At 60.3% G+C, this 55,154-nt stretch carries 58 protein-coding genes (2 of these 58 cut by a window edge); 28 read left to right on the forward strand and 30 right to left on the reverse strand.

What is annotated here, in order from left to right; genetic code table 11:
* The 4 genes in view from yidC to rpmH are tightly spaced (at most 17 nt apart) and all read right to left on the reverse strand, a layout consistent with a single transcriptional unit that may run on beyond the window.
* Positions 1–510, reverse strand: partial view of a membrane protein insertase YidC gene (yidC, locus tag G7016_RS02145; RefSeq protein WP_181111181.1) — the 5' end (the start) only. Its footprint begins 1,170 nt before the window's first position; the window shows 510 of its 1,680 coding nt (coding positions 1–510); it begins with the start codon at positions 508–510; its stop codon lies off the left edge, out of view.
* Positions 511–512: 2 nt separating this feature from the next.
* On the reverse strand, positions 513–758 hold the full coding sequence (gene yidD / locus G7016_RS02150) for a membrane protein insertion efficiency factor YidD (protein ID WP_181111182.1): 246 nt from the start codon (positions 756–758) through the stop codon (positions 513–515).
* Positions 751–1,146, reverse strand: coding sequence for a ribonuclease P protein component (gene rnpA / locus G7016_RS02155; RefSeq protein WP_181111183.1), 396 nt, complete (start codon positions 1,144–1,146; stop codon positions 751–753). Before rnpA ends, yidD begins: the two co-directional genes overlap by 8 nt.
* 17 nt (positions 1,147–1,163) lie before the next feature.
* Positions 1,164–1,298 (reverse strand): 50S ribosomal protein L34, encoded by a 135-nt coding sequence (rpmH, locus tag G7016_RS02160; RefSeq protein WP_002551315.1) that lies wholly within the window; start codon positions 1,296–1,298, stop codon positions 1,164–1,166.
* Between the two features lie 558 nt (positions 1,299–1,856).
* On the opposite strand from rpmH, the gene dnaA reads away from it, so the two are divergent.
* From dnaA to gyrB, 4 genes are read left to right on the forward strand one after another with little or no spacing between them, the layout of a single operon-like run.
* Positions 1,857–3,341 carry a chromosomal replication initiator protein DnaA gene (gene dnaA / locus G7016_RS02165; protein WP_181111184.1) on the forward strand — a complete coding sequence of 495 codons (1,485 nt, stop codon included), beginning with the start codon at positions 1,857–1,859 and terminating at the stop codon, positions 3,339–3,341.
* A gap of 41 nt (positions 3,342–3,382) precedes the next feature.
* A complete protein-coding gene (dnaN, locus tag G7016_RS02170; protein ID WP_181111185.1) occupies positions 3,383–4,486 on the forward strand; it encodes a DNA polymerase III subunit beta in 1,104 nt (367 codons plus the stop codon).
* A gap of 10 nt (positions 4,487–4,496) precedes the next feature.
* The gene (gene recF, locus G7016_RS02175) at positions 4,497–5,600 is read left to right on the forward strand and encodes a DNA replication/repair protein RecF (protein WP_181111186.1); all 1,104 of its coding nucleotides are present in this window, start codon (positions 4,497–4,499) and stop codon (positions 5,598–5,600) included.
* Positions 5,601–5,603: 3 nt separating this feature from the next.
* The gene (gene gyrB, locus G7016_RS02180) at positions 5,604–8,024 is read left to right on the forward strand and encodes a DNA topoisomerase (ATP-hydrolyzing) subunit B (protein ID WP_181111187.1); all 2,421 of its coding nucleotides are present in this window, start codon (positions 5,604–5,606) and stop codon (positions 8,022–8,024) included.
* Between the two features lie 62 nt (positions 8,025–8,086).
* Here the strand turns inward: gyrB and G7016_RS02185 are convergent, their stop codons facing one another.
* The 3 genes from G7016_RS02185 to G7016_RS02195 all read right to left on the reverse strand — a co-directional run bounded on the left by G7016_RS02185 (position 8,087) and on the right by G7016_RS02195 (position 10,831).
* On the reverse strand, positions 8,087–9,181 hold the full coding sequence (locus tag G7016_RS02185) for a hypothetical protein (protein WP_181111188.1): 1,095 nt from the start codon (positions 9,179–9,181) through the stop codon (positions 8,087–8,089).
* Between the two features lie 99 nt (positions 9,182–9,280).
* Positions 9,281–9,769, reverse strand: coding sequence for an Lrp/AsnC family transcriptional regulator (locus tag G7016_RS02190; protein WP_181111189.1), 489 nt, complete (start codon positions 9,767–9,769; stop codon positions 9,281–9,283).
* A gap of 174 nt (positions 9,770–9,943) precedes the next feature.
* Positions 9,944–10,831, reverse strand: a complete 888-nt coding sequence (locus G7016_RS02195) for a LysR family transcriptional regulator (protein ID WP_181111190.1) — start codon at positions 10,829–10,831, stop codon at positions 9,944–9,946.
* Between the two features lie 145 nt (positions 10,832–10,976).
* On the opposite strand from G7016_RS02195, the gene G7016_RS02200 reads away from it, so the two are divergent.
* Together G7016_RS02200 and G7016_RS02205 are read left to right on the forward strand one after the other, a co-directional pair.
* The gene (locus tag G7016_RS02200; RefSeq protein WP_181111191.1) at positions 10,977–12,638 is read left to right on the forward strand and encodes a GMC family oxidoreductase; all 1,662 of its coding nucleotides are present in this window, start codon (positions 10,977–10,979) and stop codon (positions 12,636–12,638) included.
* Between the two features lie 119 nt (positions 12,639–12,757).
* Positions 12,758–14,380, forward strand: a complete 1,623-nt coding sequence (locus G7016_RS02205; RefSeq protein WP_181111192.1) for an MFS transporter — start codon at positions 12,758–12,760, stop codon at positions 14,378–14,380.
* A gap of 176 nt (positions 14,381–14,556) precedes the next feature.
* Here G7016_RS02205 and G7016_RS02210 read toward each other — a convergent pair whose 3' ends face one another.
* Genes G7016_RS02210 through glyQ form a run of 4 tightly spaced genes read right to left on the reverse strand, consistent with a single transcriptional unit; the run spans position 14,557 to position 18,919 of the window.
* A complete protein-coding gene (locus G7016_RS02210; protein ID WP_181111193.1) occupies positions 14,557–15,321 on the reverse strand; it encodes a lysophospholipid acyltransferase family protein in 765 nt (254 codons plus the stop codon).
* A gap of 50 nt (positions 15,322–15,371) precedes the next feature.
* Positions 15,372–15,917 carry a D-glycero-beta-D-manno-heptose 1,7-bisphosphate 7-phosphatase gene (gene gmhB / locus G7016_RS02215; RefSeq protein ID WP_181111194.1) on the reverse strand — a complete coding sequence of 182 codons (546 nt, stop codon included), beginning with the start codon at positions 15,915–15,917 and terminating at the stop codon, positions 15,372–15,374.
* 3 nt (positions 15,918–15,920) lie between these two features.
* Positions 15,921–17,975, reverse strand: a complete 2,055-nt coding sequence (gene glyS, locus G7016_RS02220) for a glycine--tRNA ligase subunit beta (RefSeq protein WP_181111195.1) — start codon at positions 17,973–17,975, stop codon at positions 15,921–15,923.
* The gene (glyQ, locus tag G7016_RS02225; RefSeq protein ID WP_181111196.1) at positions 17,972–18,919 is read right to left on the reverse strand and encodes a glycine--tRNA ligase subunit alpha; all 948 of its coding nucleotides are present in this window, start codon (positions 18,917–18,919) and stop codon (positions 17,972–17,974) included. Before glyQ ends, glyS begins: the two co-directional genes overlap by 4 nt.
* A gap of 79 nt (positions 18,920–18,998) precedes the next feature.
* Between glyQ and G7016_RS02230 the strand changes: the two genes are divergently transcribed.
* Both G7016_RS02230 and G7016_RS02235 read left to right on the forward strand, forming a co-directional pair.
* A complete protein-coding gene (locus tag G7016_RS02230) occupies positions 18,999–19,568 on the forward strand; it encodes a DNA-3-methyladenine glycosylase I (RefSeq protein WP_181111197.1) in 570 nt (189 codons plus the stop codon).
* Positions 19,569–19,599: 31 nt separating this feature from the next.
* On the forward strand, positions 19,600–20,487 hold the full coding sequence (locus G7016_RS02235; RefSeq protein ID WP_181111198.1) for a lysophospholipid acyltransferase: 888 nt from the start codon (positions 19,600–19,602) through the stop codon (positions 20,485–20,487).
* A gap of 3 nt (positions 20,488–20,490) precedes the next feature.
* On the opposite strand, the gene G7016_RS02240 is transcribed toward G7016_RS02235, so the two are convergent.
* The 5 genes from G7016_RS02240 to def are packed head-to-tail and all read right to left on the reverse strand — an operon-like array spanning position 20,491 to position 25,005.
* Positions 20,491–20,805 carry a hypothetical protein gene (locus G7016_RS02240; protein ID WP_181111199.1) on the reverse strand — a complete coding sequence of 105 codons (315 nt, stop codon included), beginning with the start codon at positions 20,803–20,805 and terminating at the stop codon, positions 20,491–20,493.
* A 7-nt stretch (positions 20,806–20,812) separates the two neighbouring features.
* A complete protein-coding gene (gene trkA, locus G7016_RS02245; protein WP_181111200.1) occupies positions 20,813–22,186 on the reverse strand; it encodes a Trk system potassium transporter TrkA in 1,374 nt (457 codons plus the stop codon).
* Positions 22,187–22,197: 11 nt separating this feature from the next.
* Positions 22,198–23,511, reverse strand: coding sequence for a 16S rRNA (cytosine(967)-C(5))-methyltransferase RsmB (gene rsmB, locus G7016_RS02250; protein WP_181111201.1), 1,314 nt, complete (start codon positions 23,509–23,511; stop codon positions 22,198–22,200).
* Positions 23,508–24,440 (reverse strand): methionyl-tRNA formyltransferase, encoded by a 933-nt coding sequence (gene fmt / locus G7016_RS02255; RefSeq protein WP_181111202.1) that lies wholly within the window; start codon positions 24,438–24,440, stop codon positions 23,508–23,510. The genes rsmB and fmt overlap by 4 nt, the downstream gene beginning before the upstream one ends.
* Positions 24,441–24,498: 58 nt before the next feature.
* Positions 24,499–25,005, reverse strand: a complete 507-nt coding sequence (gene def, locus G7016_RS02260) for a peptide deformylase (protein ID WP_181111203.1) — start codon at positions 25,003–25,005, stop codon at positions 24,499–24,501.
* 157 nt (positions 25,006–25,162) lie between these two features.
* On the opposite strand from def, the gene G7016_RS02265 reads away from it, so the two are divergent.
* From G7016_RS02265 to G7016_RS02275, 3 genes are all read left to right on the forward strand, one after another.
* Positions 25,163–26,188: a LysM peptidoglycan-binding domain-containing protein gene (locus G7016_RS02265; protein WP_181111204.1), complete on the forward strand. Its 1,026-nt coding sequence runs from the start codon at positions 25,163–25,165 to the stop codon at positions 26,186–26,188.
* 73 nt (positions 26,189–26,261) lie between these two features.
* On the forward strand, positions 26,262–27,386 hold the full coding sequence (gene dprA / locus G7016_RS02270; RefSeq protein WP_181111205.1) for a DNA-processing protein DprA: 1,125 nt from the start codon (positions 26,262–26,264) through the stop codon (positions 27,384–27,386).
* A gap of 38 nt (positions 27,387–27,424) precedes the next feature.
* Positions 27,425–27,979: an L-threonylcarbamoyladenylate synthase gene (locus G7016_RS02275; protein WP_181111206.1), complete on the forward strand. Its 555-nt coding sequence runs from the start codon at positions 27,425–27,427 to the stop codon at positions 27,977–27,979.
* A gap of 26 nt (positions 27,980–28,005) precedes the next feature.
* On the opposite strand, the gene G7016_RS02280 is transcribed toward G7016_RS02275, so the two are convergent.
* A complete protein-coding gene (locus G7016_RS02280; protein WP_181111207.1) occupies positions 28,006–28,980 on the reverse strand; it encodes an NADPH:quinone reductase in 975 nt (324 codons plus the stop codon).
* A 154-nt stretch (positions 28,981–29,134) separates the two neighbouring features.
* Between G7016_RS02280 and hemF the strand changes: the two genes are divergently transcribed.
* On the forward strand, positions 29,135–30,070 hold the full coding sequence (hemF, locus tag G7016_RS02285) for an oxygen-dependent coproporphyrinogen oxidase (protein ID WP_181111208.1): 936 nt from the start codon (positions 29,135–29,137) through the stop codon (positions 30,068–30,070).
* A gap of 174 nt (positions 30,071–30,244) precedes the next feature.
* Positions 30,245–31,060 (forward strand): shikimate dehydrogenase, encoded by an 816-nt coding sequence (gene aroE / locus G7016_RS02290; RefSeq protein WP_181111209.1) that lies wholly within the window; start codon positions 30,245–30,247, stop codon positions 31,058–31,060.
* A gap of 19 nt (positions 31,061–31,079) precedes the next feature.
* Here the strand turns inward: aroE and choX are convergent, their stop codons facing one another.
* Together choX and betC are read right to left on the reverse strand one after the other, a co-directional pair.
* Complete coding sequence (choX, locus tag G7016_RS02295; RefSeq protein WP_181111210.1) at positions 31,080–32,000, reverse strand: choline ABC transporter substrate-binding protein; 921 nt, start codon at positions 31,998–32,000, stop codon at positions 31,080–31,082.
* Positions 31,997–33,553, reverse strand: a complete 1,557-nt coding sequence (betC, locus tag G7016_RS02300) for a choline-sulfatase (RefSeq protein WP_181111211.1) — start codon at positions 33,551–33,553, stop codon at positions 31,997–31,999. The genes choX and betC overlap by 4 nt, the downstream gene beginning before the upstream one ends.
* Before the next feature lie 97 nt (positions 33,554–33,650).
* Here betC and G7016_RS02305 point away from each other — a divergent pair, with 97 nt between their 5' ends.
* Entirely contained in the window at positions 33,651–34,559 is a 909-nt protein-coding gene (locus G7016_RS02305) for a choline sulfate utilization transcriptional regulator (RefSeq protein WP_181111212.1), read from the forward strand.
* Positions 34,556–35,056, forward strand: a complete 501-nt coding sequence (locus G7016_RS02310) for a hypothetical protein (protein WP_181111213.1) — start codon at positions 34,556–34,558, stop codon at positions 35,054–35,056. The genes G7016_RS02305 and G7016_RS02310 overlap by 4 nt, the downstream gene beginning before the upstream one ends.
* Here the strand turns inward: G7016_RS02310 and G7016_RS02315 are convergent.
* The 3 genes from G7016_RS02315 to trpB all read right to left on the reverse strand — a co-directional run bounded on the left by G7016_RS02315 (position 35,037) and on the right by trpB (position 37,636).
* Positions 35,037–35,498, reverse strand: a complete 462-nt coding sequence (locus G7016_RS02315; protein ID WP_181111214.1) for an anti-virulence regulator CigR family protein — start codon at positions 35,496–35,498, stop codon at positions 35,037–35,039. The genes G7016_RS02310 and G7016_RS02315 overlap by 20 nt on opposite strands.
* A 105-nt stretch (positions 35,499–35,603) precedes the next feature.
* Positions 35,604–36,419, reverse strand: a complete 816-nt coding sequence (gene trpA / locus G7016_RS02320; protein ID WP_181111215.1) for a tryptophan synthase subunit alpha — start codon at positions 36,417–36,419, stop codon at positions 35,604–35,606.
* Positions 36,416–37,636: a tryptophan synthase subunit beta gene (gene trpB, locus G7016_RS02325; RefSeq protein WP_181111216.1), complete on the reverse strand. Its 1,221-nt coding sequence runs from the start codon at positions 37,634–37,636 to the stop codon at positions 36,416–36,418. The genes trpA and trpB overlap by 4 nt, the downstream gene beginning before the upstream one ends.
* A 102-nt stretch (positions 37,637–37,738) precedes the next feature.
* Here trpB and G7016_RS02330 point away from each other — a divergent pair, with 102 nt between their 5' ends.
* Positions 37,739–38,659 carry a LysR family transcriptional regulator gene (locus G7016_RS02330; RefSeq protein WP_181111217.1) on the forward strand — a complete coding sequence of 307 codons (921 nt, stop codon included), beginning with the start codon at positions 37,739–37,741 and terminating at the stop codon, positions 38,657–38,659.
* Here the strand turns inward: G7016_RS02330 and G7016_RS02335 are convergent.
* On the reverse strand, positions 38,632–38,958 hold the full coding sequence (locus tag G7016_RS02335; RefSeq protein ID WP_181111218.1) for a DUF883 family protein: 327 nt from the start codon (positions 38,956–38,958) through the stop codon (positions 38,632–38,634). The genes G7016_RS02330 and G7016_RS02335 overlap by 28 nt on opposite strands.
* Before the next feature lie 159 nt (positions 38,959–39,117).
* Between G7016_RS02335 and G7016_RS02340 the strand changes: the two genes are divergently transcribed.
* Together G7016_RS02340 and G7016_RS02345 are read left to right on the forward strand one after the other, a co-directional pair.
* The gene (locus G7016_RS02340; protein WP_181111219.1) at positions 39,118–39,333 is read left to right on the forward strand and encodes a dodecin; all 216 of its coding nucleotides are present in this window, start codon (positions 39,118–39,120) and stop codon (positions 39,331–39,333) included.
* Between the two features lie 85 nt (positions 39,334–39,418).
* Positions 39,419–39,640, forward strand: a complete 222-nt coding sequence (locus G7016_RS02345; protein ID WP_181111220.1) for a DUF1161 domain-containing protein — start codon at positions 39,419–39,421, stop codon at positions 39,638–39,640.
* Between the two features lie 45 nt (positions 39,641–39,685).
* Here the strand turns inward: G7016_RS02345 and G7016_RS02350 are convergent, their stop codons facing one another.
* On the reverse strand, positions 39,686–40,687 hold the full coding sequence (locus G7016_RS02350; protein ID WP_181111221.1) for an LLM class flavin-dependent oxidoreductase: 1,002 nt from the start codon (positions 40,685–40,687) through the stop codon (positions 39,686–39,688).
* 148 nt (positions 40,688–40,835) lie between these two features.
* Here G7016_RS02350 and G7016_RS02355 point away from each other — a divergent pair, with 148 nt between their 5' ends.
* Together G7016_RS02355 and G7016_RS02360 are read left to right on the forward strand one after the other, a co-directional pair.
* Positions 40,836–41,261: an OsmC family protein gene (locus G7016_RS02355; RefSeq protein WP_181111222.1), complete on the forward strand. Its 426-nt coding sequence runs from the start codon at positions 40,836–40,838 to the stop codon at positions 41,259–41,261.
* Positions 41,245–41,517, forward strand: coding sequence for a DUF1161 domain-containing protein (locus tag G7016_RS02360; RefSeq protein ID WP_181111223.1), 273 nt, complete (start codon positions 41,245–41,247; stop codon positions 41,515–41,517). The genes G7016_RS02355 and G7016_RS02360 overlap by 17 nt, the downstream gene beginning before the upstream one ends.
* Positions 41,518–41,543: 26 nt before the next feature.
* Here the strand turns inward: G7016_RS02360 and G7016_RS02365 are convergent, their stop codons facing one another.
* Positions 41,544–41,957 carry a PA0061/PA0062 family lipoprotein gene (locus G7016_RS02365; RefSeq protein WP_181111224.1) on the reverse strand — a complete coding sequence of 138 codons (414 nt, stop codon included), beginning with the start codon at positions 41,955–41,957 and terminating at the stop codon, positions 41,544–41,546.
* Between the two features lie 47 nt (positions 41,958–42,004).
* The gene (locus G7016_RS02370; RefSeq protein ID WP_181111225.1) at positions 42,005–42,418 is read right to left on the reverse strand and encodes a PA0061/PA0062 family lipoprotein; all 414 of its coding nucleotides are present in this window, start codon (positions 42,416–42,418) and stop codon (positions 42,005–42,007) included.
* Positions 42,419–42,491: 73 nt separating this feature from the next.
* Between G7016_RS02370 and G7016_RS02375 the strand changes: the two genes are divergently transcribed.
* Positions 42,492–43,586 carry an aminopeptidase gene (locus tag G7016_RS02375; protein ID WP_181111226.1) on the forward strand — a complete coding sequence of 365 codons (1,095 nt, stop codon included), beginning with the start codon at positions 42,492–42,494 and terminating at the stop codon, positions 43,584–43,586.
* Here the strand turns inward: G7016_RS02375 and G7016_RS02380 are convergent.
* Both G7016_RS02380 and G7016_RS02385 read right to left on the reverse strand, forming a co-directional pair.
* The gene (locus G7016_RS02380; RefSeq protein WP_181111227.1) at positions 43,554–44,210 is read right to left on the reverse strand and encodes an HAD family hydrolase; all 657 of its coding nucleotides are present in this window, start codon (positions 44,208–44,210) and stop codon (positions 43,554–43,556) included. The genes G7016_RS02375 and G7016_RS02380 overlap by 33 nt on opposite strands.
* A gap of 6 nt (positions 44,211–44,216) precedes the next feature.
* Positions 44,217–44,768, reverse strand: a complete 552-nt coding sequence (locus G7016_RS02385) for a gamma carbonic anhydrase family protein (RefSeq protein WP_181111291.1) — start codon at positions 44,766–44,768, stop codon at positions 44,217–44,219.
* A 100-nt stretch (positions 44,769–44,868) separates the two neighbouring features.
* Here G7016_RS02385 and prlC point away from each other — a divergent pair, with 100 nt between their 5' ends.
* Both prlC and G7016_RS02395 read left to right on the forward strand, forming a co-directional pair.
* Complete coding sequence (gene prlC / locus G7016_RS02390) at positions 44,869–46,917, forward strand: oligopeptidase A (RefSeq protein WP_181111228.1); 2,049 nt, start codon at positions 44,869–44,871, stop codon at positions 46,915–46,917.
* Positions 46,917–47,189, forward strand: coding sequence for a YheV family putative zinc ribbon protein (locus G7016_RS02395; RefSeq protein ID WP_181111229.1), 273 nt, complete (start codon positions 46,917–46,919; stop codon positions 47,187–47,189). The genes prlC and G7016_RS02395 overlap by 1 nt, the downstream gene beginning before the upstream one ends.
* Before the next feature lie 54 nt (positions 47,190–47,243).
* Here G7016_RS02395 and G7016_RS02400 read toward each other — a convergent pair whose 3' ends face one another.
* A complete protein-coding gene (locus tag G7016_RS02400) occupies positions 47,244–47,957 on the reverse strand; it encodes a FadR/GntR family transcriptional regulator (protein WP_181111230.1) in 714 nt (237 codons plus the stop codon).
* A gap of 258 nt (positions 47,958–48,215) precedes the next feature.
* Here G7016_RS02400 and G7016_RS02405 point away from each other — a divergent pair, with 258 nt between their 5' ends.
* From G7016_RS02405 to G7016_RS02425, 5 genes are all read left to right on the forward strand, one after another.
* On the forward strand, positions 48,216–49,571 hold the full coding sequence (locus G7016_RS02405) for an MFS transporter (protein ID WP_308812125.1): 1,356 nt from the start codon (positions 48,216–48,218) through the stop codon (positions 49,569–49,571).
* Between the two features lie 28 nt (positions 49,572–49,599).
* The gene (gene gudD / locus G7016_RS02410) at positions 49,600–50,946 is read left to right on the forward strand and encodes a glucarate dehydratase (protein ID WP_181111232.1); all 1,347 of its coding nucleotides are present in this window, start codon (positions 49,600–49,602) and stop codon (positions 50,944–50,946) included.
* Between the two features lie 69 nt (positions 50,947–51,015).
* Positions 51,016–52,074, forward strand: a complete 1,059-nt coding sequence (locus tag G7016_RS02415; RefSeq protein ID WP_181111233.1) for a PA0069 family radical SAM protein — start codon at positions 51,016–51,018, stop codon at positions 52,072–52,074.
* A gap of 247 nt (positions 52,075–52,321) precedes the next feature.
* Positions 52,322–53,041, forward strand: a complete 720-nt coding sequence (locus G7016_RS02420) for a carbonic anhydrase (RefSeq protein WP_181111234.1) — start codon at positions 52,322–52,324, stop codon at positions 53,039–53,041.
* A gap of 238 nt (positions 53,042–53,279) precedes the next feature.
* Positions 53,280–54,773, forward strand: coding sequence for a SulP family inorganic anion transporter (locus G7016_RS02425; protein WP_181111292.1), 1,494 nt, complete (start codon positions 53,280–53,282; stop codon positions 54,771–54,773).
* A gap of 6 nt (positions 54,774–54,779) precedes the next feature.
* On the opposite strand, the gene G7016_RS02430 is transcribed toward G7016_RS02425, so the two are convergent.
* On the reverse strand, positions 54,780–55,154 hold the 3' portion of the coding sequence (locus G7016_RS02430) for a hypothetical protein (protein WP_181111235.1). Its footprint extends 270 nt past the window's final position; 375 of the gene's 645 nt are visible here — the last part of the coding sequence; its start codon lies off the right edge, out of view; its stop codon occupies positions 54,780–54,782.

Here is a 55,154-nt window from a genome sequence, read left to right on the forward strand (position 1 = left end):
CACAACCAACTGGTCCTGCCCTTCGGCCAGTTGATAACTGGCACTCGAGCTGGTGTAGAGCGGACGGCCAGAGGCCTGAACGTCCGGGCCATTGGCTCCGGTCAGGCCGCTTTGGGCCAGATACACGCGCTCACTGCCATTGTCGAACAGCTGGAAAGGAATTTCCGGATGATCCTGCCGCCGCGGATACTGGGGCAGTGTGAGTTGCACGATATCCCCGCCCTTCGGATCGATGGCAAGGTCGAGCACATCAGTGCGCACCCGGATCAGCTCCTGGCTGGATGCTGCTGGAGCCGTTGCTGCGGCTACTGCCGGTGCATTGGTGTCCGGCACATCGGACGTCGTTGCGTTGGCGCCAGGTGCTTGCGGTAAATCCGAAGGGATCGCGGCCTGGGTCGCTGCGCTCTGGGTCGGCAGGGCAGCCTGGCCGTAGTCCTGATTCCACTTCAGGACCAGAACGTAGGCCACGACTGCCAGGGCGCCCATCAGGATCGTACGTTTTATATCCATGATTACTCGGCTTTCGAATTATTACGAAGGGTGGACACGGACGGGACGGGATCGAAACCGCCAGCATTCCAGGGATGGCAGCGCCCCAGCCGGCGTATGGTCAGCCAGCTCCCACGCCACACGCCGTACTGGCTGATGGCTTCATGGGCATAACAGGAGCAACTGGGATAGAAACGGCAATGACTGGCCATCAGGGGACTAATGGCATAGCGGTAAAACTGGATCGGTAGCAGGACCAGTTTACGCATCTTGGCTGTGCTGTTCCTTGGGTTCGGTGTGAGCAGCCGGCCGAGATCGGGCCAGACGCTTCCAAAGCTTGGCGAAATGCAAATGCAGCTCGGTGTTCTCGAGGTCGCCGAGCCCCTTTCGGGCCACGATGACGATATCCCAGCCAGCCAGTGATTCCTGGTGATGGCGGAACGAGTCACGAATCACACGTTTGATACGGTTGCGCTGCACTGACAGCTTGACGCTTTTCTTGCCGATCACCAGCCCGAGGCGTGGATGATCGAGCTGGTTATCCTTGGCAAGGATCAGGAGATGCTTCCCCGGGACCTTGCCGGTCGGGGAGTCAAAGACTGCCTTGAATTGCTTCGGAACAAGCAGTCGCTTGCTCCGGCTGAAGTCCTGACTCACCTACCTGTGCCGGCAAATCAGACAGCCAGACGCTTACGGCCCTTGGCGCGACGACGCGACAGGACGGCGCGGCCGTTCTTGGTGGCCATGCGAGCACGGAAACCGTGGGTGCGAGCGCGCTTGATGGTGCTGGGTTGGAAAGTACGTTTCATGGACAGTTACCTGGTTGGTCGGCTGGGCCCCAATGGCCCGGTTTTCAAGAGACCGGCGATTCTATTGAAAGCACGGGCATAGGTCAATTTCCGACCAGCTTTTCCTTACATATGGTTACAGGGTCGCTTGCGTCAGAACGAAGGCAGGAAACAGAAATAAAAAGAAGGACGTATAAAAAGCTTTTCTGTAGAGCTTATAAAGCTTGAGGAAGCCGTTCCTTGTGGATAACCTTATTTCGGCCAATAGATTAGGGCTCTCCAAGGCCGGCAAAGGTTGTCCACAAGCAGCGCGCATCTTGTTCAGTCTGTGGATAAAACCTGTGCACAGAATTGCCAGATATCCACAGCCAGGTTATCAACAGGGTTTGAACCCCACTAACCCACTGGGCTCAGGCTACGTTTTCCACAGGGCTCTTGCAGATCTTTTTTCGCACGTTTTTCCGCCCATTCAAGCTTGATGTCCTCCGCTGAGCGGCAGGTGTGGATAACTAACTCGGCGCTAGGTACAATGGCCGACGCTTTTTTGCCCTTCGGGCTTATCTATCTCTGGGGATTCCTGTGTCAGTGGAAATCTGGCAGCAGTGCGTGGAATTGCTCCGCGAGGAACTGCCTGCTCAACTGTTCAATACCTGGATACGTCCGCTCCAGGCGGAAGCGGAAGGTGACGAGTTGCGCATCTATGCGCCTAACCGCTTCGTCCTGGATTGGGTCAATGAGAAATACCTGGGTCGCTTGCTCGAGTTGATGGCTGAACGCGGCGAGGGTTCTGTGCCTGCCCTTTCGCTGCTGATCGGTAGCCGTCGCAGTTCTGCTCCGCGCACTGCTGCCAATGCGCCCATGCCAGCTGCCTCCATGCCAGCGCCTGCGCCAGCCTCCGTTCAGCCCGCGGCTCCGGCGCCGATACCGGCTGCGCCGAAGGGCGCCGACCCGGAGCCATCGCGGGATAGCTTCGATCCAATGACTGCCCCGACCACTGCGCGAAGCGAAACGCGCAGTGTTCAGGTTGAAGGCGCGCTCAAGCACACCAGTTACCTCAACCGTACCTTTACTTTCGAAAATTTCGTGGAAGGCAAATCGAACCAGTTGGCTCGAGCAGCGGCATGGCAAGTTGCGGATAATCCCAAGCATGGGTACAACCCACTGTTCCTTTATGGTGGGGTTGGCCTGGGTAAAACCCACCTCATGCATGCTGTGGGTAACCATTTGCTCAAGAAAAATCCAAATGCCAAGGTGGTGTACCTGCATTCGGAGCGATTCGTCGCTGACATGGTCAAGGCCTTGCAGCTGAACGCTATCAACGAGTTCAAGCGCTTTTATCGGTCGGTGGACGCGCTGCTCATCGATGACATTCAGTTTTTCGCACGCAAGGAACGGTCCCAGGAAGAGTTCTTCCATACCTTCAACGCCCTGCTCGAGGGTGGCCAGCAGGTCATCCTTACCAGCGATCGTTACCCGAAGGAAATCGAGGGCCTCGAGGAGCGCTTGAAATCGCGCTTTGGCTGGGGGCTGACGGTTGCCGTCGAACCTCCGGAGCTCGAGACAAGGGTTGCGATTCTCATGAAGAAAGCTGATCAGGCGAAGGTGGAATTGCCCCACGACGCCGCATTCTTCATCGCTCAACGAATCCGCTCCAATGTGCGCGAACTCGAAGGCGCCCTTAAGCGGGTGATTGCCCATGCGCATTTCATGGGGCGCGACATCACGATCGAGTTGATCCGCGAGTCCTTGAAGGACCTTCTTGCACTGCAGGACAAATTGGTCAGTGTGGATAACATTCAGCGCACAGTAGCCGAGTACTACAAGATCAAGATCTCCGATCTCCTTTCCAAGCGTCGCTCGCGATCCGTCGCCAGACCTCGCCAGGTCGCGATGGCTCTATCCAAGGAACTGACCAATCACAGCTTGCCTGAGATCGGCGATGTGTTCGGTGGGCGCGATCATACGACGGTCTTGCATGCCTGCAGAAAGATCAACGAATTGAAAGAATCTGACGCGGATATTCGCGAGGATTACAAGAACCTGCTCCGTACGCTTACCACTTGACGCTTACGTAGCTGCCACGAAAAAGGCCAGGAACTGACGCCATGCATTTTTCCATTCAACGAGAGGCGCTCCTCAAGCCTCTGCAACTGGTTGCCGGGGTGGTAGAACGCCGCCAGACGCTTCCCGTGCTTTCCAACGTGTTGCTGGTGGTCCAGGGGCAGCAGCTTTCCCTCACCGGTACCGATCTGGAAGTTGAGCTCGTAGGCCGCGTGCAACTGGAAGAGCCCGCGGAACCGGGCGAAATAACGGTGCCTGCCCGCAAGCTGATGGATATATGCAAAAGCCTTCCCGCCGATGCGCAGATTGACGTGCGTCTGGATGAGCAGAAGCTTCTGGTAAAGGCAGGCCGCAGTCGCTTCACTTTATCCACGTTGCCCGCCAGCGACTTCCCTACGGCCGAAGAGGGTCACGGTTCCCTCACCTGCACCCTTGCCCAGGGCAAGTTGCGTCGCTTGATCGAGCGCACCGGGTTTGCCATGGCTCAACAGGACGTACGCTATTACCTGAACGGGATGTTGCTGGAAGTTTCGACCGGGCTGATTCGTGCGGTCGCCACGGATGGTCACCGGCTGGCCATGTGCTCGATGACGGCCGATCTCGGTCAGGCCGACAAGCACCAGGTTATCGTGCCTCGCAAGGGCATTCTTGAACTCGCCCGCCTGCTGACCGATCCAGATGGTACCGTCAGCATCGTACTGGGCATGCATCACATTCGTGCTACTACGGGTGAGTTCACCTTCACTTCCAAATTGGTTGATGGCAAATTCCCTGATTACGAGCGTGTTCTGCCAAAAGGCGGCGATAAGGTTGTGCTCGGGGACCGGCAGGCGTTGAAAGAAGCATTCAGCCGTACAGCCATTCTTTCGAACGAAAAATACCGTGGCATCCGGTTGCAGCTCGGCGCTGGTCAGTTGAAGATCCAGGCAAACAATCCCGAACAGGAAGAGGCTGAAGAAGAAATCAGCGTCGACTATAGCGGGGGTAGTCTGGAGATCGGCTTCAACGTCAGTTACCTGTTGGACGTGCTTGGGGTAATGACAACGGAGCAGGTACGCTTGGTGCTTTCCGATTCCAATAGCAGTGCATTGCTTCAGGAAGCCGATAATGACGATTCCTCCTACGTCGTGATGCCGATGCGGCTTTGATCGCCTATCAATGTCTCTCTCACGTGTTTCTGTCACTGCGGTGCGTAACCTGCACCCAGTGACCTTGCTGCCCTCCCCTCGGATAAACATTCTCCACGGTGACAATGGCAGCGGTAAAACCAGCGTTCTTGAAGCTATCCATCTTCTTGCCTTGGCGCGCTCCTTCCGCAGCACTCGCCTCCAACCTGTCATTCAATACGAACAGCCCGCCTGCACCGTCTTCGGTCAGGTCTTGGTTGAGAATGACCGCGTATGCAACCTAGGCGTGTCTCGCCAACGGGATGGCGACTTCCTGATTCGAATCGACGGCGATAATGCCCGCAGCGCTGCGCAGCTGGCCGAAGTGCTTCCTTTGCAGTTGATCAACCCCGATAGCTTCAGACTTCTGGAGGGTGCTCCCAAGGTCAGGCGACAGTTCCTGGATTGGGGAGTGTTCCACGTGGAACCTCGGTTTCTCCCTGTTTGGCAGCGGCTGCAGAAGGCTCTGAAGCAACGGAACTCATGGCTGCGGCATGGTACAATAGACGCCGTTTCACAGGCCGCGTGGGACCGTGAGCTGCTGTCGGCCAGTGCGCAGATTGATGAATTCAGACGATCATATATCCAGCAGCTCAAGCCTGTATTTGATCAGATCCTCGGTGAGCTGGTTGATTTACCAGGTCTGTCCCTGAGCTATTTCCGCGGCTGGGACAAGGACCGTGAATTGAGCGAAGTGCTGGCCAGTTCGTTGTTGCGCGACCGGCAACTGGGCCATACGCATTCGGGGCCACAGCGCGCCGATTTACGGCTCCGCCAAGGTAGCCATAACGCTGCCGAAACTCTCTCTCGAGGCCAACAGAAACTAGTGGTCTGCGCCCTACGTATCGCTCAAGGCCACCTGTTAAGCCAAGTCCGCAGAAGCCAGTGTGTTTATCTGGTGGACGACCTGCCCTCTGAACTTGACGAGCAGCACCGCAAAGCTCTTTGCCGGCTGCTTGAAGAATTGAAATGTCAGGTGTTCATCACCTGCGTTAACCACGAATTCCTGAGTAATGATTGGCATAAAGATACGGAGGTATCGTTGTTCCACGTGGAACATGGCCATATCACTCAGACCTCGAAACATCAGGAGTGAAGCATGAGCGACAACCAGACATATGACTCCTCAAGCATCAAGGTACTGAAAGGCCTGGATGCGGTTCGCAAGCGCCCCGGTATGTACATCGGCGACACAGACGATGGAAGCGGCCTGCACCACATGGTGTTCGAGGTGCTGGACAACTCGATTGACGAAGCGCTGGCTGGTCACTGTGACGACATCACCGTAACCATTCACCCGGACGAGTCCATCTCCGTTCGCGACAACGGCCGCGGCATTCCGGTGGACGTGCATAAAGAAGAAGGCGTGTCAGCGGCGGAAGTCATCATGACCGTCCTGCACGCCGGCGGTAAATTCGACGACAACTCATACAAGGTATCCGGAGGCCTCCACGGCGTAGGCGTGTCGGTTGTGAATGCTTTGTCTGAATCCTTGCTGCTGACCGTCCGCCGCAGTGGCAAGATCTGGGAGCAACATTACGTTCATGGCGTGCCGCAGGAGCCCATGAAGGTCGTAGGGGACAGCGAAACCACGGGTACCGAGATCCATTTCAAACCGTCCGCTGACACCTTCAAGAACATCCATTTCAGCTGGGATATCCTGGCGAAGCGAATCCGTGAGCTGTCGTTCCTCAACTCGGGCGTCGGGATCTTCCTGAAGGACGAGCGCAGTGGCAAAGAAGAGTTCTTCAAATATGAAGGCGGCCTGCGCGCATTTGTTGAATACCTCAACACCAACAAGACCACGGTCAACCAGCAGGTCTTCCACTTTACTGTGCAGCGCGAAGACGGCGTGGGCGTGGAAATCGCCTTGCAGTGGAACGATGGGTTCAATGAGAACCTCCTCTGCTTCACCAACAACATCCCGCAGCGCGACGGCGGCACCCACCTGGTGGGCTTCCGCTCGGCCCTCACCCGGAACCTCAATACCTATATTGAGCAGGAAGGCTTGTCGAAGAAGCATAAGGTGGCGACCACGGGAGACGACGCCCGTGAAGGGCTCACGGCGATCATCTCGGTGAAAGTGCCAGATCCCAAGTTCAGCTCCCAGACCAAGGACAAGCTGGTCTCGTCCGAAGTAAAAACCGCTGTCGAGCAGGAAATGGGTAAATATTTCTCCGATTTCCTTTTGGAGAACCCCAACGAAGCGAAGGCAGTGGTCGGCAAGATGATCGACGCTGCTCGTGCACGCGAAGCAGCCCGCAAGGCGCGTGAGATGACCCGCCGCAAGGGCGCCCTGGATATTGCAGGGTTGCCTGGCAAGCTAGCGGATTGTCAGGAAAAGGACCCTGCCCTTTCCGAGCTGTACCTGGTGGAGGGTGACTCTGCAGGCGGGTCCGCCAAACAAGGCCGCAATCGTCGTACCCAAGCCATTCTTCCGCTGAAGGGCAAAATCCTCAACGTCGAGAAGGCACGCTTCGACAAGATGATCGCGTCGCAGGAAGTGGGCACGCTGATTACCGCGCTCGGCTGCGGCATTGGTCGTGACGAATACAACATCGAGAAATTGCGTTACCACAACATCATCATCATGACCGACGCTGATGTGGATGGCTCGCACATTCGAACCCTGCTGCTGACCTTCTTCTTCCGTCAGCTGCCGGAGCTGATCGAACGAGGCTATGTGTACATTGCTCAGCCACCGCTTTACAAGGTGAAAAGAGGCAAGCAGGAACAGTACATCAAGGACGACGAGGCGATGGAGGAATACCTCACCCAAACCGCCCTTGAAGACGCCAGCCTGCACTTGGGCGAAGACGTACCTGGTATCAAGGGCGAAGCCCTGGAGCGCCTGGTGAACGACTACCGCATGGTCATGAAAACCCTCAAGCGGCTGTCTCGTTTGTACCCTCAGGAAATCACCGAGCACTTTGTTTACCTGCAACCCGTATCGCTTGAGCAGCTGGGCAATCATGCAGCGATGCAAGAATGGCTGGGGCATTTCGCGAATCGCCTGAAGCGTTCGGAGAAGTCCGGGCTCACCTACAAGGCGACCTTGCGCGAAGATCGTGAGCGCAACCTGTGGCTACCTGAGGTGGAAGTGCTGTCCCATGGCTTGGCAAGCTATGTGACCTTCAACCGGGACTTCTTCGGTAGCAATGATTACCGCACCGTAACGGCCCTGGGGGCTCAGCTGAACAGCTTGCTCGACGAGGGTGCGTACGTTCAGCGGGGTGAGCGTAAAAAGCCCGTGGGCGAGTTCAAGGAAGCCTTGGACTGGTTGATGACCGAGACGGCCAAACGTTTCAGTATTCAGCGCTATAAAGGGCTTGGTGAGATGAACCCGGATCAGCTCTGGGAAACTACGATGGACCCAACGGTGCGTCGTATGTTGAAGGTCACCATCGAAGACGCCATTGGCGCGGACCAGATCTTCAATACCTTGATGGGCGATGCTGTTGAGCCTCGCCGCGATTTCATCGAGAGCAATGCACTGGCGGTGTCCAACCTGGACTTCTAACCCCTCGTTAGCCCGCAATCGAAACCCCAGCTTACGCTGGGGTTTTTTTATGCATTGTCGGGTCAAATACCGGTGTTCAAATCCTCCCGGATTGTCGCCTTCGGCTGCCCGGGCCATGTTCCGGTCAGGTCAATATGCATAACACCGGCCGGCCATTGCGCTACAGGGACTGCCCAGGAAAAGGTTTGCCTGACATCCTTGAACATACCCTTGAACACGAGTTCGAGCTGCAACTCCTGCGCGTTTATAGGGATGTTGGCAAAGCTGGCGGAAAGCCCGCCGGAGATAGTCGCTACCGGCTCATCCACACGCTTGCCATCTACGCTGTAACTGAGCCTGGCTTTAGTGATGTACGTTGTTCCCTTACGGGCCTTGCTATCCAGGAAAAGCGATAAGCCGTTGATTCGTCCGCGCCACGCCGGCAGCACGGTACGGCCTTCAAAAGATGAAAACGCGAAGGCTACCGGGATCAGCTCGCTAGCCACCTCCCCTTCCGTCGCAGGCCAGACGTGCTTGTCCAATGAGTGAGTTTCCCGGCTGTAGCTATAGCTGGCGCGCACGGAGCCGCCAGGGCCTTTCTCTCCCAGCAGGGCATGCAGGCCTTTGACGGTCCCTCCCAAGGTATAGGAAGCGTCTTTATCGTTCGCGCCGATGTTGAGTCCGCTTTTCGCATAGACGACCTCGGTGATAACACCGAAGCCTTGAGCGATCTTGCCATTCTGGGCGAACCCTACCTTTTCTGCTGTCGCCAATAGCCAAGCGTATTGGTCGTTCAGAATTCCCAGGTCAGTGACCGCTACCTCTTTGGCGATGGCAAATTCGGAGGCTATCGAATCTTTATTTTGAAAGCGCCACACGAATTCAACCTCCGGCTTGAGGCTCAGCCCCGAGTGAGGATCGATCACGGAGGCTTCACCTTTAACGTCCGCCTGCTGCCGACTTACGCCTTCACTGCTGAGCTTCCAACTGGAAGAAACGAGCTTCTCCTTTACCGCGAGAGAAGGAACGGTTTCCTCTACCAGCTTGAAGGCCCCGGTGGATGTATCTACGAAACCGACTGCCCCGGGTTGGATAGTGGGAGCCAACGCCCAGTTACCCCACAGGTTAGGGCGGCTTTGGCGTATCAGATGTGTAAATCGATTGTTCCAGTCCGACATGGTGCACTCCCTTGCGTTTACCAACGAGGGAGCAACCTACCTTTTTTCGTACCAGTTGGCGGAGCAGGAACATGTTCCCCTGCCGCCGGGATCGCTGGGCTATTCTCCGATCATCAATCCATTTGGTGGCAACGGTAGCGCGGTTTTATAGCGAACCTGCTTGAGCGCAAAGCTTGAGCGGATATTGGCGACGCCGGGGAATCGAGTGAGGTGATTGATGATGAAACGCTCCAGAGCGTGTATGTCTGGAACCAGAACACGGATCAGATAATCCGCGTCGCCGCTCATGAGGTAGCACTCCATCACCTCTGGACGCTGAGAAATGGCCTCTTCAAAACGCGCCAGTGCCCCATCCACTTGTTTCTCGAGGCTCACATGAATAAAGACATTGACGTGCAGGCCAAGCATCTCTGGGGCAAGAAGCGTTACCTGTTGCTTGATCAACCCTAGCTCCTCCATTGCTTTCACCCGGTTGAAGCATGGTGTGGATGAGAGGTTTACCGTACGTGCAAGCTCTGCGTTCGTGATACGCGCGTTGTCCTGCAGCGCGTTAAGGATGGAGATATCAGTTCTATCCAGCTTACGCATGGGTTTTCCTTCAATGCCAAATACATCTATGACTGATTTATGGCAATAAGCCATTAGCCACAGCTACTGTTTCTTATAGATTTTGCAACGTGGTACGTACCACGGTGTACGTTGCCCGCATCAGCTTATTTGGGAGCAAACACATTAAGCCTTGGTACACCCGTACAGAATCAGCTAGGTTGCAAGGAGTATGGAAGCTTCCCGGTTGCATAGCTCCACGAGGAAGTCCCAGACCACTCGTAGCCTTACCGACTTATGTAGCTCTTTGCGGGTACTTATCCAGTACGTTCTCTGAATGCTCTCGGTAGGCAGCACCCGGCGCAATCGGCTGTCGTGTGCTGCCATGTATTGCGGGAGTACCGCGATGCCAAGCCCGGCATGGGCAGCCAGTTGCTGGGCCAGCACGCTTGTGCTGCGGAAAACCACATTAGGCGACCGACAGAAGGCGTTCAGTAGCAACAACTGCTGGCTGAACAGCAAATCGTCCACGTAGCCGATCCATTGGTGTTGGCTCAGTTGGTCGCGGTGCTCCAGGGGTGGTGCAGCCGCCAGGTATTCAGGGCTGGCATAGAGGCCCAGGCGGTAATCGCTGAGCTTGCGCGTAATCAGCATGTCCGCCTCCGGGCGCTCGAGGTGAATGCTGATTTCTGCCTCTCGGTTGAGGATGTTGACGAAGCGCGGCACCGCGACCAGCTCGACCTGCAGCCCAGGGTACCGCTCGAAGAGTTGCGGCATGCGAGGAGTGATAAAACACACGCCTATGCCTTCTGCTGTACCCAGGCGAATCTTGCCGAGCGGCATGATTGACTGGGTAATTTCTTCCTGCGCCATCAGCGCAGAATTTTCCATGGCCTCGGCATGCCGCAGCAGTGCATTGCCTGCGGGCGTAAGTTCGTAGCCTTGGGCTTGTTGCACGAACAACGCAGCGCCCAGTGTGCGCTCGATGCGCTCGATATGGCGGGCAACCGTGCTATGGGTGGTATTGAGCCGTTTGGCGGCGGCAAGCAGGCGCCCGCTGCGATGGAGCTCGAGAAAAAAACGGACGTCGTCCCAGTCGAACATTGCCACTCCAATAATTATCGTTGTAAATCAGGAGGCTGTTCATGCTGTGCAAAAACGCACAGCCATTGGGTAAAAACTATCGTTTTCAAACCGCGTTTAATCAATACCATGAGGTAAAGAACAATAAAAATACGAGGCGTAGCGCATGTCCAATGCCGAGGATACATACGATTACATCATCGTTGGCGCCGGCCCGGCCGGTTGCCTGCTGGCTAACCGGCTCTCCGCCAACCCCGATCACCGGGTGCTTCTGCTCGAAGCCGGAGGTGAAGATAACTACGCCTGGATACATATCCCGGTTGGCTATCTGTTCTGCATCGGCAACCCGCGCACCGACTGGTGCTTTAAAACCCAACCCCAAAATGGCCTGCACGGGCGTTCACTGAATTATCCCCGGGGCAAGGTTCTGGGAGGCTGCTCCTCCATCAACGGCATGATCTACATGCGTGGCCAGGCGCGAGATTATGATGGCTGGGCAGCGTTGGGGAACGCGGGCTGGAGCTGGAACGATGTGCTGCCCCTCTTTCGTAAGACCGAGCTTCATGCCGCAGGCGGGAATGACTGGCATGGAGAAACCGGCGAATGGCGAGTAGAGGCCCAGCGTTACCGCTGGCCGATCCTGGATGCGTTCCGCGAAGCAGCCGGGCAGGCGGGCATCGGGCCTGTGGATGACTTCAATCGTGGGGATAACGAAGGTTGTGGATATTTCCACGTGAACCAGCGCGCTGGTGTGCGATGGAATTCTTCCAAGGCGTTTCTGCGTCCGGTACTCAAACGGACAAACCTTAAAGTATTGACCAAGGTTGCTGTGGATAAGCTGCTGTTTGACGGCGACCGGGCGAGCGGTGTCGAAGCTGACTGGCTCGGCAGCAAGCGTTCGTTCGCGGCCAAACGGGAGGTGATCCTCAGTGCGGGTGCCATCGGGTCCCCCACTATTCTGCAACGCTCCGGTATCGGCCCTCGCCCCTTACTCGAAAAACTCGATATTCCCGTGCGCTTGGAAGCGCCTGGGGTCGGCACGAACCTGCAGGACCACCTGCAACTGCGGTTGATTTATCAGGTCGAGAACGTACGTACGCTTAATCAGGTTGCCAATAGCCTGTGGGGAAAATGCGGCATGGGGCTGCGCTACCTTTACGACCGCAGCGGCCCATTGGCCATGGCACCGAGCCAGTTGGGCGCCTTCGTCCGCTCCGATCCCAGCCAGCCCAGCGCCAACCTTCAGTACCACGTACAGCCTTTATCCCTGGACCGGTTTGGCGAGCCCTTGCACCGCTTCGCAGCCTTCACGGCCTCTGTGTGTAACCTGCGCCCCAAGAGTCGCGGTCGGGTGGAAATCACTTCCCGTAACCCAGGCGACGCGCCCTTGATAGACCCTCGATACCTGAGCCATCCGGATGACCTGCGCGTTGCGGCCGATGCCATTCGGGTAACCCGTACTATCGTTGAAGGCGCCGCGCTCGCGCCCTTCAAACCGGTCGAGTACCTCCCAGGTGCATCCTTCCAGTCGCAGGAAGAACTCGAAACAGCGGCGGGTACTGTTGGAACGACTATATTCCACCCGGTTGGCACCTGCCGCATGGGGGTGGACGCCGAAGCGGTAGTGGACCCAGAACTTCGGGTCAGGGGTGTTCGAGGGCTTCGCATTGCCGATGCTTCGATCATGCCGCTGATTGTTTCCGGAAATACCTGCTCCCCTACGCTAATGATCGCCGAGAAAGCAGCAGAGCTTTTGTTACGCACCGCCGCGGCTGAAGAGGTAACCGTGCCGGCTCGTGTTGAACGGGCCCCTGTGGCGGCATTCTGACCCGCACTGTGACCTGACTATCAAAGCAACGAAGCAGTAAGCGCACCGGCGCAGTCAGCCGGGCAGACAGTGGAACAACAAGAAAAATCACTGTGCCCTTTGGGCCGAGGACAGGACCAATGACCGACTATACGCAGCCACAGGCCGCACAGGTGGTGCCCAACGCAGCCAGGGAAGAGCGGAAGATCATTTTCGCGTCGTCGCTGGGTACGGTGTTTGAATGGTATGACTTCTTTCTCTATGGCGCCCTGGCGGCGGTCATCAGCAAGCAGTTTTTCGCTGGCGTAAACGACACGACCGCGTTCATCTTCGCGCTGATGGCGTTTGCCGCCGGATTCCTGGTCAGGCCGTTCGGCGCACTGGTGTTCGGGCGGCTTGGGGACATGATTGGCCGTAAATACACGTTTCTTGTCACCATTGTGCTGATGGGGATATCTACCTTTGCAGTAGGCTTGTTACCCACCTATGCGAGCATTGGCCTGGCGGCGCCGGTAATCCTCATCGTGCTGCGCATGCTCCAAGGCCTGGCACTGGGAGGGGAATATGGCGGCGCAGCCACTTATGTGGCTGAGCATGCTCCGGCAAACAAGCGTGGCCACCATACCGGGTGGATTCAATCGACCGCCACCCTTGGCCTTCTGCTGTCACTGGTTGTGGTTGCCGCATGCCGATACCTGAGTGGAGATCAGTTCGAAGTCTGGGGCTGGCGGCTGCCGTTCCTGCTTTCCATCGTGCTGTTGGGCATTTCCACATGGATTCGCTTGAGCCTGCATGAGTCGCCGGCCTTTACCAAAATGAAGGCCGAAGGCAAGGTGAGCAAGGCGCCCATCCGCGAATCCTTCGGCTCGTGGGCCAACCTCAAGATCGTTCTGACTGCACTGTTCAGCATCAATGCCGGGCAGGCCGTGACGTTCTACACGGCGCAGTTCTATGTGATGTTCTTTCTCACCCAGATGCTGAAACTCGACCCTGCGCAGGCTACCAACCTGATGATCATCAGCGTGATCATTGGCGCACCCTTCTTTGTATTCTTCGGATGGCTCTCTGATCGCGTGGGCCGCAAGCCGATCCTCATGCTGGGCCTGCTACTGGCGACGGTGTTGTATTTCCCGCTCTTCAAAGCGCTGAGCCATTACGCTAACCCACAAATCGACCAGGCAACCCGGCAAGCACCCATCGTGGTAATGGCCGACCCCGACACCTGCACTTTCCAGTTCGACCCGGTAGGAAAGGCCCGTTTCGACAGCCCCTGTGACAAGGTCAAAACCCTGTTGGTAAAAGCAGGCGTACCTTACACCTCCCAAGCGGCGGTCGCCGGCAGCGCGGTTGTCGTTACCGTAGGGCAAACCCGTATCGAGGGCTATGACGAAGCGGCCTTGCGCGGCGCTATCACAGGAGCCGGCTACCCGGCCAAAGCGGAGCCAGCCCAGGTCAATCAGCCGATGGTGGTGGGCATTATCGTAGCGCTGATTCTGATCGCGACCATGACCTATGGCCCGTTGGCCGCTGTGATGGTCGAACTCTTCCCGACCCGCATTCGGTATACCTCGATGTCGCTGCCTTATCACATCGGTAACGGCTGGTTCGGCGGTTTCTTGCCTACCGTCTCGTTCGCGCTGGTGGTGTATACGGGAGATATCTACTACGGGCTGTGGTACCCGATTACCGTCACGGCGGTGAGCCTGGTAGTTGGCTTGATCAGCCTGAGAGAAACGCGACACGTGGATCTGGATAACGCCTGAATACAGCCAGCCCTGCCAACCGTGCCCGCCCGTTCTGGCGGGCACTTTCGCTAGAGGCAGAAAAACTTATGCACGTTTTTGAGCCGATTAGCCGCTTGAGATAAATCTTTCTATTTCAGTGAGTTAAAGCCGTTTTCAGGAAACGGCAAGAAAAACTGCTCACAAGTTATCCACAATCAGACCGGGTTGCCGGTATCCACTGTTGTCACGATAGAGCCCATCTCTCGTTGAGCATTGGCAATCCAGGCGGCAGCTCGATCGTTCAGCTCAGCGGTCGCGCGCGGCCCGCTGCCTTCAGCGTACATGGGAGCGCCGATCATCACGTCGATCACGCCGGAACGCTTGCCCCAGCCATCCTTGGGCCAGAACTTGCCGGCATTATGAGCAATCGGCAACACCGGCAGCCCGGCATTCACCGCCAAGGCAGCGCCACTGCGGGTGAATTTTCCCATGGTGCCGTAAGGCACGCGGGTGCCCTCAGGAAAGATCAGCACCCAAACCCTGTCCTTGAGCAGTACGTCGCCCTTGGTTGCGACCTGCCGCAACGCTTCCTTGGGGTTATCCCGATTGATTGCGATAGGCCGAAGCATCGCCATTGCCCAACCAAAGAAAGGTACGTACAGCAGTTCCTTCTTGAGCACCTGGCTCAACGGCTGGAAATAGGCAGAAAGGAAAAAGGTTTCCCAGGTGCTTTGATGGTTCGACAGGATCACGCAAGGGGTAGCCGGCACGTTTTCCGCGCCAGTGATGCGTACCCGAATGTTCAAGAACACTCGAGTAAGCAGCAGCGCGAAGCGGCACCAGTAGACGTTGATAAACCGGTAGCGCGCCGGGAATTTAAGAAATGGGCAGACAAAAAAGCCGATCGTGCACCAGATCAATGCACTGAGGGCCAACAAAACGTAGAAGAGTGTGATTCTGATGGCCAGCAATGCGGACATAGCGTTGTTACCGTACGGGCCGGCCCCGCGTGAAGTGGCCGGCGCCTGTTTCAGAGGGCAATGCCCGGGTTGATAAGGGCCTTGGCCACGGCGGCCAAGTCATCGAACTGCAGGGTGCCTTCAGGCAGCACCCCCTTGGCGGTCTCCTGCCCTTTGCCGGTTTTCACCAGCACTGGGCGTGCGCCCGCTGCAACGGCCGCAGCCAGATCGCTGCGGCTATCGCCTACAAACCACACATCAGCAAGGCCTGTGCCGTAATGCTCCGCTATGGCCAACAGCATGCCCGGTAGCGGTTTGCGACATTCACACTCATCATCCGGGCCATGGGGGCAGTACAGAATCACCCCCACTTCGCCGCCGAGTTCGCCCACCAGCTCGCGCAGCCGCGCGTGCATGGCGTCCAGGGTCGCCAGCGGATAATAGCCCCTGGCGATTCCCGATTGATTGGTCGCGACCGCCACCGTCCATCCGGCCTGGCTCAACTCGGCAACCGCCTCGATCGAGCCAGGGATAGGAACCCATTCCTCCACGGATTTTATATACGCGTCGGAGTCATGGTTGATGACCCCATCCCGGTCGAGGATAAGCAGTTTCACGGCTCAGCCCAGCACGGAGATGTCGGCCACGCCCAGGAACAAACCGCGCAGCCTGGCCAGCAGGGCGTAACGGTTGGCGCGAACGCTCGGGTCCTCGGCATTGACCATGACTGCCTCGAAGAACGCATCCACAGGCTCGCGCAGGGCGGCGAGACGCGTAAGCGCTTCGTTGTACTGACGTGCCTGGGCCATTGGTTGAACCGCGTGGTCGGCCTGTTGGATCGCCGAATACAGGGAAAACTCGTGGGCGTTATCGAAGTACTTGGGCTCCACAGTGGCCGCTACCGCGCCCTCTGCCTTGCCCAGCAGGTTCGATACCCGCTTGTTTACCGCGGCCAGCGCTTCGGCTTCCGGCAAACGGCGGAACGCTTGCACAGCTTGCACGCGCTGATCGAAGTCCAGCGCCGAGCCTGGCTTGAGGGCACGCACGGCCAGATAACTGGCAACATCCACGCCTTCATCTTCGTAACGTGCACGCAGGCGGTCGAAGACAAATTCCAGCACCTGTTCGGCCAGGGCGGTGGAGTCCACCTTCGCGCCGTACAGGGCCACGGCGAAATTCACCGCTTCGGCCAGGTCCAGATCCAACTGCTTGTCGATCAGAATGCGCAACACGCCCAGTGCCGCACGGCGCAAGGCGTAGGGGTCCTTGCTACCGGTTGGCAACATGCCGATGCCGAAGATACCGGTGAGGGTATCAAGCTTGTCGGCGATCGCCACGGCCGCGCCAGTCAGTGACTGCGGCAATTCGGCGCCGGCGCCACGGGGCATGTACTGTTCGTTCAGTGCATGCGCTACATCCTGCGGCTCGCCGTCGTTGAGAGCGTAGTAGTAACCCGCGATGCCCTGCATCTCGGGGAACTCGCCAACCATTTCGGTCGCCAGGTCGCATTTGCTCAGCAGGCCGGCACGCGCGGCGCGCTGGGCATCCCCACCAATGCGTGGCGCGATGAATGCGGCCAGTTTCGACACCCGCACGGCCTTGTCATAGACACTGCCGAGCTGCGCCTGGAACACCACGTTCTGCAGGCGGGCATTGAAGCTTTCCAGTGGCTGCTTCTTGTCCTGATTGAAGAAGAACTCAGCGTCGGTCAGGCGCGGGCGCACGACCTTTTCGTTGCCCTGGACGATCTGCGTGGGGTCACGGCTTTCGATGTTCGCCACAGTGATGAAACGCGGCAACAACTTGCCTTCGGCATCCAGCAGGCAGAAGTACTTCTGGTTGTCCTGCATGGTGGTAATCAGTGCTTCCTGCGGCACTTGCAGGAAGCGCTCCTCGAAAGAGCACACCAGCGGCACCGGCCATTCCACCAGCGAGGCAACCTCATCGAGCAGCGCAGGCGGCACGATTGCCGTGCCTTCCTGCTGCACGGCAAGTTCGTCCACACGCTTGCGGATAATTTCGCGGCGCTCGGCCAGGTCGGCCAGAACATAGGCTTTGCGCAGGTCATCGGCATAGCTGGCCGGCGAGCCGATCAACACGTTGTCCGGATGATGGAAGCGGTGGCCGCGGGACGTTCGCCCGGCACGTTGTGCGAGCAATGTGCAATCCACCACCTGGTCGCCCAGCAGCATCACCAGCCACTGCGTTGGGCGCACGAACTCGTCCTTGCGCACGCCCCAGCGCATGCGCTTGGGAATCGGCAGGTCGTTGAGCGAATCCTCGACGATAGTGGGCAGCAGGCTGATCGTCGGCTTGCCGGTGATCGTCTGGCTGTACCGCAGCTTTGGGCCGCTCTGGTCGATTTCGCTGATGTCCACGCCGCACTTGCGGGCAAAGCCGAGGGCGGCCTGGGTGGGGTTGCCGTCCGCGTCGAAGGCTGCCTGGCGTGGCGGGCCGTCCAGGTTGACGCTGCGGTCTGCCTGCTGCGTGTCCAGCCCGGTGACCAGCACTGCCAGGCGCCGAGGCGCGGCATAGTAACGGCTGGCGGTGTAATTCAACCCTGCGGCCAGAAGGCCCTTCTGAATACCGGCAAGGAAGGCTTCGCCCAGGGTGGCAAGCGCTTTGGGTGGCAGTTCTTCGGTGCCAAGTTCAACCAGAAAATCTTGCGCACTCATTGTGCAGCCTCCAGCTTAGCCAACACTTCATCTCGCAATTCGGGGTTTGCCATCGGGAAGCCCAGGCGTGCCCGGGCGTGCAGATAACTTTGGGCCACGGCACGGGCCAGTGCGCGCACCCGCAAGATGTAACGCTGGCGCTCGGTGACGGAAATCGCCCGGCGCGCATCCAGCAGGTTGAAGGTATGCGACGCCTTGAGCACCATTTCGTAGGTCGGCAGCGGCAGTTGCAGTTCGATCAGGCGGTTGGCTTCGCTTTCATAGAAATCGAACAGCTCGAACAGCTTCTCGACGTTGGCGTGCTCGAAGTTGTAGGTCGACTGCTCCACTTCGTTCTGGTGGAACACGTCTCCGTAGGTGACCTTGCCGAACGGGCCGTCGGTCCACACCAGGTCGTAGACCGAGTCCACGCCCTGCAGGTACATCGCCAGGCGTTCGAGGCCGTAGGTGATCTCGCCGGTGACCGGGTAGCACTCGATACCGCCTACCTGCTGGAAGTACGTGAACTGCGTCACTTCCATGCCGTTGAGCCACACTTCCCAGCCCAGGCCCCATGCGCCGAGCGTGGGCGATTCCCAGTTGTCTTCGACGAAGCGAACGTCGTGCACGGTCGGGTCCAGCCCGATATGACGCAGCGAGCCGAGGTACAGCTCCTGGAAGTTTTCCGGGTTCGGCTTGAGTACCACCTGGAACTGGTAGTAGTGCTGAAGGCGGTTGGGGTTCTCGCCGTAGCGGCCATCGCCCGGGCGACGGCTGGGTTGCACGTAGGCTGCGTTCCAGTTCTCCGGGCCTACGGCGCGAAGGAAGGTGGCGGTGTGAAAGGTGCCCGCGCCTACTTCCATATCGTAAGGCTGAAGCACCACGCAACCTTGCTCTGCCCAGTACTGTTGCAAGGCTAGAATCAAGTCTTGGAAGGTACGCACGGCTGGCGTAGGCTGGTTCACAAATTCACCTGTATCTTGGGCTGCGAATTAAAGAGCGGGAGTATACCCCGAATCGTCTGCCCCACTAGCCCGGAGCTTTATGCCACGCTGCTTTTGGTGTACCACCGACCCGCTTTACGAGCAGTACCACGACCATGAATGGGGCCTTGCGCTGCGTGATCCGCAGCGCCTGTTCGAGTTGCTGGTGCTTGAAGGGTTCCAGGCGGGGTTGTCCTGGATCACCATCCTCAAGAAGCGCCAGCGTTATCGCGAGGTGCTTTTTGCCTTCGATCCCCAGCGCCTTGCACGCATGACCGATGCCGAGATCGAGATTCGCATGCAGGACGCGGGCATCATCCGCAACCGAATGAAGCTCAATGCCGCCCGGCAAAACGCCCAGGCCTGGCTGCGGCTTGAAGATCCGGTGGGCTTCTTGTGGTCCTTCATTGGCGGCCAACCGAAGATCAACCACTTTGCCGACCGCAGTGAAATCCCCACCCAGACACCCGAAGCCCAGGCGATGAGCAAGGCCCTGAAGAAGGCTGGGTTCAGCTTTGTGGGCCCGACCATTTGCTATGCCTTTATGCAGGCATCGGGGATGGTCATGGACCACACCACCGACTGCGACCGCTACCGGGCATTATGCGAAGCGCCGCCCATGCTGGGGTAGAATGGCCGGCTCGTTATCAGGGGATTGAACTGTGGAAAACTTCAAGGGCGCCTTGATGGTGGGCGTGCTCAAGGCTTTTGCCTCGTTGCCGTGGGGTGGCGTGCAGAAAGTAGGCGCCGCCATCGGTTGGCTGATGTGGAAGCTGCCCAACCGTTCCCGGGACGTGGTGCGGATCAACCTCGCCAAGTGTTTCCCCGAACTGTCACCAGCCGAACGCGAGCAACTGACCGGGGCAAGCCTCAAAGGTATCGGCCGTTCGTTCACCGAAAGTGCATGTGCCTGGATCTGGCCAGCCGAACGTTCGCTCGCGTTGATTCGTGAAGTTGAAGGCCTGGAAGTACTCGAGGCGGCGCTCGCCAGCGGCAAAGGGGTTGTTGGCATCACCAGCCACCTGGGTAACTGGGAAGTGCTCAACCACTTCTATTGCAGCCAGTGCAAACCGATCATTTTCTATCGCCCACCCAAGCTCAAGGCTGTGGATGAACTGCTGCGCAAACAGCGGGTGCAGTTGGGCAATCGCGTGGCGGCTTCTACCAAGGAAGGCATCCTCAGCGTGATCAAGGAAGTACGCAAGGGTGGCCAGGTGGGTATTCCGGCAGACCCGGAGCCGGCCGAGTCTGCCGGGGTATTCGTGCCCTTCCTGGGTACGCAAGCGCTCACCAGCAAGTTCGTGCCCAACATGCTGGCGGGTGGCAAAGCGGTCGGGGTGTTCCTTCACGCCGTGCGCCTGGCGGATGGTTCAGGCTTCAAGGTGATGCTCAAGGCAGCGCCAGAGGCCATGTACAGCACCGACGTGGAAACCTCCGCCGCAGCCATGAGCCAGGTAGTGGAAGCGTATGTAAGGGCGTACCCGGACCAGTACATGTGGAGCATGAAGCGCTTCAAGAAGCGCCCGCCGGGTGAGGCCCGTTGGTACTGAGCCTCAGGCGTTGCGCTCAAGCTTGCGGATAAACACGCTCATCTCTTTTTCCGCCTGCTTGTCGCCCTTGGCCTGCGCCGCCGCGATCCCCTGCTCCCAGGCGGCGCGCGCGGCAGGCAGGTCGCCCTGCTGCTGCAGCGCCTTGCCGAGTAACTTCCAGGCGGCCGAGTAGCCCGCGTCCTGCTCCACGCAGCGGCGCAGGTGCTCCGCCGCGCGAGGAGCGTCAGCTGCATCGAGGTAGCCCTTTCCAAGCCCGAACCGAAGGAGTGAGTTATCCACACCCTTGGCGAGCATTTTTTCCAAGGATTCGATCATCACTTCACCTTCAGAAGAAACTCAGCCCAACGTGGAAGAGCTTTTCCACATCGCGAATATATTTTTTATCCACAACGAACAGGATCACGTGGTCCCCGGTTTCGATCACGGTGTCGGCCCGGGCAATGATCACCTCCTGGTCCCGGATGATCGCACCGATGGAGGTACCCGGGGGCATGGGGATCGTTTCCAGCGCGCGGCCCACTACCTTGCTCGAACGCGCGTCGCCATGAGCGATGGCTTCGATGGCTTCGGCAGCGCCACGGCGCAAAGAGTGCACGCTGACGATGTCGCCGCGACGCACGTGCGTGAGCAAACTGCCAATGGTTGCCAGCTGCGGGTTGATGGCGATATCGATTTCGCCGCCTTGAACCAGGTCCACGTAGGCCGCGTTGTTGATCAGCGTCATTACCTTGCGCGCGCCCAGCCGCTTGGCCAGCAGCGACGACATGATGTTGGCTTCGTCATCGTTGGTCAGCGCTACGAAGATGTCCGCGTCGGCGATATTTTCTTCGACCATCAGGTCCCGGTCCGAGGCGCTGCCCTGTAGCACCACGGTGCTGTTGAGGCTTTCGGACAGGTAGCGGCAGCGGGCCGGGCTCATCTCGATGATTTTCACCTGGTACCGGCTTTCGATGGCTTCCGCGAGCCGCTCGCCAATATGCCCGCCCCCGGCAATCACCACTCGCTTGTTGTTTTCATCCAGCCGGCGCAGCTCGCCCATCACGGCGCGGATATCAGCCTTGGCGGCGATGAAGAAGACTTCGTCGTCGGCTTCTATCACCGTGTCACCGCGTGGCAGGATCGGCCGGTCGCGGCGGAAGATCGCCGCCACACGCGTTTCCACATTGGGCATGTGATGGCGGATCTGCCGCAACTGCTGGCCCACCAGCGGGCCACCGTAATAGGCGCGTACCGCAACCAGCTGCGCCTTGCCTCCGGCAAAGTCGATGACCTGAAGCGCGCCGGGGTGTTCGATCAGCCGCTTGATGTAATGGGTAACCACCTGTTCCGGGCTGATCAGTACATCGACCGGGATGGCCTCGTTGGCGAACAGGTCAGCGCGGGTGAGATACGCCGCCTCGCGAACCCGCGCAATGCGCCGCGGGGTATGGAACAGCGTATAGGCCACCTGGCACGCGACCATGTTGGTTTCGTCGCTGTTGGTGACCGCCACGAGCATGTCGGCATCGTCGGCACCGGCCTGCCGCAACACGGTTGGGAACGACGCTTTGCCCTGCACCGTACGAATGTCCAGCCGGTCGCCCAGGCTGCGCAGGCGTTCGCCGTCAGTGTCGACGATGGTGATGTCGTTGGCCTCGCCGGCCAGGTGTTCGGCAAGGGTGCCGCCGACCTGGCCGGCACCTAGAATGATGATTTTCACGATCAGCTCGCTCAGCGGCCGCCAGTGGCGGCGATCTTCATGAGTTTGGCGTAATAAAACCCGTCGTGCCCGCCGTTTTGTGGGAACAGCTGGCGACCGTGCGGCTGGGCGATACCGGCTTCGGTGTCCAGGCTCAGCTCGCGGGCGCCGGGGGTGCGTTCCAGGAAGGCGGCAATGGTATCGCTGTTTTCCATTGGCAGTACCGAGCAGGTGGCGTACAGCAGGATGCCGCCGACTTCCAGGGTGCTCCACATGGCATCCAGTAACTCACCTTGAAGGCTTGCCAGCGCGGGAATATCGTCTGCCTGGCGAGTAAGCTTGATGTCAGGGTGGCGGCGGATGACGCCGGTGGCCGAACAGGGCGCGTCCAGCAGGATCCGCTGGAAAGGCTTGCCGTCCCACCAGGCAGCGAGGTCGCGGCCATCGGCGGCGCGCAGATCCGCTGCAAGGCCCAGACGCGCCAGGTTCTCCTCCACCCGCGTCAAACGCTTCGCTTCCAGGTCGATCCCCAGCACGTAGCCAAGGTTGGGCATGCTTTCCAGTACGTGGCAGGTTTTACCACCCGGTGCACAGCAGGCATCCAGTACCCGCTGGCCAGGCTTGAGTTCGAGCAAACCAGCGGCCAATTGCGCGGCTTCGTCTTGCACGCTTACCCAGCCCTCGGCAAAGCCCGGGAGGCCAGTGACATCGGTAGCGGCAGCAAGCGTGATGCCATCTGGGCTGAAGCGGCACGCCGTGGCTTCGATCCCAGCCTGGCCCAGTTGCGCGAGATAGCCGTCCCGGGTTTGCAGGTGACGATTTACCCTCAGCGTCAGCGGAGGATGTTCATTATTCGCGGCGCACAGGCTTTCCCACTGCTCGGGCCAGGCAGCCTTAAAGGCTTTCTGCAGCCAGCGAGGGTGGGCGGTACGCACCACCGGGTCTCGCTCCAGGCTCGCAAGCACAGCTTCGCCTTCGCGCTGTGCGCGCCGCAGCACGGCATTGAGCAGGCCTTTGGCCCAGGTTTTCTTCAGCTTGTCGGCACAGCCTACCGTTTCCGCGATGGCCGCATGAGCAGGCACACGCGTGTAAAACAGTTGGTAAAGGCCCAGCAGCAACAAGGCGTATACGTCTGCATCGGCGGCCTTGAATGGCTTTTGCAGCAGTTGTTCGGCCAGCAAGGCCAGGCGAGGTTCCCAGCGAGCGGTGCCGAATGCCAGCTCCTGAACCAGGCCTCGGTCGCGCCCATCAACACGCTCCAATTGCGCGGGGAGTGCGCTGTTGAGCGAGGCCTTGCCGCTGAGCACTGCCGCCAGGGCTCGGGCTGCCGCCAGCCGCGGGCTCATTGGCCCAGTACCGTGCCGGTGCTGAAGAGCGCTTGCCGGCTGTTGTAGAGGTCACTGAAGGCCAATGGTTTGCCGCCTGGGAGTTGCAGACGGGAAAGGGACAGCGCGCCCTCGCCACAGGCCACGGTGAGGCCGCCCTTGTCGGCAGCGATGATCTCCCCCGGTGCGCCTGCGCCTGCCGCGGTGCGAGCGCTCAACACCTTGAGCGCCTCGCCGTTCAGCAAGCTGTGAGAGATCGGCCACGGGTTGAATGCGCGTATCTGGCGCTCCAGGGCAATTGCCGGGCGGGTCCAGTCGATGCGGGCTTCGTCCTTGTTGAGCTTATGCGCATAGGTAGCGTCGGCATCGTTTTGTACCTCGCCTTCCAGGGTTCCAGCCGCCAGCCCTTCAATGGCTTCGAGTACAGCGACCGGCCCCAATTGGGCCAGGCGATCATGCAAGCTGCCGCCAGTGTCCTCGGCGCTGATGGGCGTGGTCACTTTCAACAGCATCGGCCCCGTATCCAGACCCGCCTCCATGCGCATTACGGTCACGCCGCTAACGCTGTCGCCGGCTTCGATGGCCCGCTGGATCGGGGCGGCGCCGCGCCAGCGAGGCAACAGTGAGGCATGGCTGTTGATGCAGCCCAGGCGGGGAATATCCAGCACGGCCTGGGGCAGGATAAGCCCGTAGGCCACTACCACCATCAGGTCCGGGGCCAGCGCGGCAAGCTCTGCCTGGGCCTCCGGATTACGCAGGGTCTGAGGTTGGTAAACCGGTATGCCGTGGGCTTGGGCCAGTTGCTTGACCGGGCTGGGCATCAGTTTCTGGCCTCGCCCGGCGGGGCGATCCGGCTGGGTATAGACGGCCACCACCTGGTGAGCACCGCCAAGCAGGGCTTGCAGGTGTTCGGCCGCGAAGTCTGGGGTACCGGCAAAAACTAGGCGCATGAGCTTCTCGCTGAAATGAAAAGGGCTTGCCGAAGCAAGCCCTTGGGCGGAGGGGTAATCACGCCTGCTGGCGGTGCTGTTTCTCGAGCTTTTTCTTGATCCGGTCCCGCTTGAGCGTGGACAGGTAATCAACGAACAGCTTGCCGTTCAGGTGATCGCATTCGTGCTGAATGCAAACGGCCAGCAAGCCCTCGGCAATCAGTTCGTAAGGCTTGCCGTCCCGATCGAGCGCCTTGACCTTGACCTTCTGCGGGCGATCGACGTTCTCGTAGAAGCCGGGAACGGACAGGCAACCTTCCTGGTACTGGTCCATTTCGTCGGTGAGCGATTCGAACTCGGGGTTGATGAAAACCCGGGGCTCGCTGCGGTCTTCGCTGAGGTCCATCACCACCACGCGCTTGTGCACGTTCACCTGAGTGGCAGCCAAGCCGATGCCGGGAGCCTCGTACATGGTTTCAAACATGTCGTCGATCAGCGTGCGCAGCTCGTCGTCCACAACCGTGACCGGCTTGGCGATGGTGCGCAGGCGCGGGTCCGGAAATTCGAGGATGTTTAAAATAGCCATATGCTTTAGTGCTGCACTGTAAGGTAAAGTCAGTGGGAATGGCGCCGAGCGCTTGTTGAGCAGCTGCTGCTCATGGAAAGCCCGCCGAGGGCAAGGCGATCAGCCGGAACCGGCGGCCGGGTTTGACGAATGCGTACATGATAAAGGGATTCACGGCATGAGGAAATCATTACTCGCCCTGCTGCTGCTCGCCGGCGCAAGCCTGGCCCATGGTGAGGAGCTGCTGCGCGAGGGCCATCCGCAGCGTTATACCGTGGTGCAGGGCGATACCTTATGGGACATCGCCGGCAAGTTTCTCAACCAGCCCTGGCAGTGGCCGCACATCTGGCACGCCAACCCGCAAATCGCCAACCCGGACCTTATCTACCCGGGAGATTCGCTGGTGCTTGGCATGGTCAATGGCCAGCCGCAGTTATTCCTCGAGCGAGGGCTATCTCGCGGAACGATAAAACTGTCACCTCATGTACGCGCCACGCCCGTTGCCGAGGCGGTGCCGAGTATTCCACTGGGTGCGATCAATGCGTTCCTGATCAGCAACAGGATCGTCGACGACGCCTCGGTGTTCGACACAGCGCCTTACATTGTCGCGGGCAATCAGGAGCGCGTGCTCAGCGGCATGGGTGACCGTATCTATGCCCGTGGGCAGTTCGACCCCGCCCATACCGTGTATGGCATTTTCCGCCAGGGCAAGGTGTACACCGACCCTGATACCCAGGAAGTGCTGGGTATCAACGCGGACAATATTGGCGGCGGGGAAGTGGTGGCCACCGAAGGCGATATCGCTACTTTGAACCTGCAGCGCTCCACCGCGGAGGTGCGACTGGGGGATCGGCTGTTCACCAGCGAAGAGCATGCGGTGAATTCCACCTTTTTCCCTAGCCCACCTGCAGCCGCGATCGAAGGCCGCATCATTGATGTGCCGCGAGGCGTTACCCAGATTGGCAAATACGATGTGGTAACGCTGGACAAGGGGCAGCGGGACGGCCTGGAAGAAGGGAACGTACTGGCGATCTACAAGACCGGTGAAACCGTGCGTGACCGTATCAGCGGTGAGCAGGTAAAGGTCCCGGACGAGCGCGCCGGGTTGGTGATGGTGTTCCGCACCTATCAGAAATTGAGCTATGGTCTGGTGCTTACCGCCAGCCGCTCACTGGCAGTACAGGACAAGGTTCGTAACCCGTAGGCCATAAAAGTTATAAACATAGTTATCCACAGCATGAGCACAGGCTGTGGAGGCCAGGATCAAGGACGATCGTATGCCACTTTTCACCCCCCACCTGCCGCCATCGGCAGAGCTAGAAGCGCGCCTGCGCTTGCACCGCTTGCCGGAAACAGGGCCGATTCATTTTCGAAAGTTGATAGGCGCCTTTGGCTCTGCCCATGCCGCGCTCAGTGCGCCCGTTGCGGCATGGCGCGCGCTGGGGTTGTCGCAGGTCGCAGCGAACGCTCGTCACGACGCCATCGTACGAGACGCCGCCACTGCGGCGCTGCGCTGGCTGGACGGCCCCGCACATCATTTGCTGGCCTTTGATAGCCCTGACTACCCTGCCCTGCTGAATGAAATTTCCAACCCGCCGCCGCTGCTTTTCGTTGCGGGAAAGCCCGCGCTGCTGGAGCGGCCTCAATTGGCAATCGTTGGAAGCCGACGCGCTTCTGCACCAGGGCTGGATACTGCGAAGGCTTTCTCGCGTTGCCTGGCCAGCGCGGGGTTTGTAGTGACGTCCGGGCTGGCCATGGGTATAGACGGCGCAGCCCATCGCGCGGCACTGGAGGCTGGAGGGGCCACGGTCGCAGTGCTGGGAAGCGGCCTTGAACAACTTTATCCACAGCGGCATCGCCGGCTTGCCGACGCGATGCTTGAGAGCGATGGTGCGCTGGTTTCAGAGTTTCCGCTCGAAATGGCACCCACGCGCGAAACCTTTCCACAGCGCAACCGCATCATCAGTGGGCTGTCGCTGGGTGTGCTGGTAGTGGAAGCCAACATTGCCAGCGGCTCGCTGATCACCGCGCGCCTGGCTGCCGAGCAAGGCCGGGAAGTGTTTGCCATTCCGGGTTCCATCCATCATCCGGGCATGAAAGGTTGCCACCAGTTGATACGAGACGGCGCGCAACTGGTGGAGTCGGTACAGCACATTCTTGAGGGCCTTCGCGGATGGCAAGCGCAGCTGCCCGTCGCGAGCGGCCAAGCGCCTGTGGAAGCGCTGGCCGAAGTGCCCGGTGACCCTGTGGTCCGCCGGTTGCTGGCTGCTCCGCAAACCGCCGAGCAATTGGCCCAGAGCCTGGGTTGGCCTCTGCCAAAGGTACTGGCCGCGCTTACCGAGCATGAGCTGGCGGGGCGGGCGGCGTGTGAAGCGGGGCGTTGGTTTGGACGCCCTGCCTAGTTACACTGCGCAACATTCAGCCTGGGAGGAAAGCGACAATGGAAAGCAGTTGGCGTGTGCAACAGGCCGCGCGGGAAATCCGTGCCGGTGCGGTGATTGCCTACCCAACCGAGGCCGTATGGGGGTTGGGGTGCGATCCATGGGACGAAGACGCCGTGTATCGCCTGCTCGCGATCAAGGGGCGCTCCGTTGAGAAAGGCGTGATACTCATCGCCGACAACATCCGGCAGTTCGATTTCCTTTTCGAGGATTATCCCCAGGACTGGCTGGACAAGATGTCCAGTACCTGGCCTGGCCCCAATACCTGGCTGGTGCCCCATCGGGACCTGCTGCCGGCGTGGATTACCGGCCAACATGACAGCGTAGCGGTGCGGGTCAGCGATCATCCGCTGGTGCGCGAACTGTGCGCACTCGTTGGGCCATTGGTTTCAACCTCTGCCAACCCTCAAGGCCGCCCGCCAGCACGCAGCCGGCTGCGCGTGGAGCAATACTTCCGAGGCCAAGTGGACATGGTCCTCGGCGGTGCCCTGGGTGGCCGCAAAAGCCCAAGCGTGATCCGTGACCTGCGCAGCGGTGAGGTGGTGCGGCCCTGAGCCCAGGGCCGCAGCGTTTCATTGGCTCAAGGCAGCAACACACTCGAGCCTGTGGTCTTGCGACCGGAGAGCTCAGTGTGCGCCTTGGCGGCATCTGCCAATGCATAGCGCTGGTTGATGTCGACGTTCAGCTTGCCGCTTGCAATCATTTCGAACAGTTCATCCGCCATGCCCTGCAACGCGCCCGGCAGGGCATAGGTGCCTAACGTAGGGCGGGTTACGTACAGCGAGCCTTTGCCGGCCAGTACGCCCAGATTAACCCCGCTCACCGCGCCGGAAGCATTGCCGAAGCTCACTAGCAAGCCCCTCGGCGCCACGCAGTCCAGAGACACCTCCCAGGTGTCCTTCCCTACCCCGTCATACACCACCGGGCATTTTTTGCCATCCGTAAGTTCGAGTACCCGCTTGGCCACATCTTCATGGCTGTAGTCGATGACCTCCCAGGCGCCGGCCGCCTTGGCTTTCTCGGCTTTTTCCGCGGAACTCACGGTGCCGATTACCTTGGCACCCAGGGCCGACGCCCATTGACAGGCCAGCAGGCCAACCCCACCGGCAGCGGCGTGGAAGAGGATGGTTTCGCCACTTTGCAGCCTGTAGGTCTGGCGCAACAGGTATTGAACCGTCAGGCCCTTGAGCATCACGGCAGCGGCCTGCTCGAAGCTGATCGACTCTGGCAGCTTCACAACGCTGGCAGCGGGAAGTACATGAACCTCGCTGTAAGCGCCAAGGGGCCCCCCGGCGTAGGCCACGCGATCGCCCACCTGCAGGGCGGTAACCTGAGCCCCCACGGCTTCGACCACGCCGGCGGCTTCGGTACCCAGCCCGGACGGCAAGGCTGGCGCCGGGTACAGCCCGCTGCGGTAGTAGGTGTCGATGTAGTTGAGGCCAATGGCATGGTTGCGCACGCGAACGTCCAGCGGGCCGGGCTCGGCCGGCTGGAAATCGACGAGCTCAAGTACCTCGGGGCCGCCATTGCTGGAAAACTGAATACGCCTTGCCATCGGTTGCTTCCTCTGTTTTCTCGAACGAAGCGCCTATCGGACGCCTTTCCATAGACCGGCGTCAACTGCCAGGGCGAGTACGGATGGTATGCTACGCGCCGATTTCATTGGCCGTGGCCCACGGCCGTTGGCGTAGGCGTGCAAGAGGTAACCGATGAACACTCGCACCGAGGCCGTGAAGGCCTATCTGCTCGAGCTGCAGGACCGCATCTGCAAGGCGTTGGAAGATGAAGACGGCGGCGCGCGCTTTATCGAGGATGCCTGGACGCGGCCGGCGGGTGGCGGCGGCCGCACCCGGGTCATGGACAACGGCACGGTCATCGAGAAAGGCGGCGTGAACTTCTCTCACGTTCACGGCACGGGCCTGCCGCCATCGGCCAGCGCGCACCGGCCCGAGCTGGCAGGTCGCTCGTTCGAGGCACTGGGCGTGTCGCTCGTGATGCACCCTCACAACCCCCATGTGCCCACTTCGCATGCCAACGTGCGCTTCTTTATTGCCGAAAAGGAAGGCGAGGAACCGGTGTGGTGGTTCGGCGGGGGCTTCGACCTCACGCCCTACTACGGCTACGAAGAGGACTGCGTTCATTGGCACCAGATCGCGGAGCGCGCCTGTGCGCCCTTTGGTGACGATGTGTACCTGCGCTACAAGGCCTGGTGTGATCGCTACTTCCACCTCAAGCACCGCAATGAACCACGGGGTATTGGCGGCTTGTTCTTCGACGACCTGAACAGCTGGGACTTCGACACCAGCTTCGCCTTCATGCGAGCCATCGGTGATGCCTACATCCAGGCCTGGCTACCGATCGTTCAGCGCCGCCGCGAAACCCCGTGGACCGAGCAGCAGAAAGCCTTCCAGGAATTTCGCCGCGGCCGCTACGTAGAGTTCAACCTGGTGTACGACCGAGGCACACTGTTCGGCTTGCAGTCCGGCGGGCGCACCGAATCCATCCTCATGTCCTTGCCGCCAACGGTACGGTGGGGTTATGACTGGAAGCCAGAACCCGGCAGCGAAGAAGCCAGGCTGACCGACTACTTCCTGCAAGACCGCGACTGGCTGGGCGTGGCCCCTGCCCTAGGCCTGGAACCCTAGGAGTGTTATGCCCTGTGGGAAGCGGGCGAAGCTTGCGAAAAAAATGATCAGAACTGTTCGCGAGCTTCGCCCGCTTCCCACAGGGGAACTGTGAGGCACCGAACAGGCCATAAATCACCGCAGAAATTACCCAGAGATTCAATGGGATGATTTTGCTCTACCGAGAGCTGAGGCATGGACCGTTACGTTGTATTTGGCAACCCGATAGCGCACAGCAAGTCGCCCTACATTCATCGCCGTTTCGCCGAGCAAACCGGGCAGGTACTGGAGTACACCACTTTGCTCGCACCGCTGGATGGCTTCAGTGCCACTGCCAGGGCTTTTTTTGAAAGCGGGCGTGGCGGCAACGTGACGGTACCGTTCAAGGAAGAGGCCTGGCGGTTGTGTGACGTGCTCACCCCACGCGCGGAGCGGGCGGGCGCTGTGAATATGCTCAGCCGCCTCGAAGACGGCCGCCTGCGCGGGGACAACACTGACGGTGAAGGCCTGGTACGCGACCTGGTTCATAACTGTGGAGTAACCCTGCAGGGCGCGCGCATCCTGCTGTTAGGCGCGGGCGGTGCGGCCCGTGGCGTGATCGAGCCCCTTCTGGAGCAGCGCCCGGCCTCTTTGGTCATCGCCAACCGTACCCTCGACAAAGCCGAAGGCCTCGCCAAGCTGTTTGGTGCGCTAGGGCCGATTTCTGCTGCGGCGTTCGAGGCAGTGGATGGGCCAGTGGACGTCATCATCAATGCCACGGCGGCCAGCCTGGCCGGAGAAGTGCCACCATTGCCCGTCAGCGTGATCAAACCGGGACATACGGTGTGCTACGACATGATGTATGGCAGCACTGCCACAGCTTTCAGCGCGTGGGCGCTGGAGCTGGGTGCGGCGAAAGCGCTGGACGGGCTGGGAATGCTGGTGGAACAAGCCGCGGTGGCCTTCCGATACTGGCGTGGCGTGGAAGTGGCCACCGCGCCGGTACTCGTTGAGCTGCGCCAGGGCATTTGAGCCCTGGCGATAGCTGCCTTTACAGCTTCGCGGCTACGGCAGGCAAGGCCTCCTTGCCGTCCATGGTCTTGAGGCCTGTCAGCCAGCCCTGCAGTACTTCGGGGTGTGCCTTGAGCCAGGTTTTGGCGGCCTCTACATTGCTGACTTTCTTGTCCACCACGTCGGCCATGATTGCGTTCTCCATGTCCTGGGTGAACTTCATCTGGCTGAACAGCTTGGCTACCTCCGGGCAGGCGTCGGCGTACCCGTTACGGGTCAAGGTGTACACGCTACCGGTCTTGCCGAAATACGCTTCGCCGCCGGTGAGGTAGTGCATCTTCAGTTTCACGTTCATGGGGTGGGGGGTCCAGCCCAGGAACGTCACGAAACGCTCACGCTTCACCGCGCGTTCTACCTCCGAAAGCATGGCCTGTTCGCTCGACTCCACAAGCTTCCATTGCCCCAGGTCGAAGTCGTTCTTTTTGATCATCTCGGCAATGGACTGGTTAGCCGGTGCGCCGGAGCCGATGCCGTAGATCTTCTTGTCGAACTTGTCGGCGAATTTGCTCAGGTCTTTGAAATCATGTACCCCCGCGGCGTACACGTAATCAGGTACCGCCAGCGTGAATTCCGTGCCTTTGAGGTTTTCGGCAAGTTGGGTGACTTTGCCGGAAGCCACGAACTGGTCATAAAAGCCTTGCTGTGCCGGCATCCAGTTACCCAGGAACACGTCTATCTGCCCGTCGCGCAGGCCGCCATAAGCAATGGGCACCGCAAGTGAATCCACCTTGGTTTTGTAGCCCATGCCCTCAAGCACGATACCGGCCATAGCGTTGGTGGCAGCGATATCGCTCCATCCGGGGTCGGCCATCCGGACCGGGCTGCAGCTCTCCGCCGCCTGAGCGGCCGATGTCGCCGCGCCAAGGCTGGCGAGCAAAAGCACTGTGGATAAGGTCTTCATGGTCTTCCCCCTTCGTTCTCGTTTAATTGGCAGGGTTGCGGAAAACGCGCCTTGCGCTCCAGATCGTCCAGGTCGATGTGGTTGCGCATGTACTGCTGACTGGCGTCCACCAGCGGCTGGTGGTCCCAGCTCTTCAGCGTGCCCATTGCCAGTGCCTGGCCAACCAGGCGGCGGCGCCGTTGGCTGGCCAGCACTTGGCGGTGAATCTGAGGCATATCCCATTTTGCCTGTGCCTCTTCAACGAAAGCGCTGAAAACCTGGGTATGGTCTGCCGAATCGGCAAGGTTCTCCCGTTCGGCCGGGTCATTGCTCAGGTCATATAGCAGGCATGGGTCGGTTTCACTGTAAATGAATTTGTAGGCACCGCGGCGGATCATCATCAACGGGCTCACGGTACCCTCAGCCATGTACTCGCCGAAGACTTCATCGTGCCCGGCCAGACCTTGCAGGTGAGGCATCAGCGAGCGGCCATCCAAGGGTAGATCAGGTACGGTTTCGCCACCGGCCAGCTCTACCAGCGTGGGGAGCAAATCGGCTGTGGATACGCTGGCGGATACCCGGGAGGGTTCGAAGGCCCCGGGGGCCCACACCAGCAACGGCACGCGCGCGGCCATCTCGAACCAGTGCATCTTGTACCAAAGGCCCCGCTCTCCGAGCATGTCGCCGTGATCGCCACTGAATACAATCACGGTGTCTTCGATCAAGCCTGTGCTTTCCAGCACCGCCAGCAAAGTACCTACCTGATCATCGATGTAACTGCAGGCGCCAAAGTAGGCCCGGCGGGCGTCACGTACCTTGTGGTCAGGCATTGGCTTGTTCCACAGGTCGTACACCTTTAACAGCCGTTGCGAGTGAGGGTCGAGGGTCTCTTGTGGCGGCACGTTCCCGGGCAGCGGGATGTCGCTGTCGCTGTAGCGGTCCCACCAGGCTTTCGGGATCGTGTAGGGGTCATGGGGGTGTGTCATGGATACCGTGAGGCAGAACGGCTTGCCGTCGCCCTTGCGCACATGGTCATAAAGGTATTGGCGGGCCCTGAATACCACCTCATCGTCGAAGTCGAGCTGATTGGTGCGCACACAAGGGCCGGCCTGCAGCACCGAAGACATGTTGTGGTACCAGCTGGGGCGCACGTCCGGTTCGTCCCAGTTCACTGCCCAGCCGTAGTCCGCCGGGTAGATGTCGCTGGTCAGGCGCTCTTCGTAGCCGTGCAGCTGATCCGGGCCGCAGAAGTGCATCTTTCCGGACAGCGCGGTGTGATAGCCCATCCGACGCAGGTAATGGGCATAGGTCGGGACATCCGCAGGGAAATCCGCCGCATTGTCATAGGCACCAATGCGGCTGGGAAGCTGGCCGCTGACCAGGGTGAAGCGCGAGGGGGCGCATAGCGGGCTGTTGCAATAGGCGGAATCGAAAACCACCCCGCCCTCTGCCAGCCGGGAGAGGTTGGGCATTTTGATCGGCGAGGCTCCATAAAACGGCAGTAATGGGGCGGCCATCTGGTCGGCCATGATGAACAGAATATTCTTGCGCTTCCCCGAACCTACGCGTTCCATAGACAGACCTTATGCCAAAGTACTTCCAGTCAGCATGGGGCGCCGTGGCAGCGCGCGTAAATCCCGCTTCGGCTAATGTCTAGGATAAGTACAGCTTATGTTTGAGCAACTGGGAGAGTTGTCGCTGGATACCTTGCGTACGTTCGAGGCGGCGGCGCGCTATTCAAGCTTCACAGCAGCCGCCGTTGAACTGGGCACCTCGCAGCCTGCGGTAAGCCAGCAGATCAAGCGCCTTGAAGGGCAACTCAAGGTGCGCCTGTTTGACCGGGTATACCGCGGCATCGCCCTTACCGAAGCAGGTGAGCGGTTATTCCTGCAGGTTGGCGAGGGGCTGCGCACCTTGGAAGAGGGGTTGCTGGAGGCCTCGAACGATGGCCAGCACGAGGTGCTGCAAGTGGCTACCGACTTTGCTTTCGCTGCCTATTGGCTGATGCCTCGCCTGCACCGGTTTCATCAAAGCCATCCCCAGGTTGATGTGAGCATCGTGACGGGCGATCGCACCCACGGTGTTTTGCGCACAGATACCGACATTGCGATCGTTTTCGGCGATGGCCGCTTCCCTGGGCACACCGAGAGCCGTTGGCTGTTCGATGAAGAGGTGTTTCCGGTGTGCAGCCCGGCCTTGCTCAAGGGGCAGGACCTGCCGCTGCCTCCCCAGGCGCTGTGTGGCTTCCCGCTGCTTCACTTGCGCAGTGGCCAGGGTAATCGTTGGTTTGATTGGGCCGGCGTGTTTCAAAAACTGGGCATTGCCACGGCGCCTGCGCCTGGCCAACTGCGGTTCGACAACTACACATTGTTGATTCAAGCCGCCATCGGCGGGCAGGGTGTTGCGATCGGCTGGCGGCACCTGGTGGATGGCTTGCTCGAACAGCAACTGCTGTGTCGGCCAGTCAGCGCAAGTGTACGTTCCAACCTGGGCTACCACCTTGTGCTTCCCTCACGAAAGCGACGCGGCCGAATGATCGACCGCTTCGTTGACTGGCTGATGGCGGAGCAAGCGCCATGAGCGCAGGTTCCGGCGGCCTGTTTGCACTGGAAGCGCGGGCCTTCAGGCTGGCCCGCTGGTGCAGCCATAATTTCTGGGTATTGCGTGGGCCGAGCGGCGAGTGGCTGGGCGAGTTGCACGGGTTGGCCACCGATCGCCGCAATGGCCGCCCCGTGCCCATCGGGTATGCCCGTTGGCATGCCCTCAAGGGTTGGCACTTCACTGCAGCCGAAGGCCTGACACTGTGCCGCCCGAACCAGCCATTTCAGCATGTGTACCTGGGTGACGAGGCTCATGTCGCCGGACGCTGGCAAGCTGCACTGTGTTGCCTGGATGCCATCAATGCTCAAGACATTGACTACCCGCGCGGCGGGGTACGCCTGTGGGGTGGCACGTGCAATAGCAATTCCGTATTCAGCACCTTCGCTATTGCCATGGGTCTGGTGCCCCCGCGTTTCCCTGGCCTTTGGCAACCGGGGCTGAAGCGGCCGATAGCGATTACTCAAGCACGCCGTTGAGAATTTCGTAAACGATGCCGGTACCTACGGCAATCAGCACAACGTCGGTGCCCAGGCGGCGCCACTCGTAGCCGTCATAGTGTGGCAGGCGGGAAAGCGCGTTACGGTCCAGGCGGTGGCCATAGCCCTTGGGCAGAGGGTGACCCTTGGCAACTTGTATACCGGGCGGCAGCGGCGTGCCCCGGCCGAAATCCGTACGGTGCTCGCGGATGGTGTCACGCACCGGGCTGAAATCCTGGGGAGGGCGAGCGCCGTGGCCCTGGTTGCCGCGCTGGCCATTCTGGCTGTGGCCTTGAGCTTCGCCATGGCCATTGCCCTGATTATGCTGTTGCGGGCCACCTTGCTGCTGGTTGTCCGGGCCGGGGGCGGCTTGGGCCAATGGCATGCCCAAGGTGATCAGGGTGCCCAGGGCAACGGCAATGAGGGAGCGGGACTTGTTCATGGAGTTCCTCTACAGATACAGCAAGGGAGCGAACATCGCTCCCTCTGGTCGTGCCCGTTAGTCTCTGAAAACCAATGGCAATTCCTCTGTATCAGGAACTTTACCTTAAGCCGGTTTGCGCGCCCCGCGGACGCCTTCGGCCAGCTCGCTGCACAGGCCCAATACATCATTCACCGCCTGTGCCGGGCCGCTCGCCTTGGCGATCTTGTCCACCAACGCCGAACCTACTACTACGCCGTCTGCCAGCCGGGCGATCGCCGCCGCCTGCTCAGGCGTGCGGATGCCGAAGCCGACGCTGATCGGCAACGTGGTATGCCTGCGAAGGCGCGCAATGGCGGTGGTCACGTGCTCGGTGGTAGCTGAGCCAGCACCGGTCACGCCAGCGACCGACACGTAGTACACAAAGCCCGAGCTGCGCTCCAGCACGCGGGGCAAGCGGCTGTCATCGGTGGTGGGGGTGGTGAGGCGAATGAAGTCGATGCCCGCTGCCTGAGCTGGCGTAGCCAGTTCGGCGTCGTGCTCGGGCGGCAGATCCACGATGATCAGGCCATCCACACCCACTTCACGGGCCTGCGCCACGAATGCTTCCACGCCAAAACGGTGGATAGGGTTGTAGTAACCCATGAGCACCAACGGCGTAGTGGTGTCGGTTTCGCGGAAGGCTTGCACCATGTCCAGGGTTTTGGCCAGGGTTTGCCCTGCGTCCAGTGCGCGCAGCGTGGCCAGTTGGATGGCGACGCCATCGGCCATGGGATCGGTGAACGGCATGCCCAGCTCGATCACGTCGGCGCCCGCAGCCGGCAGGCCCTTGAGGATTTCCAGCGAAGCCTCGAAGCCAGGGTCGCCTGCGGTCACGAAGGTGACCAGCGCGGCACGCCCTTCGGCTTTGAGGTCGGCGAAACGTTTTTCGAGACGGCTCATGCCTGGTTCTCCTGCTGGGCAGCCATATGGTTCATCACGGTTTGCATATCTTTGTCGCCACGGCCCGAAAGACACACGACCATCAAATGATCCTTGGGCAAGGTAGGTGCGCGGCGGATCGCTTCGGCCAGGGCGTGGGCCGTTTCCAGGGCGGGGATGATCCCTTCGGTGCGGCACGTAACGTGGAACGCCGCCAGTGCTTCATCATCGGTGATGCTTACGTATTCCACGCGCTTGATCTCATGCAACCAGGCGTGTTCCGGGCCGATACCGGGGTAATCCAGGCCAGCGGAAATGGAATGGGCGTCGGTGATCTGGCCGTCGCCGTCCTGCAGCAGGTAGGTACGGTTACCATGCAGCACACCCGGCACCCCGCCGTTTAGGCTGGCAGCGTGCTTGTCGGTGTTTACGCCATGGCCGCCCGCCTCCACGCCGATGATTTGCACGCTGGTATCGTCCAGGAACGGATGGAACAGGCCCATTGCATTGGAGCCGCCACCCACACAGGCCACCAGGCTATCAGGCAGGCGACCTTCTTTTTCCTGCAGCTGCTCCCGGGTTTCCTTGCCGATGATCGACTGGAAATCCCGAACCATGGCGGGGTATGGGTGTGGGCCGGCCACGGTACCGATCAGGTAGAAGGTGTCTTCCACATTGGTCACCCAGTCGCGCAGCGCCTCGTTCATGGCGTCTTTCAAGGTGCCCGTGCCTGCGGTGACGGGTACGATTTCAGCCCCCAGCAAGCGCATGCGGAACACGTTGGCCTGCTGGCGCTCGATGTCGGTTGCGCCCATGTAGATGACGCACGGCAAGCCGAAGCGGGCCGCGACGGTGGCAGTGGCCACGCCGTGCATGCCGGCGCCGGTTTCAGCGATCAGGCGTTTTTTGCCCATGCGCTTGGCCAGCAGTACTTGGCCAATGCAGTTGTTCACCTTATGGGCGCCGGTGTGGTTGAGCTCTTCACGCTTGAAGTAGATCTTCGCGCCGCCACAGTACTCGGTGAGCCGCTCGGCGAAGTACAGCGGGTTCGGCCGGCCGATATAGTCGCGCTGGAAATAAGCCAGCTGTTCAAGAAACGCCGGATCTTGCTTGGCGGCTTCGTACTCACGAGCCAGGTCCAGTACCAGAGGCATCAGGGTTTCAGCGACGTAACGGCCGCCGAAGGCGCCGAACAGGCCGTTGGCGTCCGGGCCGTTGCGCAAGGTTTGAGCAGTCATGGCGAATTCCAGGGCAGATGACAGATGCCTTTACTCTAGCCGCGACACGCTGATTGGAAAACCGATAAGATCGCAACAACCTGTAAGGAAAACTCACAGATCATGAGCCGTGACCTTCCATCGCTCAATGCGCTCAGGGCCTTTGAAGCGACTGCCCGCCTCGGCAGCCTGAGCCAGGCGGCGCGCCAGCTGAACGTGACCCATGGGGCGGTCAGCCGACAGCTAAAGGCACTGGAAGCCGAGCTGGGGATTGCGCTGTTCGCCAAGGATGGCCGTGGCCTGAAACTCACCGAGGCGGGGCTGCGGCTGCGTGAAGCCAGTAGCCAGGCATTCGACCGGCTGCGTGAGGTGTGCGCGGAGTTGGCAGTTGCTGATGCGAACGCGCCTTTTGTGCTCGGCTGCTCGGGTAGTTTGTTGGCCCGATGGTTTATCCCCAGGCTGGGGCGTTTGAATGCCGAGCTGCCAGACCTGCGTTTGCATTTGTCTGCGGGAGAAGGCGACCTGGACCCCAAAAGCCCGGGTATCGATGCCCTGCTGGTGTATGCCGAGCCACCGTGGCCTGCTGATGTGGACGTACATGAACTCATCGACGAGCGTATTGGCCCAGTGGTCAGCCCCCACTATGCCGGATTCAGCGGCCTGATCGGCGCACCGCCACGGGCTGTATTGAGTGAGGGGTTGCTGCAGACGGTCTCGCGGCCCCAGGCGTGGCCGAACTGGGCATCATCACAAGGGGTAGATCCATCGAAGCTTGCGTTCAGCCAGAGCTTCGAGCACCTCTATTACCTGCTCGAAGCAGCGGTTGCCGGCCTTGGCGTGGCCATTGCACCGCAGGCACTGGTTGCAGATGACCTGCAGGCCGGGCGCCTGGTTGCGCCCTGGGGGTTCACGCAAACGCCGGCCTGTCTTGCTTTGTGGGTGCCCCAACGGCGAGCGGGCCGTCGTGCCGAACGCCTTGCGGGCTGGTTACGGCTCGAGCTGGCCCGTCAGGTCGATCAGTGGGAGCGCTTGCAGAGCAGGTAAGCGGCGATCAGGCCAACAGCGCCAATGGCGATCCCTGCGGTGGTCAGTGGATGCTCCTGGGCGTATTCCTTGGTGGCCAGGCTGGTTTCACGGGTTCTGACCTTCACGTCTTCATACACGTCTGCCAACAGGCTACGGGAATGCTTCAGTGCTGTCTCGGCGTTTGCCCGCAGGGCTTTGAGCGTTTTACGGGACTCTTCGGACGCATCGCCCTTGAGGCCTTCCAGCGAACGAAGCAGGCTTTCGATTTCTGCTTCCATGCTTTGCAGCGATGCCTTGCGCAGCGAATTATTGGCCATGGTTCACTCCTGCTGTGGTAGTTGCGGTGTAAGAGTCCGACTGCGCCGCTCCGTAAAAGTGCGGCACTCGTGAACTTTTGCCGCTCCTCGAGGCACAGATGTAAACGGCGCCACCGGCCAGTTGCCGATGGCGGTCCTACTGACCGAGGAGCTGCGCATATGAGTGATCATCACACCTATAAAAAGATCGACCTCGTAGGGTCGTCCACCACCAGCATCGACGATGCCATCAAGAATGCCATTGCCGAGGCGGCGAAAACCATTCAGAACCTGGAGTGGTTCGAGGTGACCGAAACACGTGGTCATATTGAAGATGGGCAAGTGAAGCACTTTCAGGTCACTCTGAAAGTCGGTTTCAGGATTAACAATAGCTGATCGGCTTCGGGGGTACTCCGCCGAAAGGAGGGGGCTGCTGGCAGCTCCGCCGACTTTGTTCAAATCGACTCAAGGACCGTGAACGATGAAAAAAGTCTTGTTGGCAACTGTACTGTTCGGCCTGGCAGGTAGCGCCCTGGCGGCGGGCAAGCCATGCGATGAACTTAAAAGCGAGATCGACGCAAAGATCCAGGCCAAGGGTGCCTCCGGATATTCGCTCGAGGTTGTGGACAAGGGCAGCGCGGCGGACGGCAAGGTGGTAGGCACCTGCGAAGGCGGTACCAAGGAAATCGTCTACAAGCGCTGATACCGGCGCGCCACCGTGCCCGTCATGGGCACGGTGGTTTGAAGGTTACCCCCGCATCAGCTGGCCGAGAAGCTCGTACGAGCGTATCCGATCTGCGTGTTCATACAGGTCAGAGGTAAAGATCAATTCGTCGGCCTGTGTCTGCTCCAGCAGCACCTCCAGCTTCGCGCGGATCTTCAATGGGCTGCCGATCATGGCCATACCAAGGAAGCTTCCCACCGCATCTTTTTCATGGGGTAGCCAAAGCCCTTGCATGGTCTCGACCGGAGGCTGGAGCATCAAGGTTTCGCCACGAATCAGGTTAAGAATGCGCTGGTACACCGAAGTAGCCAGGTAATCGGCACGCTCATCACTGTCGGCCGCCACCAGTGGAATACCCAGCATTACGTAGGGCTTGTCCAGGTACTGGGAAGGCGTGAAGTGGTCCCGATAGATACGGATGGCTTCGTGCATCAACCGAGGGGCGAAATGCGAGGCGAATGCGTAAGGCAGCCCGAGCATACCCGCCAGTTGAGCGCTGAACAGGCTGGAACCCAACAGCCATACAGGCACCTGGGTACCGGTGCCGGGCACCGCAACCACGCGCTGGCCTGGTGTGCGTGGGCCAAGGTACTGAAGCAGCTCTTCGACGTCCTGAGGGAAATCGTCCGCGCTGCCGCTGCGTTCGCGGCGCAAGGCGCGTGCGGTCATTTGATCCGAGCCGGGCGCGCGGCCCAGCCCCAGGTCGATACGGCCCGGGTACAGGCTCTCGAGTGTGCCGAACTGCTCGGCGATCACCAGCGGCGCATGGTTAGGCAGCATCACGCCGCCAGAGCCCACTCGAATGGAGGAAGTCCCCCCTGCTATGTAGCCCAGCAGCACGGCGGTCGCCGAGCTGGCGATGCCGTCCATGTTGTGGTGCTCGGCGACCCAGAAGCGGTTGTAGCCAAAGCGCTCCAGATGCTGAGCCAGGTCCAGCGAGTTGCGCAGCGCCTGGGAAGGGCCGGTTTCCTTGCGCACGGGCACCAGGTCCAGTGCCGAGTATTTGATGTCAGTCAGTGATTTCATAAGCACTCCAAAAAAGAGACACCCCCGCGCCTTTTTCTTGTCTGGTGAACACATTGAACGCTTTGACCCGCTTTCGCAAATCTGTGCTGAACTTGCATTGGCGCTCCGCTCTCTCAAACCAGACGGTTCCAACAACGAGGAAACAGCAATGATCAAAACAGCATCCGCAGTGTGGAAAGGCAGCTTGAAGGACGGCCAGGGCGAGATTTCCACCGAAACCGGCGTGCTCAAAAGCGCCCCGTACGGCTTCAAGGCCCGTTTCGAGAGTGGCCCGGGCACCAACCCGGAAGAGCTGATTGGCGCGGCCCATGCCGGTTGCTTCTCGATGGCGCTGTCGATGATCCTTGGCGAAGCCGGGCTCACTGCTGATCGCATCGATACCACGGCGCAGGTGACGCTCGACAAACAGCCAGACGGCTTTGCAATCACCAAGGTTCACCTGATCCTGAAGGCTTCCATTCCAGGTGCCAGCGAAGAGCAGTTCCAGGAGCTGGCAGGCAAGGCCAAGGCCGGTTGCCCCGTATCCAAGGTGCTTGCAGGCGCCGAGATCACCCTTGATGCGTCGCTGGTTTAAGCCCGCCTCGCCACGCGCTGTAGCCGGCGCCTCATTGGCTGGGGCAGTCGCCCTGGCCTTCGCCCTGCCGGCCACCGCGGCGCCCCGGGATTGCGCCGAGCTCAAAGCAGAGATCGAAGCGAAGATCCAGGCCCAGGGCGTGGTGGCTTATACCCTCGAAGTGGTGCCCGTGGCAGAGGTGAAAGATCCCGCCATGGTCGTTGGCAGCTGTGCCAATGGCACCCAGCGCATCATTTATCAGAAGAACGATACCTGAGGCTCGGGCCCCGAGGGGCCTTTAGCCTAGAACAGGCAGTTCACCTGGCGCTCGGTCGCCAGTTTTGTGCCCTGCGCATCGTAGAGGAAGCCGAAGGTTTGCAGCCCCAGGTTGCGGGCTTCGAAGCGATACCGCTGGCCGGCCTGGAAGCCGTCATAGCGCAGGCTGATGTAGCAGATACGTTCCGACGGCTGCATCAATGGAAGGCCGCCCGTGGTGACTTCGTAGTCGAAGCGCACCTGCAGCTCGTGGCCGCCAGGCGCAAACTGAAAATAGCGCCCATCTTCCAGCCGCTGATTATCCAGCCGTTCGGCCATTACCATTTTCCCGGTGCGGGTGAACATCTCGACCCAGGCCTGGTGCGGGTCATGCGCCGGTACTGGCGAGGTCGTGCATGCCGTCAGGAGCATACCGAGGAGTAACAAGGCATAACGGTGCATAGGCGGGTTCCCAGGGAAGCGCTTTCAGCATACCCGATGGAAAGTTGTCACGCCCGCTGACAACCGGCGGGTTGTGCACGGCCTACCAGGCGGCGCTGCTGGTCATAAAGCTTGGCCCACGGGGTAAAGCCCAGGCTGCCTGCTTCCAGTTGGTAACGCTCGCCGGCGTTGAAATTGCTGTATTTGATGTTCAGCTGGCAGTCGCGGGATAGCGGCGCCGCTTGCGGCCCGATGTTGCTGGGGGCGACGGTGAACTGGTAGCGCACGGTCAGCTCATGGCTGCCAGGCTCGACCTCGAAGTAACGGTTGTCATCCAGTGCCTGCGCGTCCACCTCTTGGGCATGCAGGGCATTGTCTTCGGGTACCTGCAAATCGACCCAGGCCTGGTTCGGGTCGGGCTTGGGCAGCCCCATGCAGCCGGTAAGGGTAAGGGCAGCGGCAAGCAGGAAGATTTCACGCATTGGAGGCTCCAGGCAGGCATGATAGGGCGCTGAAACCAGGCCCCGAAAGGGCCCCTTCAAGGCGACCTGACGCATGTTCGGATTTATTGTGGGGCGTTCACGCCACGGCTCACTCGACCGCTTTTTCAAAGGTTTGGTTCCCGCGATGGGGTTTTTCCTGCTGAGCGGTTGCAGCACGCTGGACTACTACCAGCAGTTGGCGCGAGGGCAGCTGAACCTGCTGCGTGCCCGGGAGCCGGTGACTCGCGTGATCGACGATCCTGGCCGTGACCCTGCCCTGCGTGCTCGCCTGGCGGAAGCGGAGAAGGCGCGAGCGTTCGCAAGCCAGCAGTTGGGCTTGCCCGATAACCGAAGCTATCGGCTTTATGCAGACATTCATCGCCCGTTCGTGGTGTGGAACGTGTTCGCGACCCAGGAATTTTCCCTGGACCCCGTTCAGTATTGTTTCCCCATTGCCGGGTGCGTTGCCTACCGCGGGTACTACGAGCAAGGCCGCGCCCGCGGTGCGGCAGCCTTGCTGCGCCAAAAGGGGTTGGATGTGTATATGGGCGGGGTGGAAGCGTATTCCACGCTGGGATGGTTCGATGACCCTATCGTCAGCTCCATGATGAATTGGGGCGACGAGCGCCTGGCCACGCTGATCTTCCATGAGTTGGCGCACCAGCAGGTGTATGTGCCCGGCGATACGCCGTTCAACGAATCCTTCGCGACATTCGTGGAGCAGGAAGGCACACGGCAGTGGCGCGCGGCCCGGGGGTTGCCGCCACAGGAGGGCAGCCAGAACGTGCGCAGGGACGCCTTCGTGCAAATGGTCCTCGGCCTGCGCGGCCGGCTTGAGGCACTGTACGCGCAGCTGCTGCCGCCACAGGCCATGCGTGCGGGCAAGCAAGCTGAAATAGAGAACTTCAGGCAGGCCTACCGCCGCCTGCGGGATACCGAGTGGGGTGGCAAAGGCGCCTATGACGCCTGGGTGGAGGCCCCCATCAACAATGCCAAACTGCTGCCCTTCGGGCTTTACGACCAGTGGGTGCCGGCGTTTGCCACGCTCTACCGGCAAAGCGGAGCGCAGTGGCCGGCGTTCTACCAGGCCGTCCGTGGCCTGGCCGCGCTTGCGCCTTCCGAGCGCCAACAGGCACTACAAGCCTTGCTCGGCAAAGGCCCGATGTAGTTCGGCCACGGTGTCGAAGTGGAATTCGGGCGCCTGGGCACTGAGCTCCTCGGTACTACCAAAGCCATAGCCCACTGAAACTGCAGCGAGGCCGTTCTGCCGCGCCCCGATCAGGTCATGCTTGCGGTCGCCGATCATCAATGTATGGGCAGAGTCCAGCTGCTCTGTTGCCAAGAGGTGGGCGATAAGCTCGACCTTGTTGGTGCGGGTGCCGTCCAGCTCGCTGCCGTAGATCACCTTGAAGTGCCGATCAAAGCCGAAGTGGCGAGCGATTTCACGGGCGAACTCCCAAGGCTTGGAGGTTGCCACAAACAGGTTGCGGCCCTGCTCACGCAGTGTGTCGAGCAGCTCGATAACCCCTTCGAACACCTCGTTTTCGTACAGGCCGGTTACCTTGAAGCGTTCGCGATAAAAGTTCACCGCGGCCCAGGCACGGGTTTCATCGAAGCCGTAGAACTGCATGAATGCTTCCAGCAGCGGCGGCCCGATAAAGTGCTCAAGCTTGCGCAGGTCGGGCTCGTCGATACCCAGTTGCGCCAGTGCGTACTGGATGGACTTGGTGATGCCTTCACGCGGGTCCGTCAAGGTACCGTCGAGGTCGAACAAGATGTTTTGATAACGCATGGTTACTCACACTGCCGGTTGATCAAAGCCTTCGGCCAGGTGCTGGTCTTTGAGCTTTACGTAATTGCCAGCGGTATAGCTGAAGAAGGAGCGTTCCTTCTCGGTCAATGGGCGCGCCTGCTTGACCGGGCTGCCGATATACAGGAAGCCGCTTGCCAATGTTTTGCCCGGCGGTACGAGGCTGCCGGCGCCGATGATCACTTCATCCTCCACCACCGCGCCGTCCATCACCGTGCTACCCATCCCTACCAGAATGCGGCTGCCCAAGGTGCAGCCATGCAGGATCACCTTATGGCCGATCGTCACTTCGTCACCGATGGTGAGTGGGAAGCCGCCTTCGTTGAAAGGCCCGGCATGGGTAATGTGCAGCACGCTGCCATCTTGCACGCTGGTGCGCTTGCCGATTCGAATGCGGTGCATATCGCCGCGAATCACGGTCAAAGGCCAGACGGAGCTGTCCTCGCCGATTTCTACGTCCCCGATGACCACGGCGCTGGCATCGACAAAGGCCCTGGGCCCCACAACGGGGCGTGCCCCGGCGAATGTGCGAATCACGATAGTTTCCTTCTGCTGGGACAATAGCGGCCGCCAATGCTGCGGTGGCCGCTGATTGTAATTAAGATGACCGGTGTTTCTTCTCAAGCCAAGGTGTGTGACCGTGACCGAGACCAATCCGCTGCTCCAGCCCTACGACCTGCCGCCGTTTTCGGCGATTCTCCCTGAGCACGTGCAGCCGGCTATCGAGCGTATTCTCGCGGATAACCGTGCCGCGGTCAGCGCGATCCTCGAGCACGAGGGCACTGCGCCTACCTGGGAAGGCCTGGTGCTGGCCCTTGATGAGCTCAACGACCGCCTCGGCGCGGCCTGGAGCCCGGTAAGCCACCTCAATGCCGTGTGCAACAGCCCCGAGCTGCGCCAGGCCTATGAAGCGTGCCTGCCCGCGCTTAGCGCCTACTCCACCGAACTGGGCCAGAACCGTCAGCTGTTCGATGCCTTCCAGGCGTTGGCCAGCAGCCCCGAAAGCAAGCATTTCGATCTGGCGCAGAAAACCATTCTTGAGCATTCGCTCCGGGACTTCCGCTTGTCCGGCATCGATCTGCCGCCTGAGCAACAGAAGCGCTATGCCGAAGTGCAGAGCAAGCTGTCCGAGCTGGGCAGCAAGTTCTCCAACCAGTTGCTCGACGCCACCCAAGCCTGGACCAAACACGTCACCGACGAGCGTACCCTGGCCGGCCTCACCGATTCGGCGCGCGCGCAAATGGCCGCAGCCGCTCAGGCCAAGGGCCTGGATGGCTGGCTGATCACGCTCGAATTCCCAAGCTATTACGCCGTGATGACCTACGCCGAAGACCGCGCATTGCGCGAAGAAGTGTATGTCGCTTACTGCACGCGAGCCTCCGAGCAGGGCCCGAATGCCGGCCAGAATGACAACGGCCCGGTAATGGAAGAAATCCTCGACCTGCGTCAGGAACTGGCGCACCTGCTGGGCTTCGCCAACTATGCAGAGCTGAGCCTGGCCACCAAGATGGCCGACTCCAGTGATCAGGTGCTGGGCTTCCTGCGTGACCTTGCCAAACGCAGCAAACCCTTTGCCGAGAAGGACCTGGCACAGCTCAAGGCTTACGCGGCCGAGCAGGGTTGCCCGGACCTGCAAAGCTGGGACAGCGGTTACTACGGTGAGAAGCTGCGGGAACAGCGCTACAGCGTTTCTCAGGAAACCCTGCGCGCCTATTTCCCGGTGGATAAGGTGCTGAGCGGGTTGTTTGCGATCGTGCAACGCCTCTATGGCATCGAAATCAACGAGCAGAAGGGCTTCGACAGCTGGCATCCTGATGTGCGGCTGTTTGAAATCAAGGAGAATGGCGAGCACGTGGGCCGGTTCTTCTTCGACCTGTATGCCCGCGCCAACAAGCGGGGTGGTGCCTGGATGGACGGCGCCAAGGACCGTCGCCGCACCGCTCAAGGCAGCTTGCAGAGCCCCGTCGCCAACCTGGTGTGCAATTTCAACCCGGCGGCACCTGGCAAGCCAGCGCTGCTGACCCACGACGAAGTGACCACCCTCTTCCACGAGTTCGGCCATGGGCTGCATCATTTGCTCACCCGTATCGAGCACGCTGGCGTGTCGGGCATCAACGGCGTGGCCTGGGATGCCGTAGAGCTGCCAAGCCAGTTCATGGAAAACTGGTGCTGGGAACCGGAAGGCCTGGCGCTGATCTCCGGCCACTACCAAACCGATGAGCCATTGCCGCAAGACCTGCTGGAGAAGATGCTGGCCGCCAAGAACTTCCAGTCGGGCCTGATGATGGTTCGCCAGCTGGAATTCTCCCTCTTCGACTTCGAGTTGCACGCCACCCACGGCGACGGCCGTACGCCGCTGCAGGTGCTCGAGCAGATTCGCGATCAGGTATCGGTCATGCGCCCGCCGGCTTACAACCGCTTCCCTAACAGCTTCTCGCATATCTTCGCCGGCGGTTATGCGGCGGGTTATTACAGCTACAAGTGGGCGGAAGTACTGTCGGCCGATGCGTTCTCGCGCTTCGAGGAGGATGGTGTACTCAATCCGCAGACCGGCCGTGCCTTCCGCGAAGCCATCCTGGCCCGTGGTGGGTCGCAGGCGCCGCTCGTGTTGTTCGTGGACTTCCGCGGCCGTGAACCGTCCATTGACGCGCTGCTGCGGCACAGCGGCCTGGTGGAAGAGGCAGCGTAATGGAGGCGGTAGTGACCAAGACCAAAAAGCGCTTCATCGCCGGGGCGGTATGCCCGGCATGCAGCGAGATGGACAAACTCATGATGTGGAACGAAGACGACGTTCCGCACCGCGAATGTGTGGCCTGTGGCTACTCCGACACGCTGAATGCGCAGGGGCAGTCCATCCCGCGAGAGCTCGGTACCCGGGTGAACCAGGCAGAGCCCAAGCCTGCAAAACCCAAAGTGCAGACCGTGCAGTTCTTCCCCAACCCCAAGCTCAAGAAGCCCTGAGCCAAGGGCCGTCGCGGGTCGCTTCCACGGCGTGCTGCTACGGGGGGCGACTTATCACGGCCCCGCATGAAACCGCTCCATGCTGTTGCTCAAGTGCAGCAGCATGGCAGCGCGGGCGGCGTCGGCGTCCTGCCGGCGAATAGCTTGATAAATAGCTTCGTGCTCGGCTTGAGCCATCTTTCCCAACTGGCTGAAATCTTCGCTACCGCGCTCCTGTGCATTGAGCTGAGTGCGTGGGATCAATGAAGCACCAAGGTGCATCAGCATGTCGGGAAAGCAGTTATTGCCCGTGGCCTGGGCGATAAGCAGATGGAAACGCCGGTCGGCTTCCACACAGCTATCGTTGTTCGCCAGCAGCCGCCCGTAGTCATCCAGTGCCACGCGCATCTGCGCCAGCTGTGCATCCGTACGGCGCCGGGCGGCCAGCGATGCCGCCTGGGTTTCCAGGCCCATGCGAAGCTCCAGCACGCTGCGCACATTGGTCAGCGTGTCGACGTTAAGCCGAAGCCCCGCGTGCGCCCGCCGCTCCAGCACAAACGTGCCCACGCCATGGCGGGTTTCCACCAAGCCCGCGGCCTGAAGTTTTGATAGAGCCTCGCGTACTACGGTGCGGCTCACCCCGTGCTCGCTGACAATGGCCGTTTCGGAGGGCAGTTTCTGCCCGGTGGCGAATTCGCCCTGCAAGATGCGTTGGGTCAGTTCGTTGACCAGATCATGGGCCAGGTTGGGCGTGCGGCGTCGTACCTGAGGTTCGCTGTCCGGGGCCATAGTGCGTGTCCTGGAGAAATGGCAGTCATAGTACCACTGGCGCCGCAGAACGTTGACCTTGTATGACAACACTCCAATATCGGGCTGTTACCGCGATACTGCTTCAGAAATAACCCCTTAATTGCTGAGCGGGCGTTGTTCGGCTGGATTTGCAGTTGTATGATGTCTGGCAGCGAGTCACCGCCACGAGGTCGACACCGCGCTTTCAGGCGCACCGCGCCTTTCCCCGCATAAAAATAAACAGTGGGAGTATCGAATGTGAGCAATCCAAGCCTGGTCGCCGGTGGCGACGTGAATCCAGTGCTGGCGCGCGCCGTTGCGAAGGTAAAACAGCGGGTGCTGCCGTTGTTCGTCATCATGTTCATCGTCAATTACATTGACCGCGTGAACATCGGCTTCGTGCGTACCCATCTCGAGCATGACCTTGGCATCGGTGCCGCTGCCTACGGCTTCGGCGCGGGGCTGTTCTTCATTGGTTATGCGCTGTTCGAAGTGCCGTCCAACATGCTGCTTCAGCGCGTAGGCGCCCGGGTATGGCTTACCCGCATCATGTTCACCTGGGGCATCGTCGCCACGATGATGGCGTTCATCCAGACCGAAACCCATTTCTATATCCTTCGCTTCCTGCTCGGCATTGCCGAGGCCGGGTTCTTCCCTGGGGTGATCTATTACTTCACTCGCTGGTTGCCTGGCGTGGAGCGCGGCAAAGCCATCGCCATCTTCCTCAGCGGTTCGGCACTCGCTTCGTTGATCTCCGGCCCGCTGTCCGGTGCGTTGCTCGGGATCGAGGGCCTGAACATGCACGGCTGGCAATGGATGTTCCTGATCGAAGGGTTGGCGTCGGTGTGCCTGTGCTTCGTGGTGTGGTTCTGGCTGGATTCCAAGCCGCACGATGCCAAGTGGTTGGCCGCAGAGGAACAGGATGCGCTGGTAAACGCCATCGAGCAGGAACAGCGTGAGCGCGAGGCCATGACCACGGTCAAGCCGACCGTAGGCCAGCTATTGAAAGATGGCCAGATCCTGCTGTTCTGCGCGCTGTACTTCTGCATCCAGCTGACGATCTATGCGGCAACCTTCTGGTTGCCCAGCATCATCAAGAAAATGGGGGACCTCACCGATTTCCAGGTAGGCCTGTTCAACTCCATTCCATGGTTGATTTCGATCATCGCCATGTATGGCTTCGCGGCCGCGTCGGGCAAGTGGAAGTTCCAGCAGGCCTGGGTCGCTTGCGCACTGTTGATTGCCGCACTGGGCATGTTCCTGTCCACCACCGGTGGGCCGATCTTTGCCTTCGTGGCGGTGTGCTTCGCCGCAATCGGCTTCAAGTCGGCGTCCTCGTTGTTCTGGCCAATCCCGCAGGCCTACCTCGATGCCCGGATCGCCGCCGCGGTCATTGCCCTGATCAACTCGCTGGGCAACCTTGGCGGGTTCTTCGCCCCTGCGACCTTCGGCTTTCTCGAACAGCAAACCGGCTCGATCGTAGGGGGCCTGTATGGTTTGGCCGGCACGTCGATCCTTGCCGCCATTCTGGTGTTCTTCGCCAAGACACGGCCCAACAGCCAGGATGCCCTGCCCCATGAGCCTGCCGGCCCCGCGCTTGGCAAGACCCACTGAGCCTCACGAACCCGACAAGGACATGACCATGAACGATTTTTCCCGCGTAGCCGGCCAAGCCCCCATCGTGACCGAGTTGCAGGTAATCCCGGTGGCTGGGCACGACAGCATGCTGCTTAACCTCAGCGGCGCCCACGGGCCCTTCTTTACCCGCAATATCGTGATTCTCAAGGACAACGCCGGGCACGTTGGCGTTGGTGAAGTGCCCGGCGGCGAGCGCATCCGTGAAACCCTCGAGGATGCCCGCAGCCTGGTCGTAGGCCAGCCTATCGGTAACTATCAGCAGATTCTCAACCGCATGCGCGAGGCCTTTGCCGCTCGAGACAGCGCCGGCCGTGGCCTGCAAACGTTCGACCTGCGCATTACCATCCATGCCGTCACCGCCATAGAAGCCGCGCTCCTGGACCTGCTGGGCCAGTTTCTCGAAGTACCGGTCGCCGCACTGTTGGGCGAGGGCCAGCAGCGCGATGCCGTGAAGATGCTGGGGTACCTCTTCTATATCGGTGACCGCAACCAGACCGATCTGGGCTACCGCACCGAAACCGAAGGCGATGACTGGTTCCGCCTGCGCAACGAGAAAGCCCTTACGCCGCAAGCGGTGGTACGCCTGGCCGAAGCGGCAAAGGCGCGGTATGGCTTCAACGACTTCAAGCTCAAAGGCGGTGTGCTGCACGGTGAAGAAGAGATCGAGGCGGTAACGGCGCTGGCCGAGCGCTTCCCGGACGCGCGCATTACGCTGGACCCTAACGGCGCCTGGTCACTCAAGGAAGCTATTCGCCTGTGCCGGGACCAGCACCATGTGCTGGCCTACGCTGAAGACCCCTGCGGCGCGGAGGACGGGTATTCCGGCCGCGAGGTGATGGCTGAATTCCGCCGGGCGACCGGCCTGCCGACCGCCACCAACATGATCGCCACCGACTGGCGGCAGATGGGCCATGCAATCCAGTCCCAGGCGGTGGATATTCCCTTGGCAGACCCGCATTTCTGGACGATGCAGGGCTCTGTGCGAGTCGCTCAGATGTGTAACGACTGGGGGCTGACCTGGGGTTCGCATTCCAACAACCACTTCGACATCTCTCTCGCGATGTTCACGCAGGTTGCCGCTGCGGCGCCGGGCGATATCACTGCTATCGACACGCACTGGATCTGGCAGGATGGCCAACGCCTGACCCGCGAACCTCTGCAGATCATTGACGGCCACGTGCAGGTCCCGAAAAAGCCGGGGCTTGGGGTCGACATCGACATGGATGCCGTGGCGCATGCCCATGAGCTGTACAAAGGCATGGGCCTTGGCGCGCGCGACGACGCGGTTGCCATGCAGTTCCTCATTCCGAACTGGCGCTTCGACAACAAGCGGCCATGCCTGGTGCGGTAACCGACGAGGGGCAAGCGTGACCTTGGCGGGGCGTTTATACTGTATCCATATACAGCATAGGGGCCCCGCATGTTACCCAGAGCGCCGCAGCGTGGCCGTGGCACGGTCAGCAATCCGGATAACCGTTTTCATGGCCGCCAATCCGTGGCCGAGGACGACGGCTGGTATCAAGAGGTACCGGCCACCGTTCACACCGAGGTACGGATCGAGCATGCCAAAAGCATCATCGCCCGCAACACCTCGCCAGACATACCCTTCGACCGCTCTATCAACCCTTACCGGGGTTGTGAGCATGGGTGTATCTACTGCTTCGCCCGCCCTACCCATGCCTATTGGGACATGTCGCCGGGCCTGGATTTTGAAACCCGCCTGATCGCCAAGACCAACGCCGCCGAGCGGCTGGAAGAAGCCTTGAGCAAGCCAGGCTACCGGTGTGCGCCAATAGCCCTGGACGCCAATACCGACCCCTACCAGCCTATCGAGCAGCAATACCGGATCACCCGGCAATTGCTGGAAACCCTGCTTCGTTATCGGCACCCAGTCACCATCACCACAAAGGGGGCGATGGTGCTGCGCGACCTTGACCTGCTTCAGGAAATGGCCGCGTTGCGGTTGGTAAGGGTGATGGTCAGCCTCACTACGCTCGACGATGAGCTCAAGCGAACCCTGGAGCCCCGTGCCGCCTCTGGTGGCGCGCGTTTGCGCGCGATCCGGGTGTTGGCGCAAGCCGGGGTGCCAGTGGGGGCCATCTGTGCGCCTATCATCCCGATGATCAACGACCATGAATTGGAAGCGATGATCCAGGCCGCAGCCGAGGCGGGTGCGCGCAGTGCCCACTACGTGCTGCTGCGGCTTCCGCTGGAAGTCGCGCCACTGTTCGAGGAATGGCTGGGTGTTCATTATCCGCAACGCGCGGCCCATGTATTGAGCCTCATCCGCCAGAGCCGGGGCGGTGAGCTGTATAACTCGCGGTTTGGCGCACGGATGAAAGGCGAAGGCGTGTTTGCCCAGCTTATCGCCCGGCGTTTCGCTGCCGCGGTCAAGAAGGCGGGCTTGGGCCACCGGGAAGATCAACCGTTGGATTGCTCGTTGTTCTGCCCGCCCGGGCGGCAGCTGGCCTTATTGTGATAAGCCACAGCGTTTAATATATAAAGCGGGAAAGCAAACTGCCACTAATTAACTTCACTAGTGGCATTGCGCCGCTTGTCACCCTGAACAAAGCGCCCATGAACTTCAGCTTTAATTAAGAAACTCGACCTAATATCAGATTTGTCTTATCCGGTCACAGTTTCTGTAATACGGAATTTTAAGCTTTCGGTGTAGGATTTTTCTCCCGACCTGAGTGGGACTTTTCCTACCATCAAGAGGATGCAGCATGGACCCGAAGGATCAACCGTTACCCGACCCCTCCACAGTGGCCGAAAGCGCGGAGCAAGCGCTGCAACATATTGTCGACGGTTTCCGGCATTTCCATCAGGAGGTCTTCCCTGAACAGCAAGCGCTGTTCAAGAAGCTGGCCACCGCGCAGAAGCCACGCGCAATGTTCATTACCTGTGCCGATTCGCGCATCGTGCCGGAGCTGATCACCAATAGCTCGCCTGGCGACTTGTTTGTAACCCGCAACGTAGGCAACGTAGTGCCCCCTTACGGGCAAATGAACGGAGGCGTTTCCACCGCGCTTGAATACGCCGTAATGGCGCTTGGCGTGCAGCACGTGATCATTTGCGGCCACTCGGACTGCGGCGCGATGCGTGCGGTGCTGAACCCGGACAGCCTCGAGAAGATGCCGACCGTGAAGGCCTGGCTGCGCCACGCCGAAGTCGCAAAGACCGTGGTGCACGAAAACTGCCATTGCGCGACTGAAGCCGAAACCATGGCCGTACTCACCGAAGAAAACGTGATCGCCCAGCTTCAACACCTGCGTACCCACCCCTCTGTCGCGGCCCGTATTGCCAGCGGCCATCTGTTTATCCACGGGTGGGTGTACAACATCGAAACCAGCGAAATCAAAGCGTACGACGCAGAGCGAGATTGCTTCCTGCCTCTGGATGGTCCTCATCCAACTCCAAGCGCAACACCGAAAGGCCGTTTCTAGAAGCGGTTCAATTGTCATAGGCCATGGGAACTACGCCCGGCGTGGTTCAGGCCGTTTCCGTTTAATAAGAACAATCAACGAACGGGTCAACTTGCGTAGCGTCTGGGTGCCCGGCAGTTGCCGCGTGCCCGGAACAATGCCGGTATGCCTGGTGTAACGGTGCGGCCGCGGCCTGAAGTAACTTCAGGAGAGCGACGTGAATATTGCGCAAATCAAGGCGACCCTGCCGCGCGAACTGATGGCTTCGGTCGTGGTTTTCCTCGTGGCATTGCCCTTGTGCATGGGGATTGCCATTGCCTCGGGCGTGCCGCCCGCAAAAGGATTGGTTACCGGCATCGTGGGCGGCTTGGTAGTGGGCTTTCTGGCAGGTTCGCCGTTGCAGGTAAGCGGCCCCGCAGCCGGTTTGGCCGTATTGGTTTTCGAGCTGGTCCGCCAGCACGGCTTGGCCATGTTGGGGCCTATCTTGCTGCTGGCCGGCGTTCTGCAGTTTGCGGCAGGCCGGTTTCGCCTCGGCTGCTGGTTTCGGGTAACGGCGCCCGCGGTGGTGTACGGCATGCTGGCGGGTATCGGCGTGCTGATTGTGCTTTCACAGGTGCACGTAATGCTCGACCAGTCACCGCAGCCGTCCGGCGTGGCCAATTTGCTGCAATTCCCCGGTGCGGTCAGCGAGGCCCTGCCGGCCCTTGGTGGTGGCCTGGGTTGGCAAGCGGGGATGCTTGGCGTACTCACCATTGCCATCATGTGGGCGTGGGAAAAGCTACGCCCTGCCCGCTTACGATTTGTGCCAGGCGCCTTGCTGGGTGTAGCCACAGCGACGGTGCTCAGTATTATTCTCCCGCTGCAGGTAAAGCGTGTGGAAGTGCCCGCCAACCTTGCCGATGCCATCGACCTGCTCAAGCCGGCCGACTTGATGGCCCTGGCGGACCCTACCCTCTTGATTGCCGCTGTTGCCTTGGCTTTTATTGCCAGCGCGGAAACATTGCTATCGGCAGCCGCGGTGGATCGCATGCACAGTGGGGTGCGGTCGGATTTCGACCGGGAGCTGTCGGCCCAGGGGGTGGGCAACATGCTCTGCGGCCTGCTTGGGGCCTTGCCCATGACGGGCGTGATTGTACGCAGCTCCGCTAACGTACAGGCGGGCGCGCAAACCCGCGCCTCGGCAATCCTGCATGGCCTTTGGTTGCTGGCGTTCGTTGTAGTGTTGTCCAGCGTGTTGCAGCAGATTCCAGTTGCCAGCCTGGCCGGTGTGCTGGTGTTCACCGGCGTGAAGCTGGTGGACTTCAAGGCCTTCCGCGGGTTGGGACGTTATGGGCGCATGCCGATGTTCACCTACGCCGCCACAGCGCTGGCCATCGTGTTCACGGATCTGCTGACCGGCGTGCTGCTGGGCTTCGCCCTTACGTTGCTGAAGCTGGCGCTGAAAGCCGCGCGCTTGAAGATCGCCCTGGTGCCTGCCGGCGAACGCCGGGTCGAACTGCGCCTGACCGGGTCGGCCACCTTCCTGAAGGTACCCGCGCTAACGAAAGCGCTGGGCACCATCGAGCCGGGCACAGAGGTGCATGTGCCGCTGGGCGGGCTGAGCTACATCGACCACTCGTGCCTGGAGCTGCTGGAAGATTGGGGGCGGGCCAATCAGGCCAGCGGCTCCCGGTTGGTCATCGAAAGCCGCGGCCTCAAGCGCCGTGTCGAAGGCCGCCTGCGCACCAGCACAGGGTTGGGAGCGGGCGCTTAGAGCAATTCAGGCGACGTTGATTTCAATCCCCAGTTGACGGGACAGGCAAGGCCAGCGTTTCCACGCCGCGCCTGTCTCGGGGCTGGTGAGCTTGTCCTTGTACGCCTGAACGGTTTCCTGCTCGAACGCTTCGTCATCAAGCAGCTGGTCAATGGAGTGGTGCACCACTTCATCCAGCTCGTTCGCGAAGGGTTCGCCAATAAGGTTATGTGCGATCAGGTTCGCCACGGTGGTATCCAGCGGAATCAACGGCTGGGCGAAGTGGCGGATATACAGGTCGTTTACCTCTTCCACCAGGCGGTGGGCCAGGTAGGCTTCGTCCAGCAACCCGTCCAGGCCTTCGTGGCCGGTTATCAACTCCGGCGGCCGCAGGAAGTATTC

This window comes from Pseudomonas japonica, from assembly GCF_013522925.1.
GTDB classification, from domain to species: domain Bacteria; phylum Pseudomonadota; class Gammaproteobacteria; order Pseudomonadales; family Pseudomonadaceae; genus Aquipseudomonas; species Aquipseudomonas japonica_A.

Coding starts and splice junctions, on each gene's coding strand:
- yidD (WP_181111182.1), bottom strand. CDS start 758: ATGCGTAAACTGGTCCTGCTACCGATCCAGTTTTACCGCTATGCCATT.
- rpmH (WP_002551315.1), bottom strand. CDS start 1,298: ATGAAACGTACTTTCCAACCCAGCACCATCAAGCGCGCTCGCACCCAC.
- dnaN (WP_181111185.1), top strand. CDS start 3,383: ATGCATTTTTCCATTCAACGAGAGGCGCTCCTCAAGCCTCTGCAACTG.
- recF (WP_181111186.1), top strand. CDS start 4,497: ATGTCTCTCTCACGTGTTTCTGTCACTGCGGTGCGTAACCTGCACCCA.
- gyrB (WP_181111187.1), top strand. CDS start 5,604: ATGAGCGACAACCAGACATATGACTCCTCAAGCATCAAGGTACTGAAA.
- G7016_RS02185 (WP_181111188.1), bottom strand. CDS start 9,181: ATGTCGGACTGGAACAATCGATTTACACATCTGATACGCCAAAGCCGC.
- G7016_RS02190 (WP_181111189.1), bottom strand. CDS start 9,769: ATGCGTAAGCTGGATAGAACTGATATCTCCATCCTTAACGCGCTGCAG.
- G7016_RS02195 (WP_181111190.1), bottom strand. CDS start 10,831: ATGTTCGACTGGGACGACGTCCGTTTTTTTCTCGAGCTCCATCGCAGC.
- G7016_RS02200 (WP_181111191.1), top strand. CDS start 10,977: ATGTCCAATGCCGAGGATACATACGATTACATCATCGTTGGCGCCGGC.
- G7016_RS02205 (WP_181111192.1), top strand. CDS start 12,758: ATGACCGACTATACGCAGCCACAGGCCGCACAGGTGGTGCCCAACGCA.
- G7016_RS02210 (WP_181111193.1), bottom strand. CDS start 15,321: ATGTCCGCATTGCTGGCCATCAGAATCACACTCTTCTACGTTTTGTTG.
- glyS (WP_181111195.1), bottom strand. CDS start 17,975: ATGAGTGCGCAAGATTTTCTGGTTGAACTTGGCACCGAAGAACTGCCA.
- G7016_RS02230 (WP_181111197.1), top strand. CDS start 18,999: ATGCCACGCTGCTTTTGGTGTACCACCGACCCGCTTTACGAGCAGTAC.
- rsmB (WP_181111201.1), bottom strand. CDS start 23,511: ATGAGCCCGCGGCTGGCGGCAGCCCGAGCCCTGGCGGCAGTGCTCAGC.
- fmt (WP_181111202.1), bottom strand. CDS start 24,440: ATGCGCCTAGTTTTTGCCGGTACCCCAGACTTCGCGGCCGAACACCTG.
- def (WP_181111203.1), bottom strand. CDS start 25,005: ATGGCTATTTTAAACATCCTCGAATTTCCGGACCCGCGCCTGCGCACC.
- G7016_RS02265 (WP_181111204.1), top strand. CDS start 25,163: ATGAGGAAATCATTACTCGCCCTGCTGCTGCTCGCCGGCGCAAGCCTG.
- dprA (WP_181111205.1), top strand. CDS start 26,262: ATGCCACTTTTCACCCCCCACCTGCCGCCATCGGCAGAGCTAGAAGCG.
- G7016_RS02275 (WP_181111206.1), top strand. CDS start 27,425: ATGGAAAGCAGTTGGCGTGTGCAACAGGCCGCGCGGGAAATCCGTGCC.
- G7016_RS02280 (WP_181111207.1), bottom strand. CDS start 28,980: ATGGCAAGGCGTATTCAGTTTTCCAGCAATGGCGGCCCCGAGGTACTT.
- hemF (WP_181111208.1), top strand. CDS start 29,135: ATGAACACTCGCACCGAGGCCGTGAAGGCCTATCTGCTCGAGCTGCAG.
- aroE (WP_181111209.1), top strand. CDS start 30,245: ATGGACCGTTACGTTGTATTTGGCAACCCGATAGCGCACAGCAAGTCG.
- choX (WP_181111210.1), bottom strand. CDS start 32,000: ATGAAGACCTTATCCACAGTGCTTTTGCTCGCCAGCCTTGGCGCGGCG.
- betC (WP_181111211.1), bottom strand. CDS start 33,553: ATGGAACGCGTAGGTTCGGGGAAGCGCAAGAATATTCTGTTCATCATG.
- G7016_RS02305 (WP_181111212.1), top strand. CDS start 33,651: ATGTTTGAGCAACTGGGAGAGTTGTCGCTGGATACCTTGCGTACGTTC.
- G7016_RS02310 (WP_181111213.1), top strand. CDS start 34,556: ATGAGCGCAGGTTCCGGCGGCCTGTTTGCACTGGAAGCGCGGGCCTTC.
- G7016_RS02315 (WP_181111214.1), bottom strand. CDS start 35,498: ATGAACAAGTCCCGCTCCCTCATTGCCGTTGCCCTGGGCACCCTGATC.
- trpA (WP_181111215.1), bottom strand. CDS start 36,419: ATGAGCCGTCTCGAAAAACGTTTCGCCGACCTCAAAGCCGAAGGGCGT.
- trpB (WP_181111216.1), bottom strand. CDS start 37,636: ATGACTGCTCAAACCTTGCGCAACGGCCCGGACGCCAACGGCCTGTTC.
- G7016_RS02330 (WP_181111217.1), top strand. CDS start 37,739: ATGAGCCGTGACCTTCCATCGCTCAATGCGCTCAGGGCCTTTGAAGCG.
- G7016_RS02335 (WP_181111218.1), bottom strand. CDS start 38,958: ATGGCCAATAATTCGCTGCGCAAGGCATCGCTGCAAAGCATGGAAGCA.
- G7016_RS02340 (WP_181111219.1), top strand. CDS start 39,118: ATGAGTGATCATCACACCTATAAAAAGATCGACCTCGTAGGGTCGTCC.
- G7016_RS02345 (WP_181111220.1), top strand. CDS start 39,419: ATGAAAAAAGTCTTGTTGGCAACTGTACTGTTCGGCCTGGCAGGTAGC.
- G7016_RS02350 (WP_181111221.1), bottom strand. CDS start 40,687: ATGAAATCACTGACTGACATCAAATACTCGGCACTGGACCTGGTGCCC.
- G7016_RS02355 (WP_181111222.1), top strand. CDS start 40,836: ATGATCAAAACAGCATCCGCAGTGTGGAAAGGCAGCTTGAAGGACGGC.
- G7016_RS02360 (WP_181111223.1), top strand. CDS start 41,245: ATGCGTCGCTGGTTTAAGCCCGCCTCGCCACGCGCTGTAGCCGGCGCC.
- G7016_RS02365 (WP_181111224.1), bottom strand. CDS start 41,957: ATGCACCGTTATGCCTTGTTACTCCTCGGTATGCTCCTGACGGCATGC.
- G7016_RS02370 (WP_181111225.1), bottom strand. CDS start 42,418: ATGCGTGAAATCTTCCTGCTTGCCGCTGCCCTTACCCTTACCGGCTGC.
- G7016_RS02375 (WP_181111226.1), top strand. CDS start 42,492: ATGTTCGGATTTATTGTGGGGCGTTCACGCCACGGCTCACTCGACCGC.
- G7016_RS02380 (WP_181111227.1), bottom strand. CDS start 44,210: ATGCGTTATCAAAACATCTTGTTCGACCTCGACGGTACCTTGACGGAC.
- G7016_RS02395 (WP_181111229.1), top strand. CDS start 46,917: ATGGAGGCGGTAGTGACCAAGACCAAAAAGCGCTTCATCGCCGGGGCG.
- G7016_RS02400 (WP_181111230.1), bottom strand. CDS start 47,957: ATGGCCCCGGACAGCGAACCTCAGGTACGACGCCGCACGCCCAACCTG.
- gudD (WP_181111232.1), top strand. CDS start 49,600: ATGAACGATTTTTCCCGCGTAGCCGGCCAAGCCCCCATCGTGACCGAG.
- G7016_RS02415 (WP_181111233.1), top strand. CDS start 51,016: ATGTTACCCAGAGCGCCGCAGCGTGGCCGTGGCACGGTCAGCAATCCG.
- G7016_RS02420 (WP_181111234.1), top strand. CDS start 52,322: ATGGACCCGAAGGATCAACCGTTACCCGACCCCTCCACAGTGGCCGAA.
- G7016_RS02425 (WP_181111292.1), top strand. CDS start 53,280: ATGGCTTCGGTCGTGGTTTTCCTCGTGGCATTGCCCTTGTGCATGGGG.